The sequence below is a fragment of the Listeria farberi genome (assembly GCF_014229295.1).
Classification (GTDB): domain Bacteria; phylum Bacillota; class Bacilli; order Lactobacillales; family Listeriaceae; genus Listeria; species Listeria farberi.
This window is the reverse complement of the sequence record NZ_JAARZL010000006.1, coordinates 57,672-115,342: the sequence shown is the minus strand read 5'-3', so window position 1 is coordinate 115,342 and position 57,671 is coordinate 57,672. Positions and strand designations below refer to the sequence as shown.

The 57,671-nt window shown below is 39.1% G+C and carries 57 protein-coding genes and 1 riboswitch (2 of these 58 cut by a window edge); of the genes, 16 read left to right on the top strand and 41 right to left on the bottom strand.

Annotated features, from left to right (window positions below):
• The 4 genes from tuf to rpsL form a co-directional block, all read right to left on the bottom strand.
• Positions 1-201: the 5' end (the start) of an elongation factor Tu gene (tuf, locus tag HCB38_RS13655; protein WP_003739865.1), read on the bottom strand. Its footprint begins 987 nt before the window's first position; only the first 201 of its 1,188 coding nucleotides appear in the window; its start codon is at positions 199-201; the stop codon falls past the left edge of the window.
• Between the two features lie 108 nt (positions 202-309).
• Positions 310-2,397: an elongation factor G gene (fusA, locus tag HCB38_RS13650; RefSeq protein WP_003724965.1), complete on the bottom strand. Its 2,088-nt coding sequence runs from the start codon at positions 2,395-2,397 to the stop codon at positions 310-312.
• Between the two features lie 65 nt (positions 2,398-2,462).
• Positions 2,463-2,933 (bottom strand): 30S ribosomal protein S7, encoded by a 471-nt coding sequence (rpsG, locus tag HCB38_RS13645; protein WP_003722012.1) that lies wholly within the window; start codon positions 2,931-2,933, stop codon positions 2,463-2,465.
• A 30-nt stretch (positions 2,934-2,963) separates the two neighbouring features.
• The gene (rpsL, locus tag HCB38_RS13640; RefSeq protein ID WP_003720973.1) at positions 2,964-3,377 is read right to left on the bottom strand and encodes a 30S ribosomal protein S12; all 414 of its coding nucleotides are present in this window, start codon (positions 3,375-3,377) and stop codon (positions 2,964-2,966) included.
• Between the two features lie 256 nt (positions 3,378-3,633).
• Here rpsL and HCB38_RS13635 point away from each other — a divergent pair, with 256 nt between their 5' ends.
• The gene (locus HCB38_RS13635; RefSeq protein ID WP_185638793.1) at positions 3,634-5,025 is read left to right on the top strand and encodes a deoxyguanosinetriphosphate triphosphohydrolase; all 1,392 of its coding nucleotides are present in this window, start codon (positions 3,634-3,636) and stop codon (positions 5,023-5,025) included.
• Positions 5,026-5,062: 37 nt separating this feature from the next.
• Here HCB38_RS13635 and HCB38_RS13630 read toward each other — a convergent pair whose 3' ends face one another.
• From HCB38_RS13630 to HCB38_RS13555, 16 genes are all read right to left on the bottom strand, one after another.
• Positions 5,063-6,460, bottom strand: coding sequence for a deoxyguanosinetriphosphate triphosphohydrolase (locus tag HCB38_RS13630; RefSeq protein ID WP_185638792.1), 1,398 nt, complete (start codon positions 6,458-6,460; stop codon positions 5,063-5,065).
• A 15-nt stretch (positions 6,461-6,475) separates the two neighbouring features.
• Positions 6,476-6,955, bottom strand: a complete 480-nt coding sequence (locus tag HCB38_RS13625) for a GNAT family N-acetyltransferase (RefSeq protein ID WP_185319779.1) — start codon at positions 6,953-6,955, stop codon at positions 6,476-6,478.
• A gap of 132 nt (positions 6,956-7,087) precedes the next feature.
• Complete coding sequence (gene rpe, locus HCB38_RS13620) at positions 7,088-7,732, bottom strand: ribulose-phosphate 3-epimerase (protein ID WP_185619599.1); 645 nt, start codon at positions 7,730-7,732, stop codon at positions 7,088-7,090.
• Positions 7,729-9,744 (bottom strand): transketolase, encoded by a 2,016-nt coding sequence (gene tkt / locus HCB38_RS13615; protein ID WP_185638790.1) that lies wholly within the window; start codon positions 9,742-9,744, stop codon positions 7,729-7,731. The genes rpe and tkt overlap by 4 nt, the downstream gene beginning before the upstream one ends.
• Positions 9,745-9,777: 33 nt before the next feature.
• Positions 9,778-10,452, bottom strand: coding sequence for a ribulose-phosphate 3-epimerase (locus tag HCB38_RS13610; protein WP_185319776.1), 675 nt, complete (start codon positions 10,450-10,452; stop codon positions 9,778-9,780).
• A gap of 8 nt (positions 10,453-10,460) precedes the next feature.
• Complete coding sequence (gene rpiB, locus HCB38_RS13605) at positions 10,461-10,901, bottom strand: ribose 5-phosphate isomerase B (RefSeq protein WP_003764201.1); 441 nt, start codon at positions 10,899-10,901, stop codon at positions 10,461-10,463.
• Between the two features lie 194 nt (positions 10,902-11,095).
• A complete protein-coding gene (locus tag HCB38_RS13600; protein WP_185638788.1) occupies positions 11,096-12,127 on the bottom strand; it encodes a zinc-binding dehydrogenase in 1,032 nt (343 codons plus the stop codon).
• A 1-nt stretch (position 12,128) separates the two neighbouring features.
• Entirely contained in the window at positions 12,129-13,181 is a 1,053-nt protein-coding gene (locus HCB38_RS13595; protein WP_070211020.1) for a galactitol-1-phosphate 5-dehydrogenase, read from the bottom strand.
• 36 nt (positions 13,182-13,217) lie between these two features.
• The gene (locus HCB38_RS13590) at positions 13,218-14,489 is read right to left on the bottom strand and encodes a PTS galactitol transporter subunit IIC (protein WP_003722022.1); all 1,272 of its coding nucleotides are present in this window, start codon (positions 14,487-14,489) and stop codon (positions 13,218-13,220) included.
• A gap of 61 nt (positions 14,490-14,550) precedes the next feature.
• Positions 14,551-14,832, bottom strand: coding sequence for a PTS sugar transporter subunit IIB (locus tag HCB38_RS13585; protein WP_003722023.1), 282 nt, complete (start codon positions 14,830-14,832; stop codon positions 14,551-14,553).
• Positions 14,833-14,887: 55 nt separating this feature from the next.
• Entirely contained in the window at positions 14,888-15,352 is a 465-nt protein-coding gene (locus HCB38_RS13580) for a PTS sugar transporter subunit IIA (RefSeq protein WP_003724974.1), read from the bottom strand.
• 33 nt (positions 15,353-15,385) lie between these two features.
• Complete coding sequence (locus HCB38_RS13575) at positions 15,386-17,455, bottom strand: BglG family transcription antiterminator (RefSeq protein WP_185319773.1); 2,070 nt, start codon at positions 17,453-17,455, stop codon at positions 15,386-15,388.
• A 370-nt stretch (positions 17,456-17,825) separates the two neighbouring features.
• Positions 17,826-18,638 carry a putative ABC transporter permease gene (locus HCB38_RS13570; RefSeq protein ID WP_185619595.1) on the bottom strand — a complete coding sequence of 271 codons (813 nt, stop codon included), beginning with the start codon at positions 18,636-18,638 and terminating at the stop codon, positions 17,826-17,828.
• Positions 18,639-18,715: 77 nt separating this feature from the next.
• Complete coding sequence (locus HCB38_RS13565; protein ID WP_185638787.1) at positions 18,716-19,078, bottom strand: MmcQ/YjbR family DNA-binding protein; 363 nt, start codon at positions 19,076-19,078, stop codon at positions 18,716-18,718.
• A complete protein-coding gene (locus HCB38_RS13560) occupies positions 19,075-19,443 on the bottom strand; it encodes a VOC family protein (protein WP_185319770.1) in 369 nt (122 codons plus the stop codon). Before HCB38_RS13560 ends, HCB38_RS13565 begins: the two co-directional genes overlap by 4 nt.
• Positions 19,444-19,488: 45 nt before the next feature.
• Positions 19,489-20,295 carry a helix-turn-helix domain-containing protein gene (locus tag HCB38_RS13555; RefSeq protein WP_185319769.1) on the bottom strand — a complete coding sequence of 269 codons (807 nt, stop codon included), beginning with the start codon at positions 20,293-20,295 and terminating at the stop codon, positions 19,489-19,491.
• A gap of 115 nt (positions 20,296-20,410) precedes the next feature.
• On the opposite strand from HCB38_RS13555, the gene HCB38_RS13550 reads away from it, so the two are divergent.
• The 4 genes from HCB38_RS13550 (at position 20,411) to HCB38_RS13535 (ending at position 23,187) form a co-directional block, all read left to right on the top strand.
• Positions 20,411-20,881, top strand: coding sequence for a universal stress protein (locus tag HCB38_RS13550; RefSeq protein ID WP_185638786.1), 471 nt, complete (start codon positions 20,411-20,413; stop codon positions 20,879-20,881).
• Positions 20,882-20,926: 45 nt separating this feature from the next.
• Positions 20,927-21,382, top strand: a complete 456-nt coding sequence (gene rpiB, locus HCB38_RS13545) for a ribose 5-phosphate isomerase B (protein WP_185638785.1) — start codon at positions 20,927-20,929, stop codon at positions 21,380-21,382.
• 194 nt (positions 21,383-21,576) lie between these two features.
• Positions 21,577-21,918, top strand: a complete 342-nt coding sequence (locus HCB38_RS13540) for a hypothetical protein (protein ID WP_185319766.1) — start codon at positions 21,577-21,579, stop codon at positions 21,916-21,918.
• A 12-nt stretch (positions 21,919-21,930) separates the two neighbouring features.
• Positions 21,931-23,187: a Y-family DNA polymerase gene (locus HCB38_RS13535; RefSeq protein WP_185319765.1), complete on the top strand. Its 1,257-nt coding sequence runs from the start codon at positions 21,931-21,933 to the stop codon at positions 23,185-23,187.
• 1 nt (position 23,188) lies between these two features.
• Here HCB38_RS13535 and HCB38_RS13530 read toward each other — a convergent pair whose 3' ends face one another.
• The 7 genes from HCB38_RS13530 to HCB38_RS13500 are packed head-to-tail and all read right to left on the bottom strand — an operon-like array spanning position 23,189 to position 31,858.
• Entirely contained in the window at positions 23,189-24,001 is an 813-nt protein-coding gene (locus HCB38_RS13530) for an alpha/beta fold hydrolase (RefSeq protein WP_185319764.1), read from the bottom strand.
• A gap of 37 nt (positions 24,002-24,038) precedes the next feature.
• Positions 24,039-24,734: a response regulator gene (locus HCB38_RS13525; RefSeq protein ID WP_185319763.1), complete on the bottom strand. Its 696-nt coding sequence runs from the start codon at positions 24,732-24,734 to the stop codon at positions 24,039-24,041.
• The gene (locus tag HCB38_RS13520) at positions 24,731-27,424 is read right to left on the bottom strand and encodes an ATP-binding protein (protein WP_185319762.1); all 2,694 of its coding nucleotides are present in this window, start codon (positions 27,422-27,424) and stop codon (positions 24,731-24,733) included. The genes HCB38_RS13525 and HCB38_RS13520 overlap by 4 nt, the downstream gene beginning before the upstream one ends.
• A gap of 18 nt (positions 27,425-27,442) precedes the next feature.
• Positions 27,443-28,015, bottom strand: coding sequence for a K(+)-transporting ATPase subunit C (gene kdpC / locus HCB38_RS13515; protein WP_185638784.1), 573 nt, complete (start codon positions 28,013-28,015; stop codon positions 27,443-27,445).
• 14 nt (positions 28,016-28,029) lie between these two features.
• Complete coding sequence (kdpB, locus tag HCB38_RS13510; RefSeq protein ID WP_185638783.1) at positions 28,030-30,075, bottom strand: potassium-transporting ATPase subunit KdpB; 2,046 nt, start codon at positions 30,073-30,075, stop codon at positions 28,030-28,032.
• Positions 30,076-30,086: 11 nt separating this feature from the next.
• Positions 30,087-31,772: a potassium-transporting ATPase subunit KdpA gene (gene kdpA, locus HCB38_RS13505; RefSeq protein WP_185319759.1), complete on the bottom strand. Its 1,686-nt coding sequence runs from the start codon at positions 31,770-31,772 to the stop codon at positions 30,087-30,089.
• On the bottom strand, positions 31,769-31,858 hold the full coding sequence (locus HCB38_RS13500) for a potassium-transporting ATPase subunit F (protein WP_015085182.1): 90 nt from the start codon (positions 31,856-31,858) through the stop codon (positions 31,769-31,771). Before HCB38_RS13500 ends, kdpA begins: the two co-directional genes overlap by 4 nt.
• 253 nt (positions 31,859-32,111) lie before the next feature.
• On the opposite strand from HCB38_RS13500, the gene HCB38_RS13495 reads away from it, so the two are divergent.
• From HCB38_RS13495 to HCB38_RS13485, 3 genes are all read left to right on the top strand, one after another.
• Positions 32,112-32,417 carry a PTS sugar transporter subunit IIB gene (locus tag HCB38_RS13495; protein WP_003739890.1) on the top strand — a complete coding sequence of 102 codons (306 nt, stop codon included), beginning with the start codon at positions 32,112-32,114 and terminating at the stop codon, positions 32,415-32,417.
• Positions 32,418-32,552: 135 nt separating this feature from the next.
• Complete coding sequence (locus HCB38_RS13490; protein ID WP_185319758.1) at positions 32,553-33,860, top strand: PTS sugar transporter subunit IIC; 1,308 nt, start codon at positions 32,553-32,555, stop codon at positions 33,858-33,860.
• Positions 33,861-33,896: 36 nt separating this feature from the next.
• Entirely contained in the window at positions 33,897-34,199 is a 303-nt protein-coding gene (locus tag HCB38_RS13485; RefSeq protein WP_003722042.1) for a PTS sugar transporter subunit IIA, read from the top strand.
• Positions 34,200-34,220: 21 nt separating this feature from the next.
• Here the strand turns inward: HCB38_RS13485 and HCB38_RS13480 are convergent, their stop codons facing one another.
• The 4 genes from HCB38_RS13480 to HCB38_RS13460 all read right to left on the bottom strand — a co-directional run bounded on the left by HCB38_RS13480 (position 34,221) and on the right by HCB38_RS13460 (position 40,161).
• Positions 34,221-35,342: an FtsW/RodA/SpoVE family cell cycle protein gene (locus HCB38_RS13480; RefSeq protein WP_185638782.1), complete on the bottom strand. Its 1,122-nt coding sequence runs from the start codon at positions 35,340-35,342 to the stop codon at positions 34,221-34,223.
• Entirely contained in the window at positions 35,339-36,469 is a 1,131-nt protein-coding gene (locus HCB38_RS13475) for an FtsW/RodA/SpoVE family cell cycle protein (RefSeq protein WP_185638781.1), read from the bottom strand. The genes HCB38_RS13480 and HCB38_RS13475 overlap by 4 nt, the downstream gene beginning before the upstream one ends.
• Entirely contained in the window at positions 36,470-39,040 is a 2,571-nt protein-coding gene (gene mgtA, locus HCB38_RS13470; protein ID WP_185607919.1) for a magnesium-translocating P-type ATPase, read from the bottom strand.
• A gap of 284 nt (positions 39,041-39,324) precedes the next feature.
• Positions 39,325-39,492: riboswitch (M-box (ykoK) riboswitch) on the bottom strand.
• A gap of 102 nt (positions 39,493-39,594) precedes the next feature.
• Positions 39,595-40,161 (bottom strand): TetR/AcrR family transcriptional regulator, encoded by a 567-nt coding sequence (locus HCB38_RS13460; protein ID WP_185319754.1) that lies wholly within the window; start codon positions 40,159-40,161, stop codon positions 39,595-39,597.
• A 162-nt stretch (positions 40,162-40,323) separates the two neighbouring features.
• On the opposite strand from HCB38_RS13460, the gene HCB38_RS13455 reads away from it, so the two are divergent.
• A complete protein-coding gene (locus tag HCB38_RS13455; protein WP_185638780.1) occupies positions 40,324-42,069 on the top strand; it encodes a 1,4-beta-N-acetylmuramoylhydrolase in 1,746 nt (581 codons plus the stop codon).
• Between the two features lie 88 nt (positions 42,070-42,157).
• On the opposite strand, the gene HCB38_RS13450 is transcribed toward HCB38_RS13455, so the two are convergent.
• From HCB38_RS13450 to HCB38_RS13430, 5 genes are all read right to left on the bottom strand, one after another.
• Positions 42,158-42,853 carry a DUF421 domain-containing protein gene (locus HCB38_RS13450; RefSeq protein ID WP_343068649.1) on the bottom strand — a complete coding sequence of 232 codons (696 nt, stop codon included), beginning with the start codon at positions 42,851-42,853 and terminating at the stop codon, positions 42,158-42,160.
• Positions 42,854-42,927: 74 nt separating this feature from the next.
• Positions 42,928-44,577 (bottom strand): glycosyltransferase, encoded by a 1,650-nt coding sequence (locus HCB38_RS13445; protein WP_185619578.1) that lies wholly within the window; start codon positions 44,575-44,577, stop codon positions 42,928-42,930.
• A gap of 220 nt (positions 44,578-44,797) precedes the next feature.
• Positions 44,798-45,127 carry a cyclic di-AMP receptor DarA gene (gene darA, locus HCB38_RS13440; RefSeq protein WP_003739897.1) on the bottom strand — a complete coding sequence of 110 codons (330 nt, stop codon included), beginning with the start codon at positions 45,125-45,127 and terminating at the stop codon, positions 44,798-44,800.
• A gap of 107 nt (positions 45,128-45,234) precedes the next feature.
• On the bottom strand, positions 45,235-45,861 hold the full coding sequence (tmk, locus tag HCB38_RS13435; RefSeq protein ID WP_185319750.1) for a dTMP kinase: 627 nt from the start codon (positions 45,859-45,861) through the stop codon (positions 45,235-45,237).
• A 54-nt stretch (positions 45,862-45,915) separates the two neighbouring features.
• Entirely contained in the window at positions 45,916-47,295 is a 1,380-nt protein-coding gene (locus tag HCB38_RS13430) for an aminotransferase class I/II-fold pyridoxal phosphate-dependent enzyme (protein ID WP_185319749.1), read from the bottom strand.
• A gap of 183 nt (positions 47,296-47,478) precedes the next feature.
• Between HCB38_RS13430 and dhaK1 the strand changes: the two genes are divergently transcribed.
• The 6 genes from dhaK1 to HCB38_RS13400 all read left to right on the top strand — a co-directional run bounded on the left by dhaK1 (position 47,479) and on the right by HCB38_RS13400 (position 53,179).
• Complete coding sequence (dhaK1, locus tag HCB38_RS13425; protein WP_185638779.1) at positions 47,479-48,468, top strand: dihydroxyacetone kinase subunit DhaK1; 990 nt, start codon at positions 47,479-47,481, stop codon at positions 48,466-48,468.
• A 21-nt stretch (positions 48,469-48,489) separates the two neighbouring features.
• Entirely contained in the window at positions 48,490-49,086 is a 597-nt protein-coding gene (dhaL1, locus tag HCB38_RS13420; protein WP_185319747.1) for a dihydroxyacetone kinase ADP-binding subunit DhaL1, read from the top strand.
• 3 nt (positions 49,087-49,089) lie between these two features.
• Positions 49,090-49,464 (top strand): dihydroxyacetone kinase phosphoryl donor subunit DhaM1, encoded by a 375-nt coding sequence (gene dhaM1 / locus HCB38_RS13415; RefSeq protein WP_149118043.1) that lies wholly within the window; start codon positions 49,090-49,092, stop codon positions 49,462-49,464.
• Positions 49,465-49,601: 137 nt separating this feature from the next.
• Entirely contained in the window at positions 49,602-51,260 is a 1,659-nt protein-coding gene (locus HCB38_RS13410; protein WP_185638778.1) for a peptide ABC transporter substrate-binding protein, read from the top strand.
• Positions 51,261-51,369: 109 nt separating this feature from the next.
• Positions 51,370-52,221, top strand: coding sequence for a MurR/RpiR family transcriptional regulator (locus HCB38_RS13405; RefSeq protein ID WP_185638776.1), 852 nt, complete (start codon positions 51,370-51,372; stop codon positions 52,219-52,221).
• A gap of 118 nt (positions 52,222-52,339) precedes the next feature.
• Positions 52,340-53,179: a Cof-type HAD-IIB family hydrolase gene (locus tag HCB38_RS13400; RefSeq protein ID WP_185638773.1), complete on the top strand. Its 840-nt coding sequence runs from the start codon at positions 52,340-52,342 to the stop codon at positions 53,177-53,179.
• Between the two features lie 22 nt (positions 53,180-53,201).
• Here the strand turns inward: HCB38_RS13400 and HCB38_RS13395 are convergent, their stop codons facing one another.
• On the bottom strand, positions 53,202-53,648 hold the full coding sequence (locus tag HCB38_RS13395) for an NUDIX hydrolase (RefSeq protein WP_185607927.1): 447 nt from the start codon (positions 53,646-53,648) through the stop codon (positions 53,202-53,204).
• 118 nt (positions 53,649-53,766) lie between these two features.
• Between HCB38_RS13395 and HCB38_RS13390 the strand changes: the two genes are divergently transcribed.
• On the top strand, positions 53,767-54,609 hold the full coding sequence (locus tag HCB38_RS13390) for an aldo/keto reductase (RefSeq protein WP_185319742.1): 843 nt from the start codon (positions 53,767-53,769) through the stop codon (positions 54,607-54,609).
• 43 nt (positions 54,610-54,652) lie between these two features.
• Here the strand turns inward: HCB38_RS13390 and HCB38_RS13385 are convergent, their stop codons facing one another.
• The 4 genes from HCB38_RS13385 to dnaX form a co-directional block, all read right to left on the bottom strand.
• On the bottom strand, positions 54,653-54,895 hold the full coding sequence (locus HCB38_RS13385) for a YaaL family protein (RefSeq protein WP_185319741.1): 243 nt from the start codon (positions 54,893-54,895) through the stop codon (positions 54,653-54,655).
• A gap of 14 nt (positions 54,896-54,909) precedes the next feature.
• The gene (recR, locus tag HCB38_RS13380) at positions 54,910-55,506 is read right to left on the bottom strand and encodes a recombination mediator RecR (protein WP_003722062.1); all 597 of its coding nucleotides are present in this window, start codon (positions 55,504-55,506) and stop codon (positions 54,910-54,912) included.
• Between the two features lie 108 nt (positions 55,507-55,614).
• Positions 55,615-55,932, bottom strand: coding sequence for a YbaB/EbfC family nucleoid-associated protein (locus tag HCB38_RS13375; RefSeq protein WP_003722063.1), 318 nt, complete (start codon positions 55,930-55,932; stop codon positions 55,615-55,617).
• Positions 55,933-55,961: 29 nt separating this feature from the next.
• Positions 55,962-57,671, bottom strand: partial view of a DNA polymerase III subunit gamma/tau gene (gene dnaX, locus HCB38_RS13370; RefSeq protein ID WP_185319740.1) — the 3' portion only. It continues 30 nt past the right edge of the window; 1,710 of the gene's 1,740 nt are visible here — the last part of the coding sequence; its start codon lies beyond the right edge, outside the window; its stop codon occupies positions 55,962-55,964.

Here is a 57,671-nt window from a genome sequence, read left to right as displayed (position 1 = left end):
GTGAGCAGTAGAGATTGTGATTCCACGTTCTCTTTCTTCTGGAGCACCATCAATTTGGTCATAAGCTTGTGCATCAGCAAAGCCTTTTTTAGCAAGTACAGTTGTAATTGCAGCTGTTAAAGTAGTTTTACCATGGTCAACGTGTCCAATAGTACCAATGTTAACATGGGGTTTAGAGCGGTCAAATTTTTCTTTTGCCATTTTAAAATATCCTCCTCGATAATTCAATAATTATTTTTTACTTAGCTTAAATTTAAACTAAGTAATACTTCTAACTAAAGTTATACTTGATGTTGCGAAAAAAATCAATTAATCTTCTTTGTTGTTTCCACCATTAGCTTTAATGATTTCTTCAGCAATAGATTTAGGAACTTCTTCATAGTGGTCAAATTGCATAGTGTATACACCACGACCTTGCGTACCTGAACGAAGGTGAGTTGCATAACCAAACATGTTTGCAAGTGGCACGAATGCGCGAACAACTTGAGCGTTACCGCGAGCTTCCATACCATCTACACGACCACGACGGGAAGTAATGTTACCCATGATATCACCAAGGTATTCTTCTGGGATAACAACCTCTACAGCCATCATAGGCTCAAGGATTACAGGGTCACATTTCTTAGCAGCATTACGTAAGGCCATTGAAGCAGCCACTTTGAAGGCCATTTCATTGGAATCGACGTCATGGTAAGATCCGTCGTAAAGTTTTGCTTTGATGTCAATCAGTGGGTAGCCTGCAAGTACACCATTATCTAGTGCGCCTTCAAGACCTGCTTGTACAGCTGGGATGTATTCACGTGGAACAACCCCACCAACGATTGCATTTTCAAATTCAAATCCTTTACCTTCTTCGTTTGGTCCGAATTCAATCCAAACGTGACCATATTGTCCACGTCCACCAGATTGACGTACGAATTTACCTTCAACTTGAGCAGATTTACGGAATGTTTCACGATAAGAAACTTGTGGATCACCAACGTTAGCTTCAACGCGGAATTCACGTCTCATACGGTCAACAAGGATGTCAAGGTGAAGTTCACCCATACCGGAGATAAGAGTTTGGCCAGTTTCTTGGTCAGTTTCAGCACGGAAAGTTGGATCTTCTTCCGCTAGTTTCGCAAGAGCTTGCCCCATTTTATCTTGGTCAGCTTTCGATTTAGGTTCGATAGCGACTTGGATAACTGGTTCTGGGAATTCCATGGATTCTAAGATAATTTGTTCTTTTTCATCACATAAAGTGTCCCCAGTAGTTGTATCTTTAAGTCCTACGGCAGCAGCGATGTCACCAGCGTATACGATTGAAATCTCTTCACGGTGATTAGCGTGCATTTGAAGGATACGTCCAACACGTTCACGTTTACCTTTAGTCGAGTTTTGTACATATGAACCGGAATTCAAAGTACCGGAATAAACACGGAAGAAAGTTAAGCGTCCAACATAAGGGTCAGTCATAACTTTGAATGCTAGGGAAGAGAATGGTTCTGAATCATCAGCGTGACGAGCAGCTTCTTCTCCATCAGGCAATACGCCGTTAATAGCTGGAACATCTGTTGGTGCTGGAAGGTAATCAAGTACTGCATCTAACATTGGTTGAACACCTTTGTTTTTGAATGCTGTACCACAAACTACAGGATAGAACTCAACGTTAAGTGTTCCTTTACGGATACCAGCTTTAAGTTCTTCTTTTGTAATTTCTTCGCCTTCTAGGTATTTCATCATTAGCTCTTCGTCAAGTTCAGCAACTGCTTCCACTAATTTACCGCGGTATTCATCTGCTAAGTCTTTCAGGTCAGCTGGAATTTCTTTAATATGAGGGTCATTTCCTAAATCATCTTCATAATACAATGCGTTCATTTCGATTAAGTCAATGATACCTTCAAATGTATCTTCGGCCCCGATTGGGAGTTGAATTGGGTGCGCGTTGGCAGCCAAACGTTCATGCAAAGTACCTACAGAATATAGGAAGTCTGCGCCGATTTTGTCCATTTTGTTGACGAATACTACACGAGGAACCCCGTAAGTAGTAGCTTGACGCCAAACTGTTTCTGTTTGTGGTTCTACACCAGATTGTGCATCTAGAACCGCAACAGCACCATCAAGTACACGAAGCGAACGTTCAACTTCAACTGTGAAGTCTACGTGTCCTGGTGTATCGATAATGTTTACTCGGTAGCCTTTCCATTGAGCTGTTGTCGCAGCAGAAGTGATAGTAATACCACGTTCTTGCTCTTGCTCCATCCAGTCCATTTGAGAAGCACCTTCATGGGTTTCACCAATTTTGTGAATACGCCCTGTATAGAAAAGGATACGTTCAGTAGTGGTAGTTTTACCCGCATCAATGTGGGCCATGATACCAATATTACGAGTCTTTTCTAAGGAGAACTCTCTAGCCATGTTGTATTTCTCCTTCCATAAAACAATTTTTCAGGCAATACGCCTGGAATTTGTTAGTGATTTTTTTACCAACGATAGTGAGCGAACGCTCTGTTAGCATCAGCCATTTTATGTGTATCTTCGCGTTTCTTAACAGAAGCACCAGTGTTATTGGCAGCATCCATGATTTCGCGAGCAACACGTACTTCCATTGTTTTCTCTCCACGAAGGCGAGCATAATTTACTAACCAACGAAGACCAAGAGTAGAACGACGGTCAGCACGTACTTCGATAGGTACTTGATAGTTAGCACCACCTACACGGCGAGCTTTAACTTCAAGAAGAGGCATAATGTTCTTCATAGCTTGTTCAAATACTTCCATCGGATCTTTACCAGTTTCTTGTGCAATGATATCGAATGCGGAATATAGGATAGCTTGAGACTTTCCACGTTTTCCGTCAACCATCATTTTATTAATTAAACGAGTTACTAGTTTCGAATTATAAATCGGATCTGGTAACACGTCACGTTTAGCAACAGGACCTTTACGAGGCATCGGATATCCTCCTTTCATATTTTATAAGTATTATTTTTTAGGTTTTTTCGTACCGTATTTAGAACGGCTTTGTCCTCTATTTTCAACACCAGCTGTATCAAGCGCTCCACGAACGATATGATAACGTACCCCTGGTAAATCTTTTACACGTCCACCACGAATAAGAACAACACTATGTTCTTGTAAGTTGTGACCAATACCAGGAATATAAGCTGTTACTTCAATACCATTACTCAAACGTACACGGGCATATTTACGAAGCGCCGAGTTAGGTTTTTTAGGAGTCATGGTACCAACACGAGTACATACGCCACGTTTTTGCGGAGAGTTAACGTCTGTTAGTTCTCTTTTAAAACTGTTTAGGCCCTTGTTCAAAGCAGGTGATGTAGATTTTTTAATTTTAGATTGACGAGGTTTGCGTACTAATTGGTTAATTGTAGGCATGGGATAAATTCCTCCTTCCTTGTTTAGTAGTTCCACACATCCAGGTGGTTCATTTTTTCGGTAAAATAAAATGGCTGTAAGTTTGACCTACAACGCTGTTTTATTTTCAGACCTCTGTTTATAGTAGAGGCACCTTGAATATAGTAACACCTTGACGCTCGGATGTCAAGGTGATTTTCTATATAATCTATCGCAGATATTGTTTGATTATTCACAATGATTGTATTAATATAAAATTAAAAAAGGATGATTAGAGATGGAATGGACAACTTTGTTAAACGGAAGAACACCAGATCGTGAAAGAACGACCAACACTTATGATTTAAGAAACGTTTTTGAAAATGATTATCAAAGAATTATTCTAAGTGCTTCATTCCGAAGACTTCAAGACAAAACCCAAGTATTTCCTTTAGAAAAAAATGATTTCATTCGAACTAGATTGACACATTCCTTAGAAGTGTCAACTATAGCCAAGTCCATGGGAACAATGGTGGGAACAAAAATTGTGAGAGACAAAATTGACCCACTATTTACAGTAGAAAATATTCGAGAGCTATCTGACCTTTTAGCTTCGGCTGGATTACTCCATGACATAGGTAACCCACCCTTTGGTCATTTTGGTGAAACAGCTATAAGACAATGGTTCGCTAAAGAACTCCCTTTACTTAAATTAGGCAAAATTTCAATAAATACTATTTTAGAAGAACAAATGTGTGGAGATTTTTTAAATTTCGAAGGAAATGCACAGGTTTTACGTGTAGTAACGAAGCTTCATCAGCTTTTTGAAAACAGTTATGGCATGAATTTAACCTCAGCTACTCTAAATTCATTTATTAAATATCCTGTTAATTCTTTACAAATAGATAAATCACATATTAAAAGTAAAAAAATGGGTTACTTTTACGCTGAAAAAGACATTTTTAAAAAAATCACTGAACAAACTGGTACTTTTGATAACAGACATCCTGTCACCTTCTTGTTAGAAGCCGCCGATGATATTAGTTATTTAATAGCTGACTTAGAAGATGCAGTAAAAAAAGGAATTGTGTCCATAGATACTGTTATAGAAATATTAAATTCAGAGCTAACTCCATCAGATTATATCCTTAAAGACTGTTTCGATGAATTGGTACAAATCAAAGAAAAATGTACAAAAGATATTTCTATATTCCAAGCGTGGTCTGCAACAAAAGTCAGAGGAATATTAATAAAGTCTGTTGTGAAGAATTTTTTCGATAACTACTCTACAATAATGGCTGGTACTTTTGACAAAGCCCTATTAGAAACAAGTAAAGCTAAAGGCTTAGCTAAAGGTTTAGAAAAGGCTTGCTTCACTCAAATTTTTACAGATAAAAAAATTATTGCCTCAGAACTTGCAGGTAAAAAAATAATTTATGGACTACTAGATCTTTTTGTTCCTGCAGCAATCTATTATGATTCCGACATTGAAGACCCTAATAAAGATGAATCTAAACGATTAATAAAATTGATATCTGATAACCACCTTTCTTCTTATCATAAAAATGCAAAAGATAAAAATCAGATAGAAAAGCTTTATTTACGTTTATTATTAGTTACTGATTTCATATGTGGAATGACTGATACTTATGCAAAAGATTTGTATCAGGAACTTAATGGTATCTATTAAAAAAGTGTCCACAGAATAATTCTGTGGACACTTTTTATTAGCTTAGTCCATTCAACCGTTGATATAAATCTTTCGCGTAGCTGTCGGTCATACCGCAAATGAAGTCGGTTACGAGGAGTAATCGCAAGTAAAGTTTCATTGTTTCGCTTTCGCCTTCTGCGTTTTTGCGGTAACAGCCTAGGTAGTTGTCGGAAATCAAGGTTAGTAGGCGTTTATCTTTGGCTGTTTGGCGTTCTGGTGTTTCGCTATCATAGTAGATAACGGCTGGAATGAACGTTTCGAGTAATTTGGAAATGATTTCGTTGCCGGCGATTTCCGATTCAACAATGCCTTTATCTTGGTAAATATACGTGAATGATAGACTTTGTAAAATTTGTACGAGTTGTTCGGCGCTTGAAGCATCGATGAGCGAGTCGTTGAATGTGCCTGCCATAATGGCATCGTAGTTTGCGTAAAACACTTCAAGTGAGCGATTGATTAGTTGACCGCGGACGTTCGATGCTAGCCATTGTTGTACGATGAAACTTTCTTCTTGTCCTTCGTAGCGCTCGCTTTTTTTCTTAAGTTCGTTGTAGCACGCGGCAGTGACTTTATTGTGCTCTTCCACTTCTTCAAAACCTTTTAAGATTTGCGTGATGTTGACAATGCCTTTTTTCACGCCGTCTTCTAGGTCGGCATTTAGGTACGCGATGTCGTCTGCTACTTCTAGTAAATAAGTAAGCGGATGGCGATTGTCAAGCGCTTCTGTTGCAGTTGTTATTTCATTAAAAAGAGATTCATCGGCGTAAAAATAGCCTAGTTTTTTGCTTTTGATTTGCTTTTTATTTACTTTTAAAGAAGAAACTGGATATTTGATGACTGCGTTTAAAGTGGCGAATGTTAGGTTTAAGCCGTATTGGTCGAAAAGATAATGCAGTTTGGAAACTACACGGAGCACTTGCGCATTACCTTCAAAGTAGTAAAAGTCTTCTTTCATTTGCGGTGTTAGGATTTCTGCTAGACTTTTATTTTTGTAAGTGATGGTTGCTAGATTGTCGCGGAACCACTCACGGATACTTTCTTCACCAAAGTGACCGAACGGCGGATTCCCCATATCGTGTAAAAGTCCTGCACAAGCAAGGATTTCCGGGATTTTGTCCGCATGATTTTTTGTAAAATTTTGGTCTAATTTTTCTTCTTGAATCGTGTGTGTAACCATGTTCCCCATTGATTTTGCGATGGTGCTTACTTCCATTGAATGGGTTAGTCGTGTACGAACAAAATCGCTTTTTTCTAGTGGGAATACTTGGGTTTTATCTTGTAAACGGCGAAACGATGCACTCATGACGATACGTTGAAAGTCATTTTCAAAAGCGCTACGTACGTCGGTGTTTTTCGAACGAGTGACACCGGATTCGCGGCGGCGTTTGTCATTTAATAGTTTGTCCCAATTCATTTGAATTCCATCCTTTCATAGATTGCTTAGTTTTTCCATTTCGGCTTTAGAGAGCCTATGTACGGTCCATTCTGACATTTTTTCTGCACCAATTTTTTCGTAAAAATCCATACCTGATTTGTTTTCATTTAAGCACCACCATTCAAATCTGCCGCAGTCTCGTGCTAAAGCAAGTTTGGATAAATAGCTGAAAAATTTTGTTCCAAAGCCCTTTCCGCGCATTTCTGGAATGATGTAAAGGTCTTCTAAGTATAAGCCTTTTTTGCCAAGTAAAGTAGAAAAATTATGGAAAAAGAGTGCGAAACCAACTGGCTCCCCTTCGTATTCAGCGATAATTACTTCGGCAGATTTTTCTTGAAAAAGGGCTTTGTGTAGGCCAGATTCGGTTGCTACTACGTCTTTTTCAATGCCTTCATGAATTGCAAGTTCGGTAATAAAACGAAGAATTAACTTCGTGTCTTGTTCTGTTCCGTTTCGAAATGTTAGTCGTGTCATCTATCTCTTCCTTTTTGTTGTCGTATTAATTTAAGTATAAGCTAGAGCGCAGGATGTATCAATTAAAAAAATATCTACTATATAATATAAAAAAACTAGGCGCTTTTTGGGCAACCTAGTTTTTTTCGTATTTTATTTTTTTAAGTCTTGAATACAGGTTGCTTTATCTGTTGCCCCGAAGAAGTATGATCCAGCAACGAGGATATCTACACCCGCTTGTTTACATTTTTCTGCAGTTTCGGCATTTACACCACCATCGACTTCGATAACATAGCTGCCGTTATTTTCTCGGCGCCAATTATCAAGATATCGCATGTTTTCAATCGTTGAATTAATGAATGATTGTCCACCAAAACCTGGATTTACAGTCATTTGTAAAACTAAATCTACGTCGCCCAAAATAGCATCCAGCACACTCGCCGGAGTTCCCGGATTAAGCACGACTCCCGCTTTACAGCCCGCTGCTTTAATTTGTTGAATGACGCGGTGGATGTGCGGTGCTGCTTCGATGTGTACGGAAATAATGTGTGCTCCAGCTGCTGCAAATTTTTCAATATAGTTTTCTGGGTTTGAGAGCATTAAGTGGACATCCAGTGGAATAGTCGCCGTTTTATTAATTTGCTCGACCATATCAATTCCAAACGTTAGATTCGGCACAAAATGTCCATCCATGACATCGATATGAAGGTAGTCAGCGCCAGCCTGTTCTGCTTCTTTAATAGAATTTGCCATATTCATATAATCAGCTGCAAGTAAAGACGGGGCTACGAATGTCATACGCGCACACCGGCTTTCGCAATCATAGCTTCGACACGATTCGCCACATTTTCTGGCGTAAATCCATAAGCGTTAAACAAATCTTTCGCAGGGGCAGATGCGCCGAAGTGATCGATTCCTAACATATCGCCTTCTGATCCAATAAATTCTTTCCAACCAAATGTTGCCCCAGCTTCAATCGCAAATCTCGCTGTGACTTCTTTTGGTAAAATGCTTTCTTTATAAGCATCGGTTGTTTTTTCAAAGCGTTCCCAGCTCGATAAACTAACAACTGACACGTCGATATCTTTTTTCGCAAGTTCATTTTTTGCTTTGATGGCAAGGGACACTTCGGATCCTGTTGCGATAATGATAGCGTCTGGTTTGGAACTATTTGCTGGTGCTACGATATATGCACCTTTTTCGACGCCTGCATCTACTTCTTCTTGGTCATTTTCAAGTACTGGTAAGTCTTGGCGTGATAATACAAGTGCGATTGGACCGTGCGTGTTGGTCGCAGCAATTTCCCAAGCCGCGCGAGTTTCTTTGGCATCGGCTGGACGGATAACTGTTAGGCCTGGCATGGCACGGAGCGAGGCTAGTTGTTCGATTGGTTCATGTGTCGGGCCGTCTTCACCTACAGCGATACTGTCATGCGTGAATACATATGTTACTGGAAGTTGCATTAAAGCAGCCATCCGCATTGCTGGACGGACATAGTCTGAGAAGACGAAGAAAGTGGAGCCAAATACTCGCAAACCGCTATGAAGTGCCATTCCGTTCAACATTGCTCCCATCGCAAATTCGCGCACACCGAACCAGATATTTTTACCAGCTGGGTCTTGAATGCTGTATGCTGGGCTCGCATCAATAAATGTTTTATTCGAGCACCCTAAGTCAGCGGATCCCCCGAACAGTTCTGGTAATTCGGCTGCAATTGCGTTAATCATTTTTCCAGAAGCAGAGCGCGTTGCGACATTTGTACCTGCTTCGAAAGTTGGCAAATTGGCGTTCCAATCAGCTGCTACTTTTCCCGCTAACACGCGGTCTAATTGGCTTGCAAGTTCTGGGAATTCTTTTTTGTAATTAGCGAGCATTGTATTCCAAGCGCCCTCTAGTTTTTCTCCGCGCGCTTTGTAATTTCTTAAGTAATCACGGACTTCAGCTGGTACTGTGAAAGGCTCTTCTGCCCATTCGTAATGCTCTTTTGCACCATTTGCTTCTTTTTCACCAAGCGGAGCACCGTGACTTGCGGAGCTGCCTGCTTTTGTTGGTGCGCCATAACCGATGACTGTTTTCACTTCGATTAGTGTTGGCTTCGATGTTTCTAATTTAGCTTGAACAATTTTTTCTTGAATAGCAGCTAAATTGTTTCCGTCTTCTACGCGTAAAACTTGCCAGCCGTATGCACGGAAACGGTCTGCTGCATTTTCACTGAACGTTGCACTTAAATCGCCATCTAAACAAATATCATTGGAATCGTATAATACGATTAATTTTCCAAGCCCTAAATGTCCTGCAAGTGAGGCTGTTTCTGATGCTACACCTTCCATCAAATCTCCGTCACCGCAAATCGCATATGTGTAATGGTCAACAATTGGATAATTAGGTTGGTTATACTCAGCCGCTAAATGAGATTCCGCAAGCGCCATACCAGCAGCCATACCAATCCCTTGTCCAAGCGGGCCACTCGTTGCATCAACTCCCGCAGTCCATCCAAATTCAGGGTGTCCTGGTGTCAAACTATCTAATTGACGGAACTGTTTTAAGTCCTCCATTTTCACATCATAACCAAATAAATGAAGCATGCTATAAAGTAGTGCGGACCCGTGTCCTGCTGATAAAACAAATCGGTCGCGGTTAAACCATTCTGGGTTGGCTGGGTTAAATACTAAATGTTTCGCAAATAGCATATACGCCATTGGAGCTGCTCCCATCGGCATTCCTGGGTGTCCTGAGTTTGCTTTCTCAATCATATCAATGGATAACGAACGAATCGTGTCTACTGCTTGTCTATCTAGTGTTTTTTTCAAAACTGTCATCTCCCTCAAATTGTTTGTGCTTTATTACACATGTTTTTCTACGTCTGACCAAATGCGTACTAGTCTTTCTGCATAACTCGTTTTATCTCGGTCATGAAATAACGCGGATGTGCCTAGTACATAAATGTCTGGTAGACAATCTCGCATCAAGCCTACTGTTTCTTTATTAATATTGCCATCTACTTCGATAAGCGGCGCATGCACTTTCCCTTCTAGTTTTGCTTTTAAATCATGCAATTTTTGTAATACATTTGTTTGAAATTTTTGCCCTGCAAACCCAGGATTTACCGTCATCATTAACACCATTTCGACATCATCTAAATACGGGTAAATGGCTTCAATCGGGGTTTCCGGATTTATCGCAATCGATGGTTTAATATTGTAAGAACGAATTTTTCGGATTACTTCTGACACATCTTCTGCTACTTCCACATGAAACGAAATATATTCAGGTTTCGCAGTGGCATACATGTCAATATATTTAAGTGGGGTAATCGTAGCCAAATGTATGTCTAAGGGGATTTCTGTGTTATTTCGCACTATTTCCAAATATTCTGGACCTAGTGCTAGATTATTCACATATATACCGTCCATCACATCGCAGTGTAGTAGTTCCACGCCAGCAGATTCGAGGCGCTGGAGCTCATCACCTAAATGTAGTTGGTCTGCACACATAATTGAAGCGGCTATTTTTCTCATTTCCATCCTCACTTTCTTTCAAGTTCAGTAATTTTATCCAAGCGACGTTTATGACGATCTCCTGCAAATGATGCCTCAAGCCAAGTATCAACAAGTAAAAGAGCCAATCCTTCGCCGATAACGCGTTCGCCCAGGCAGAGAACATTGCTATTATTATGTTCACGAGTAGCACGCGCTGAAAAAGTATCAGAAACAACTGCTGCACGGATTCCGTCTACTTTGTTAGCAGCGATACTCATGCCTATTCCAGTCCCACAGCACAAAATCCCAAGATCAGCTTGTCCGCTTACTACTTGATTCGCAACTTCTTCCGCATAAGACGGAAAATCGACACTTTCGTCTGTATATGTTCCAATATCAACAACTTCAATATCTTTTTCACGTAAATGTTTCACAATGGCATCTTTTAGTCTACGTCCGCCGTGGTCGCAACCAATTGTTAATTTCATTTAATTTCACCTTCATTAATAGATTTTTTTCTTTTAACGTCTTATAATGAAATGGAACCGAGAACATACGCGAATATGTTCTCGGCTCATTTCTAAGGATGACTACTGTAAAACATCTGAGCCCGAGAAGCTTTGGATTCGTTTGCACGGTTATCCTTTTTTTGATGTTTTTTCATACAGCCCATCCTCCATTATTAAGATTTCACTAATACTTTAATTTCATTTCCTGCCATAACTGCCTCGAAAGCCTCGCGCCAGTCGTCTAAACCATATACTTTAGTAATCATTTTATCCGTATTGATTTTGCCATTAGCAAGTAAATCGAGCGCCAAAATCCAAGAAGATGGTTTTTGCGAACGGCTGCCGATATAAGCAATTTCACGTTGGATAATAGATTCTTCGTCAATTGCATTTTTCTTTTCGGCAAAAAGTCCTACTTGAATAAAATCGCCTTTTTTCTTCGTTAGAGGTAATCCTTGGTTTACAGCTGGTACTGCACCTGAACAATCAAATACGCGTTCAGCTCCGTAACCATCCGTCATGCCGAGCACAACTTCAGCTAAGTCTTCTTTTAAGGTATCAACAATCCGGTCCATTCCAAGTTCTTTTGCTAGACGTAAGCGGTCGCTATCCTTGGTAATTCCTGCCATGATTACCGTTGCCCCTTGCGCTTTTACAACTTGAGCGAGTAATAAACCAATTGGACCAGGTCCGAAAACAAGTACTGTGTCATCTGGACGAATCGTTGTTTTTTCAAGCGCTGAATGCACGCAACATGCAAGCGGTTCTGTTAGTGCTGCTGCTTCTAGCGAAATACGTTCATCAAGCACGTGACAACTTTCCTCGCAAGACAAAACAAATTCTGCAAAACTACCATTTGCTTGCGTACCAATGCCGCGACGATTGCTACATAAATTGTAATCATGTTCTTTACAATAAATACATTCTCCACAAGTTTCAAAAGTTGTTTCACTTGTGACGCGGTCTCCCACTTTGATACTTGTCACATCTGGACCAACTTCCACAACGACACCAGAAAATTCATGTCCCAGTGTGACAGGGGTTGTTGGATTTTTGTATTCACCTTTAAACGTATGGATATCTGATCCGCAAATACCTGTAAATGCTACTTTTATCTTTACTTTGTCGCCATAAACTTGTGGTTCTTCCACGTCTCTTAGCTCCATTTGATCATATCCGGGATTTGTTTTTACTACTGCTTTCAAATTAATCGTCACCTTTCTGCGGCAATATCATCACTTTGTTATAATCATGCTCTCTGGAAAGAATCATATCAAACGCTTCTTTCGTTTCCTCTAGCTTATAACGATGCGAAATTAGTGGTTTCAGCTTAATTCGACCTTGTTTCACAAATTCAATCGATGTACGCCACTCCTCACCTGGGAATGGTGCCGAGTAAGAATTCCAAAAACCTTTAAGCGTAAGTTCACGTCTAAATATATTTTCAAAAGCTTCTTCGTGTAAAAGTACATCTGCGTAAGCTATTCCTAGAAATCCAACTTTACCTTTTTTCTTCGTTACAAGAAGGCATTGTTCTTGGGTGATTTTCGAGCCAGCACATTCTAGCGCAATGTCAGCACCTAGACCATTCGTATAAGCGAAAACTCGTTCTTTCAGGTCTTCATTTTTAGGATTAATGGTATATTTACAACCAAATTCCCGCGCATCCGCTAACTTTTTATCACTGATATCGACAGCGATAATATCTTTCACACCCGCAAGAAGTAAGCATTGTACAACCAAAATCCCGATTGTTCCAATCCCAAATACGATAACTGTATCACCAAGTCTTGGTTCAATCCCAAGTACCCCGTGCATCGATACAGCAAGCGGTTCAATCATCGCACCTTCTTCAAAATCAAGGTCGCCGATAGAAATGACATTGTCTGCTTTCATTACGACATTCTCAGCAAATCCGCCGTGGAAATGTGATCCCACCATCCGGTAGTTATCGCATAGTGCGAAGTCGCCCGCTTTACAATAATTGCATTCCATACAAGGCTCGAGCGGAATCCCCGCAACCCGGTCGCCGATAGCTACGTTTGTTACTTCGCTACCAATTTCTGTAACTACACCTGCGAATTCATGTCCCATTACAGCAGGCAGTGGGTATTTCCAGCGTGTTTGCATTTTATGAATATCCGATCCACATATTCCAACTGCTTTTACTTCGACACGAACTTGATCTTTTCCACAAGTCGCTTCATCAATTTGTTCTGCTTTTATTACATTATTCTCGTATAACACAGCTGCTCTCATGTTACTATCACCTCTTCTATATCATTAAAACAAAACTTAGAAAATAGCTGCCCAAGCTTGAGAGAATTTAAGAATAACCCAGTTAAAGAAGTTACCACCCATATCAAGTGTACTAACTTGTGTTGCTCCTTTAGGGAATTCGTAAACACCTTTCATCATTTCTGTATGCACAAGACCGAAGTCAGTTGCCATAAGAAGCGCTAGTGCAATAACTACAGTTCCAGCTAAAACAGAGTGAAGAATGTTACCTTTACGAGATGCTACTACGAAAGATACGTAGAATGGAATAGTTGCCAAGTCACCAAAAGGAAGTACTTTGTTACCAGGAATGATAACCGCTAAGAAAAGAGTGATTGGAACAAGGATTAAACCAGTAGAAATATTCGCTGGGTGACCAATTGAAAGTGCTGCATCAAGTCCGATATAAAGCTCGCGGCCTTTGAAACGAGATTTCATGAATTCACGAGCGGATTCTGAAATTGGAATTAAACCTTCCATTAAAATTTTAACCATACGAGGCATTAAGAACATTACCGCACCCATGGACATACCAAGTTGTGCCACTGCCCCAACGTCATAGCCTGCAAGAATACCGATTGCAATACCTAGAATAAGACCCATCATCATTGGTTCCCCGAAAATACCAAAACGTTTTTGAATAGTTTCTGGGTCAACATGGATGTTTTTAATACCAGGGATTTTAGCGATTAGCCAACCAACCGGAATACCGATGAAACCGAATGCTGCTGTAGAACCTGTTGGTAAGGAGATCCCTTTTAAGCCATAAAATTCTTCTACCATAGGTTGTGTTCTGTCTGCCATCCAAAGAACAGCAACTTCATAGATAATCGCACAAAGAATCGCGAACCACCAGTTACCACCAGTTACGATATAACCAGTCGCGCCTGCTGCGATAAAGTGCCAGTAGTTCCAAATATCAATATCAAGTGTTTTCGTAACTTTGAAGAAAATAAGTGCTAAGTTAACTACCAAACAGATTGGAATTAGAATTGCTGCAACTGGAGAAGCCCATGAAGCCGCGGCTGCTGCTGGCCAACCTGCATCAATAATTGTTAAATTCAGTCCAAAACGCTCAACCATTTGTTGTGCTGCCGGACCTAAGTTACTAGATAGTAAACTAATAACAAGGTTAATACCTACAAACCCGATACCAATCGTAATCGCTGAACGAAGCGCTTTCTTTGCTGGTACTCGGAAAATTAATGCAATAAAGAAAATCATAATAGGCAAAATAACTGTAGGCCCCAAGTTTAAAACATACTGTACTCCTGACAGAAGTGTATCCATTTAATATTTCCTCCTTTTTTTCTCTGTTTAATGATGATTTCTAAACTCCCTTGCGCAGCCTTTATTTAAGGTGCGCAAGTATTTCTTCGTCAAGCTCTTCCATACCCATACCAGTGATATAAGAAGTTGCAATAATAGCTGGGATTTTGTAAGTTGTTGGTAAAATAGTTGTTGATACGATTAAATCTGCTCCATCTTGCATGGATGCTGCTTCTGAGATTTTAATTTGTTTTACTTCTGCATCCACATTGTTTTCTTTTACCAAACGTTCTACTCTGTCTGTTACTACTGTTGATGTTGCAATTCCTGCTCCACAAGCTACCAAAATTTTAAATTGTCCCATGATAAATTCCTCCTAATTAATTGCTGCGATTTCCCGCGGCTAATTTTCCTGTTTTTTAAACGGTAATAGTTTCTAAAATTTGTTTTACTTCGTCTTCATCTTTCGCTCTGAGTAATGCGGCTACATTGTCTTTATCTTGAATCGTCCCCATCAATTGCTGAAGTACCGCGAGCTGGCTGTGAGGTTCATTTAGTCCGAGTACGAAAATCAAATTCGCTTCAACCGTTTGACCAGCATCTTCCATTAATTTAAATGGAATGCCATCTTTCACAGTGATTACGGCGATAAATTGTTCCGTAACGCATTCTGGATCCGTGTGCGGTAATGCCACGCCGTATCCATCTAATTTTAGCCCCGTTGGAAAGGTTTGTTCACGGTCTGTTAGTCTTGTTAAAAAGTCATCCGTTACATATCCTTCAGACTTTCCACTTTCTGCGACCATTTGGAATAGGTCCTCTTGTTTCTCGATATCCGATTGAACCCAAACCATTCCTTTTTTCAAAAATTGTACTAAATCCATTACGAAATCCTCCTGTAATTCTTTCTGACTTCTCTACATTGTCTTTTTTGTTTCCAAGTCCGTGAAGTTTTTAATTATTTGGTGCATTTCTTCTGTATTTCTGGCATCCGCAAGTTTTTTCAGTTCTTTTTTGTTCTCCGATAATTCCATCAATTGTAGTAAAGCTGTGAAGTGAGCATTTTTATCTATGGCTGCAATGACGACGATAAAATGTAGCTCTTTACCACCTTCTAGCGGCAAGCCTTCCTCTACATATAGCAAGCTCATTCCGAGGCTATTTACTCCTTTTTCCGTTTCAGCATGAGGGATAGCTATCGTATTACGGAGAATGATGTTCATAATCGGTGCCGGATATTGCCGTTTCATTTCTTCCACATAGGCTGGCTCCACCACTCCCGCTGAAAGTAACGGTAAAGCTGCATCATAAATTGCTTCATGCCAGTCTTTCACAGATTTCTTACGTGTGATTCGTGTTACTTCAAGCAAATCTGCGAGTGTGCTTTTGCCTGTGTGTTTGGATATGTTTTCTTCTGGTACTGGCATTAAATAGTCTGCTAGCACTTTTTCAAGACGGGCAGCATCCTTAATATCAGCAAATTTGGAAATAGTTTTCATTAATTGGTCGACGCTGATATTCACCTCATCCACTAAGTAAACAGACCGCATCACCCGGCGTCTAAGCTCGAGGCGCTCTTTTCCATCCATCAATTGATTAATTAGGAAAAATTTCTTATCGGTCGAAAGTGGCACTGCGGAAAATACAATGTCATAGCCTAACTTTGTTTGTTCAAATTCTCGAATCGACATCGCTTGATAGAAAAATATTTCTGGGAAAAGGCTTCGTAATGTTTTTTCCATCAATCTCGAAATCGACAATCCATTCGGACAAACCACGACTGCTTTTAGCCTTGTTTGCAATTTTTCCGTGGATTCGATTAAATGCCCTCCAATAAAAAGGGTAATAAATATGCTTTCATTTTCAGGAACTTTGCTACCAATAAAACGTTCTAATGGCCTGAGCGACTCTTTCACGATGTAATGCACGGCTTGGAATTCTTGATCAATCTTGTCTAAAATGCTGTAATCTGTTGTAAGATGATACTTAATCCGATAATACGCAGGTTTAATATGTGCAAATAATTTTTCAAGTAACGATTCTTTGTCTACTAGTTGAATACAAGCCTTTTTCTCAAATTCGCTTAGAACTTGTTCCAGCGCCAGTCTTAACTTATGTGTTTCCTCCGATTTCAAATATTGTTTCGGAAGTACATTGGAAGTTAAAAGCTGTAATGTGATGTACATACGCTCTGCTTCTGGCATATTTGGCTCTTCTTCAATAAAAATCTCTGCTGCTCCGTATTCCCGAGTATCTGACAATTCATTGTAGTCAATCAGGAAAGATGTCGTAATTGTTTGCCCCTTCTTCATCCGCCGAAAAACAGCTTCTAAAATGTAAGGCAGTATTTGCATTTTATTGTCAATAAAATGCAAATTTAAGTGATGCTCCACTTGTTCCAATTTTTCCCGAAGCTCTTTAATTCTTGCTTCGTCCACTTGCATGAAATCCTGTAAATACTCTTCGCCACCAAAACTTTCTATAATGTGTTCTGCCGCATAAATGAGTGCTGTCCGCTGATTCCACTCATCTCCCTCAATTAAATAGCCACGCATCCGCGAATATTTTACTTCAAGATTGAATTTATCGAGTGTTTTCTGTACCAGCTTCAAATCTCGTAATACGGTGTTCTTACTCACCTCCAGCTCGCTTATAAAGTGATTAAGGGATAACTCTTCACTTCCTGTTGTTAACATGAGGATGATTAAACTGGCACGTTCCTTTTCTGACGGAATATACCAATCTGTTTTTTCGCCATCTTCCTCACCAATGATTTGAAACAGGTCAGGTTCTACGATAAATCGACCATTTGCAGCACGATGAATCTTCGGATAAGTCTGTTCTTCTAGCCAGTTGTTAATTTTTTGGAAACTATAGTCGACTTGTCTTCGAGTTAAACCGAATTTGGCTTGTAAGTTCGTACTCGATGTGTCAGGATGTCGTAAGAGTTCTTTTAAAAGTGAATTACTTCTCTCATCCAAATACATGTTAGTTCCCTCCTGTTCGTTTTAATTATAAATCTAAATCTAATAAAAATGTACACGCTTTCATCCCAATAACTTGCGGAAAGAATGTACATCATTGGGCTTTACTTGTGACTTTTTTAACAAACCTGTTATTTGTAAATATGCAAAAGTTGCTTGTAAAGCTTGCTATATAGCGTGATTATGAAACTTCTGGAAGAGAGGTAAAATTTGCTTTGAAACAAAAATGAGAATGAAGTAATGGAGTTTTGCGGGGCGTTGTTTCTTCTTAATCATACAAAAGATAAACGGTTCTTTCTATACGTTTTGTAAAAAATCACGCAAAAAAAGGCACAAATGATAAAAAATACCATTCGTGCCATAGTCAGTGTACCTATTTTCTTTTTTGCTTATCCACTCTAAGCAAACTTTTGTTGAAGTTCTTAAAAGGTGCTGCGCGTTTCACTTTCATTTTCGGGAATGATTTTAACATTCGTCGTTCATTAAATTTAAGTTTGCGCATGCTGGCAGCAAGTTCTTTGTCTTGTTTACGTTTTGCTTCGATTTCAGCAATTTTCATATCGACATTTTCTTGTTTTTTCAAAAGTCCTTCTTCAAATTCTTTCGCTCGTTCTTTTACACTTGCTTTTAGCTCGTTCGCTTGTGTGTTTAGTTTTTCATTAAATTCAGCAAGTGCTTTTTGGAATGATAGCATACTTGTGACAGATTTAATGGTGTCGATAAGCATCAGAACCACGATAAGCGAAGGAATAATCCAGCCACCCCAGCTTAAAATCCAATCCGCAAATTCAGTGACAAGTGGATGCAAGAAACGTACAACGATAATACAAGCAAATCCCCAAAAAATCGAAATCGGCAAGCAAATTCGTCCTTTTACATTTAGCGGCCAGTTGTGATAATCCCACCATGTTGTATGGAATAATGCTTCCAAAACCGTTGCAGTAATATATTCAATTACCGTACATATAATCATCGAAAAAATAAATAAGGCCCATAAGTTATTTTGAAATGGTAAAATCATCATTAAAACTGCCGTTACCCCAAACCCGTAAATGGGGCAATATGGTCCATAAAGAAAACCACGATACACTAACTTCTTCTCTGAAATCGAGCAAAAAACTTCTTCCCAAGCCCATCCGAGAACAGAATAAATGAAGAAGTATAGGATAAACATATTAATATCCATCTTTTCATCCCCTTTTTGTTTTCTTTTTCACAATCATCTTTATTATAACAGAACTAGGAACTTTTCAACTAAATTAGTCAAAAAGTTCCTAGTTCCGCTTGTTTATATTTGGGTAATTTATTCTTTGCTTCTAAGTAAGCATGGTGAATTAATGCTCGAATCAAGTCTTTATTTTGCTCGTCTTCTAGTAAGACTGAAATCCAAACCCGCTTATTCATATAATAACCTGGCACAACAGTAAGGTTTTCCGCGCGAAGTTGCTCACTTTTTTCAGCATTACACTTCAATGTTAAAATAGGTTTTCCTTCTTTATTCGTCCCTCGCATCGCCATTAATTGGTCAATCACATGGTAACGTTCTGCTTCCCATTCTTCTTTAAAGGAATAGGTTACGCCTGGAAGATTGCTGATTTCATCTCGTATCCAATCAAATTCACTCATTCGCCAGGCTCCAAAATCATGATTTTATTACCATCTGGGTCAAACAAATTAAGTTCGCGCCCACCCCATTCAGCCACACGTGGTTCCGGAGTCACAACACCTAAATCGCGAAGTTCCTGATACATGTCATCCAAATTAGTATCACAAGAGAATACAAATTCCACCTTAGATTCACTTGTTTTGCCCCATTTACCACTATTCCAGACAATAATCCCAGGAGCATTTTCGGAAAAGCCTAGTTTTGCGCCATCGTAATTATCGTACCCTTCAAAGATAAGAGGGATTCCCAGTTTTTCGTGATAAAAGGAGACTAGCTCTGCCGGATTTTGCGTGGAAATATTCGTACAAACAAATTCATTAATCATTTAAAGCACCTCCATATCGATAGTTTAACAAATCAATTTTCTTTTTCATTGTATATTTGCGACATTTTGCAGAAGAATTTGTTTTATTTCGTCTGGCGTGTGATTGCTATATCGCTTAAATTGTTTAATCATATGCGCTTGATCTGAAAAACCATGCAGATAAGCCAGTTCCGCACCTAACACGCTTGGATTTTTATATAAAGACTGCAACACATTTTGAAAACGAATCAATTTTCCAGTTTGTTTTGGTGCGAGTCCCATATGTTTTTGAAAAAGCCGTTCTAACTGTCGCTCAGAGATTACGCCTAGCTTCTGCTGATTTGGATTTCGCAGCAACCCATCTAATTCATTTAAAAAATCGGCATGAACGGGTTTACCAAGCGTCAATAATTTTCGTAATAAAAATTCTTCTAATAAGGTGATTCTTTCGCTATTCGTCGTTGTTTCTGAAAATTCTTCCTGAAAAAATCGGGTGATTCCGCGAAACATATCTTCCGGCTCATTTACTCGGTTCATACTCCCCGCCAAATCCTGTTCGACAAATAAAAACAACGACCACGCATAGAAACGTACTGCAAATAACTCACTACTATTTTCATTATCAGATTCAAACGGCGCATTACTAACTCCAACAAATACAGCATCAGTCACTAACCCTGTTTTCCTATCTATCGTAAAAATAATATCCGCGCATAAATCAGGTACTACTAGATTATTTCCCGGGAAATTCTTATCATCGGCCTCCCAAAAACAACGAATATACCCCGTAAGCCTCGCACTTGGTAGATATTCTTTATAGCCTATACGTTTTGGTGTAGCTACAATTGGATAAAAATTTGTAAGCTTTGCCATAAAGAAACCTCCTTTTCCTCATAGTACCACAAAATTTTCTCTTTAATCATGCTTCTTTCTTTTATTTATGGGTATTAAGTAAATAAGGGGAAAACTTTTGAGAGGGTGATACAAAATGTCTGCTTACAAACGAATTCTTGTTGGTGTTGATGGATCAAACGAAGCGGAAGCCGCACTAAGACGAGCTGTTCAATTTGCCAAAATGGATGGTGCCACGCTTGGTATTGGTTTTGTTGCTGATGTACGCCGAATTGCACCACTAATTGATTATGAGCAAACCTATGCAAAAAAAGCCAAAGCCTACGGAGAAGAATTAGTTGAAATGTACAAAAAAGAGGCCGAAAAAGCTGGTGTCATGCATGTAGAAACTTTTGTTCACTTTGGTACACCAAAAACTACCTTTAATAAAAAAATAACTCGAAATTTTGAACCCGATTTGATTTTAGTAGGCGCAACTGGACTTTCGGTAACGGAGCAATTTATTCTTGGTAGTGTGTCTGAATATACGGCCGCTCATGCACCTTGCGACGTTATTATTGTCCATGCAAAACCTTGGCGCAACAGAAAGACTGTTGAAAAACTCTAATTCATGTATAATGAAGGTATTGATTATACGGCAGGAGGAGAAAAAATGACAGTTAGTAAAGTTGCCATTGCTTCAGACCATGGCGGAATTGAATTACGTAAAAGTATTATTTCTTATCTTGAAAGCGTTGGAATTAGTTATGAAGAATTTGGACCCGAAACACCAGAATCAGTGGATTACCCTGGACTCGCGATTACGGTTAGTGAAAAAGTCGGGAATAATGAAGTTGATCGCGGGATTTTAGTTTGTGGTACAGGTATTGGTATGAGTATTGCGGCTAATAAAGTAAAAGGAATTCGTTGCGCGCTTGTTGGTGATACATTTAGCGCTCATGCAACTCGCGAACATAATGATACAAATGTCCTTGCACTTGGAGCGAGAGTCATAGGTCCAGGACTAGCAGAAGATATTGTCAAAATTTGGTTAGAAACCGAGTATGAAGGTGGCCGGCACGCAAATCGTGTAGGACAAATCACTGCTTATGAAGATAGCCACGCTTAAAAAATTATAACGACCAAGTCTACTTATAGGCTTGGTCTTTTTTTATATTCATTTTATTAATCTTTCACAAATAGTAATTTATTCCCGTTTCTATATCACAAATGAGAACATTTACGCATTGCTAACAAGAACGTTTGTTCGTATAATATATATAAGTAATAGCTAATTATTTGAAATATTGGGGGTGTCATCATATGAGCTACCAAGATCGCGGCATGAAGAAATGGGGCGGTTTTTTATTAAGTGAACATACAGAAGAGATGCAAAATGCTGAGCCAACTTTAGTATGGAAAGAAGCTATGACTACAGAATTTATCGAAAGCGTACTAGCTAGCGCGATGACACATCAGTCTACGCTTGTTATCCAGAAAAAACCATTAAATCCAGAAGCCGCTCCTGAAAATGATATTATTGGTCGTATTTCAGGAGTGGAAAATAACACCATTTATATTAAAAACTCTGAAGGTACTGTCCCGCTTTCCTTCTCTGCCATTCGAAACATAGAAGAAAGGAGTGTCGACAAATGGTACAAGTAGAAGATTACAGCCGTGCACCACGCCGTGATATTTTGTGCATCGATATTAAATCGTTTTTTCGCCTCGGTTGAGTGTGTCAAACGTCGGCTGAATCCACTGGAAGCTTATTTAGTAGTAATGAGTAACGGCGACCGGGCTGGTGGACTTGTTTTAGCTGCAACACCAAAAATGAAAGAAATTCACCGCATTAAAACAGGGTCAAGAATGTATGAACTCCCTACTTGGGATGAGCGCATTATTATTGCACCACCGCGTATGAAACTATATTTAAAAGTAAACGCGATGATTCAAGCTATTTTTAGACGATACGTTCCTGCAGAATTCATTCATGTTTACAGTATTGATGAATGCTTTTTAGACATCACTGGATCACATCTGTTATTTGGTAGTACAAAAGAAATTGTCCATAAAATTCAGCGTGATATTTTAGAGGAATTACGGCTGTATGTCACTGTTGGCATTGGTGACAATCCACTTCTTGCCAAGCTCGCTCTTGATAATGTGGCTAAAAACCGTGATGATGGAATCGCTGAATGGCGCTATGAAGATGTCCCAGAAACAATTTGGAAGATTAAGCATTTAGATGATGTATGCGGAATCGGTCACAGGACTGCTACTCGACTACAAAAAATGGGGATTTTCACTATGTATCAACTTAGCCAAACCCCGCCCCAAGTATTAAAAAACGCAATGGGAGTTATTGGCGAACAGCTTTACTATCACGCACACGGAATTGATTACAGTCTTTTAAACGAAAAATATGTCCCTGTTAGTAAAAGTTATGGAAAAAGCCAAATTCTGGAAAAAGACTATCATATTCCGGCTGAAGTGGAGATAGTTATTCGTGAAATGGTTGAGGAAGTAGCAATGCGTTTGCGCCAAAACCATGTGGATACGGAGGTTATTCATTTAAGTATCGGCTACAGCAAATACAGCATAAAAAAAGGATTCAGCCATCAAGCTAAAATCCCTTCTACTAGTAGTAGTCATGCGCTTATCCCTTATTTCTTGCAACTATTCAGACGTTACGATGAACGCGAACCCGTGCGCTCCATTGCGATTTCGTGTGGTAAACTCACTTTAAAAACCGGACTGCAACTCAATCTATTTGAGGACGCCACTCGCACATTAAATCACGAGCAATTAGAAGTAACTGTCGATAAAATTCGCACTCGTTATGGTTTTAAATCACTTATGCATGCGAGCAGTTTACTAAATGGAGCGACTGGATTAAAACGTTCTGAAATGGTTGGTGGTCACAAAGGTTAACTTATTCTGGTTTTACGCGGAACAAGAAATCCTCTACCATTGTTGTAAATATTTTTGGTTGTTCAATTTGTAAATTATGCCCTGCAAAATCAAGAATAGCAAAAGAAGCATGTGGATATTTTTCGAGCAATGTAAGCCCGTCTGCGTATCCCACATGATCATCTTGACGACCAAATAAGAATAATGCCGGTATATCGAACAAAGCTTTTTCATCTGGGTCAAAGCTCAGCGCATAGTTTGCTGATAATCGGTCCAAAAATTCCGAGTCCGCATTAATTATTCCAGCCATTACTTCTGCTAAGAAACGATTCCAGTTTCTCGCTGTTAAAATGACGCCACTTTTTGAAAAATAAGTTCTGTCTTCCACAGATAACAATTCCAAAAAAGCTTCATCTTCATACATGACTTTTTGTTCTGGTAATGTTCTTCTTTCCTTTTCTGGGTAGATTACTGGACAGATAAGCAAGAGACCAAGCACTCTACCTGGCATTTTTGCTGCTATTCCACGAGCTAAATAACCACCATAAGATTCCCCGGCGAGTATAAACTGCTGGCCAGGGATTACTGCTTCAATAAATTCTAACAACAAAGTGAGTACATGGTCGGCATTTTGAATAGAATCATAGTTCTCGGTTTTTCCCATTCCTGGTAAATCTAAATAAATGCGTGAAAACGGGCTTTCTTTGTCAAAAACTGGTTCCATACAACCAATCATCAGCTGCGAATCAGGCGCAAAGCCATGAATCATTATTATTGGTATTCCTTCACCATATTTTTCATAATAAACGTCTACGCTACGGATTGTTTTATGCATACTAATTCCTCCTGGCGTTTATTTTTATCATAACATATTATTCTTCTGCCATCCGGTACCCAACACCTATTTCCGTCAAAATATAGGCTGGCTCAGCAGGATTTTTTTCGATTTTCCGCCTAATATTACTCATGTTTACCCGCAGTGCTTGGTTTTCACTTGGATAAGGTCCCCAAATTTCCCGAATAATAAAATCATGTGTAAGGACTTTTCCAGCATGGCGAGCTAATAGGAGCAAAATTTTATATTCAATCGGCGTAAAGTGAATTTCTGTATCGCCCATTTTGACAAGTCGGCGATCGTCATCGATATAAAGGTCTTGAATGTGGATAATATGGTCATTTGGCGCTTCTTTGCTGCTTGGTTGAATGTGTCGTAGCGCTGTTCGAATACGCGCAAGTAGTTCTGATGTGCCGAATGGTTTCGTAATATAATCATCTGCGCCAAGGTCAAGTGCAGTTACTTTCTCCCGTTCATGATCACGCGCAGATACAACAATAATCGGCACTTTTGACCAAACACGAATATCCCGGAGCACATCTAGTCCTTCCACATCTGGCAAACCAAGGTCAAGCAACACTACATCCGGTGAATGGCTAGCTGTCTGTTCTAGCGCTTCTTTACCGTTCACTGCTTTAATCACCGCATAATCGCTAGCCGTCAAAACAGCTGAAATAAAATTACTAATGCCTTCTTCATCTTCCACAATTAGCACAAGTCGTTTGCTGTTCATTTTCCATCTCCTCCGTCTAGTGGCAAAGTGAACCAGAATGTCGCCCCGCCATGTTCGTTGTTTTTCGCTTCTAAAGTCCCGTCATGCGCTCGAATAATCGACATACAAATCGATAAACCAAGTCCTAGTCCGCGCGACATATCCGAACGTTCTCTCGCTTCCACAGCAAAAGTATCAAATAAATCTGGCAAGCGATTTTCCGGAATGCCTTTTCCGTTATCACGAACACTAAAAATCGCACTTTCCTTCGTTTTCGTCACGTTCACCCAAACTTCCGCACCAGGCCCACCATGTCGTAGCGCATTTTCCATTAAATTAATAAGGACTTGCTCAATTAGCGTACCGTCCATTGGAACCATAAGAAGGTCACGTGGTACTTTGACATGGATAGTTCGATCTGTGAAACGTTTTTTTATTCGACCAACAGCCTCACCAACAATTTCTTCCACAGCTTCTGGGGCTCGTTCCAAGCTCACTAAGCCTTCACTAATTCGTGTAACAGATAATAAGTTCTCAACCATCCGAATGAGCCAACCAGAATCATCTTTAATACCTTTAATCAAATTGTGTTCTGTTTCTTTATCTAATTCCGTTTCTTTTTCAAGTAAGGCTGAACTTGCTCCAACAATACCTGTTAGCGGTGTTCTTAAATCATGTGAAATTGCCCGAAGTAAATTACTTCTCATTTTTTCTTTGGCTGATTCGATAATGATTTGGCGTTGTTCTTCTGATAAATATTGCCGTTCTAGAGCTAGCGCCACTTGGGAACTAATCATTCGTAAAAATATCCGATTATCTTGTGTAAGCGGACCATCTTCCGAGGAGCAAGAAACGCCAATAACCCCAAGCACTTTCCCTTGCGACATGACTGGCATATAATAACCAAATGCTCCCATCAATGTATCAGTTCCGGCACCAGCCCGCTTTTTATTTTTAAAAACCCAGTGCGCGACAGCTTCTTCATCCGCACTAAGAAGCGCACTCGCATCTTCTTTTCCTTCCGCTTGTACGAAAATCCCTTTATTACTTTTAGCAGGGTCCGCAGAATAAAAAATGACAGAACGACTAAATAGATGCAAAATATATTCATTAGTTAAATCAATAATTCCTTTTAAATTGCGGGTGACTAATAGCCTTTTGTTGATTTCATAAAGCACTTCGGTTCGACGTTCGCGCTCGACAGCTAGGCTAGCTTGCGTTTTAATTCGCACAGTTAGCGCACTTGTAATAAGAGCGACTAAAAGCATAATTCCGAACGTCACCGGATAGCCCGCTTGAATTGTATTAAACGTATAAAGTGGTGTCGTGAAAAAGAAATTAAATAACATCACACCAATGATAGAACCCATAACACCATAAACATAGCCGCTTGTTACGCGAGAAATAATTAACACGGATAAAATATACACCATAATAACATTTTGATCGCCGATGCCAAATTCACTTAAAGCGACACATATCGCTGTTGCCAAAGTTAGCAGTAAAATCATTTTTGCCATATCATGCCAAGTCAAGAAGTTTTTAAAACGCATTTTCATTCGGCGTTTTTTAGTTTTTGGTTGGCTTGATGGGATAATATGCATATCAACATTATCCAGATGCGTAATAAGGCGATCCTCAAAATCTTCTTCAAATAAAGACCTTAATCCCATACGGCGACGTGATTTTCCAACGACGATATTTGTAACTCCTGTCAACCGGGCGTATTCGGCTACTGTCTCTGCAATGTCATGTCCAGCCAGTGTGACAATTTCAGCACCAAGTCGTTCAGCGAGTTCCATTGTTTCCCGAAGACATTTTTTCTCTGCCTTAGTCATGTAATCATTTTCTTCATTTTCAATATAAAGAGCGGTCCATGGTGCGCGGAAAGCCTCGGCGGTGCGCGCTGTCCAACGAATAAGTTTTGCAGACGAAGGCGAAGTGCTAATACAAACTAGCCATTTACTACTCGCTCGCTTTTCTGGATAAACACCTGTTTGATCATATTCGTGGCTAATTCGGTCGGCTGCTTTTCGCATCGCAATTTCACGCAATAGTTTTAAGTTTTCTCTAGTGAAGAAGTTCTGCATGGCTGTTTTTGCGCGCGCTGGCTGGTAAATTTTGCCCTGTTCTAACCGTTTTAGAAGTTCATCGGGTTCAATATCAATTAACTTTACTCGGTCCGCCTCATCAAAAACATAGTCAGGAATCGTTTCGCGAACAGCTACTTTAGTGATACCTTCTACAATATCATTTAAGCTTTCAATATGTTGCACATTGACAGTCGTATATACATCGATTCCCGCTTGGAGCAATTCTTCCACATCTTGAAAGCGTTTCTTATTGCGTACGCCTGATGCATTCGTATGTGCGAGTTCATCTACCAAAATAAGTTCCGGTTTTCGTTTCAAAGCTTCGTCCAAATCAAATTCTTTAAGCGCGATATTTTTATGATTGATTGCTTTAGGAGGGATAATCGGAATTCCTTCTAACATTCTAAGTGTTTCTTCTCTAGCATGAGGTTCAATATAACCCGCTACTACATCTACACCCGCTGCTAGTTGATCCTTGGCATCACTTAACATGGCGTAAGTCTTCCCAACACCTGCTGCAAATCCAAAATATATTTTTAACTTACCTACTGAAGAATCTGTTGTTTCTTCTTGCAAATTCACCAGTAGTGCATCCGGACTTGGACGATTCGTCTCCATATACTCGCCTCCAACTACTTACATTTTCAAACTATCTAATGCTAAATTCACTTGTAACACATTCACAGTTGGCTCACCCCAAAAACCTAACAATCGCTTACTTGTATATTCAGCAATAATTTCTTTAACCACTTTGGTAGAAATTCCGCGTTCCTTAGAAATCCGGTCCACTTGATAAGCAGCTGCTGCCTCTGAAATGTCAGGATCTACTCCACTTGCTGAAGCTGTCACCAAATCCATTGGAATAACGCGGTTGTTGGCTGGATCTAGTTTGTGCCACCAAGCAATTCGTTTTTCAACTAATTGTTTTTGTTCTTCGCTAGTTGGGTTTAAATTAGTCGCCGCCCCGTCACTCGCAGCTCGCCCGATTAAGTATTCAGGCTGAGTAAATGTTTGGCCAATTTCGGTAGAACCATATTTTCCTGATTCCCCGTCTGCTAACTTCCCTTCTATTATACTGCCATTTGCTTTGTCCTGGAAAGCCGCACCTGCAATAATTGTGACAACCCCCGGATAAATTACGCCACATACCAATGTTAAAAGTAGAAATCCCACTACTGCCGGCTTCCAAATTTGCATAAATCTTTTCATGTTCTCTCCCCCTCTTAAACGATTCCTAAAACAGTTAACAGCATATCAATTAATTTAATAGCAATAAACGGCGCAATTAAACCACCGAGACCATAAATCAACATATTGCGACTTAATAACTTTCCAGCTGGCATTTCACGGTATTTTACGCCCTTTAAAGACAAAGGAATTAAAATTATAATAATCACCGCGTTATAAATAATTGCAGATAAAATCGCACTCGTCGGACTTGTTAAATTCATTAAGTTAAGTGCTTCAAGTTGTGGGAAAATCCCGTAAAAAAGTACAGGGATAATCGCAAAGTATTTCGCCAAATCATTGGCAACACTAAATGTAGTCAAAGCTCCGCGAGTCATTAAAAGTTGTTTTCCAATCCGAACAATATCAATTAATTTAGTCGGGCTAGAATCAAGGTCAACCATATTTCCAGCTTCTTTGGCAGCTTGAGTCCCTGTATTCATCGCAACAGCTACATCGGCTTGTGCAAGAGCTGGTGCGTCATTCGTCCCGTCTCCTGTCATTGCAACCAAATGTCCTTCTCGTTGATATTCGCGAATTAATTCCAATTTTGCTTCTGGAGTTGCTTCAGCTAGAAAATCATCCACACCAGCCTCTGCCGCGATTGCTGCTGCGGTCATTGGGTTATCACCGGTAATCATAATGGTTTTAATACCCATTTTCCGCAAATCAAGGAAACGTTCTTTCACTCCATTTTTCACGATATCTTTTAAATAAATAACGCCCAGCACTTTATTATTTCGAACTACTACAAGCGGTGTTCCGCCAGCACCTGCCACTTTGCTTACAATCGTATCGCATTCGTCTGGGTACGCGCCGCCATTTGCAGTTACATACGCTCGAACTGCATCAGCAGCGCCTTTTCGAATTGTATTTTCTTGATAATCAATCCCACTCATTCGTGTTGTTGCAGTAAAAGGTATAAACTCTGCGTGCATTTCAGCAAAATCTCGGCCGCGAATATCAAAACGTTCTTTTGCTAATACAACAATGCTTCGACCTTCTGCAGTTTCATCTGCAATCGAGGACAGTTGAGCCGCATCCGCTAACTCTTGTTCTGTCACCCCATCCACTGGTAAAAATTCGCTTGCTTTCCGATTTCCTAGTGTAATCGTACCAGTTTTATCAAGTAAAAGTACATCCACATCTCCAGCCGCCTCAATCGCCCGGCCACTCATTGCTAAAACATTCGCTTGATTTAAACGGCTCATTCCAGCAATTCCAATGGATGAAAGCAATGCGCCGATAGTAGTTGGCGCCAAACAAACGAGCAAAGCAATCACATTCGTAATCGAAATCGCCGAACCAGCACCTGCCTGTTTACTCGCAAAATCAGTAAATGGTAAAAGCGTTGCTGAAACAGCCAGAAAAATAATTGAAAGCGTCACAAGTAAAATTTGCAAAGCTATCTCATTTGGCGTCTTTTTCCGTGAAGCGCCTTCCACCATCGCAATCATTTTATCTAAGAAACTTTCTCCAGACACCGCCGTTACACGAACAACTAACCAGTCAGAAACAAGTGTAGTTCCGCCCGTCACAGCGCTCCTATCCCCACCAGACTCACGGATTACCGGCGCGGATTCTCCTGTTATCGCACTTTCATCAACCGAGGCCGCACCTTCAATAACTTCACCGTCCATCGGGATTTGTTCATTCGCAAGAACATACACAATATCGCCTTTTTTCAAATCATTCGAAGCTACTTCAATCACATCAGTTTTATCATCAACATTCTTTAATTTTCGAGCTAAAACGTCTTTTCGAGCCATTTTTAAACTATCAGCCTGTGCTCGACCTCGACCTTCCGCAATCGCCTCTGCAAAATTTGCAAATAACACTGTAAACCATAAAATTAGCGCAATCGCTAGCGTATAACCGGACTTCTCATCCGAAATACCGAAAAAGCCAAGAAAATAAAGGCTCGTTGCCAAAATCGCACCTACATAAACAAGCAACATTACCGGATTTTTCACTTGCAGTTTTGGAGACAATTTTTTCATCGACTGAATTAGCGCATCTTTCCAAATACCATTTTCCATCATTTCCATTCACCTCATTTGAAAGTTGTAAAGAAGTCCGCAATCGGTCCAAGTGCAAGCGCCGGCAAGAAACTAAGGGCGCCAACAAGTACCACAACACCAATTAAAAGACCAATAAACATGCCATTTTTCGTCGATAATGTTCCACTACTAGCTGCAACCGAACTCTTTCCAGCCATATTTTGAGCCAAGTAAAGCGCCGCAACAAGTGGGATAAAACGAGCAAGTAACATCATTACTGCGCCGACCATATTTGTAAATGTCGTATCCGCTGCAAACCCAGCAAAAGCACTACCATTATTATTTCCCATTGAAGTAAATGCATAAAGTACCTCAGAAAAACCGTGCGCCCCACTCGCCGAAACAGAAGCTTGCACACTCGGCATCATTACCGCAACCGCCGTACCAAACAAAGTCAACAGCGGAGGAACTAAAATAAGCAAACAAACCATTTTCATATCATAAGGTTCAATTTTCTTCCCTAAATATTCTGGCGTCCGCCCAACCAATAGTCCCGCAATAAACACCGTCAAAATAATAAAGCCAATCATTCCATAAAGTCCACTACCAACGCCGCCAAAAATAACTTCACCAAGCTGCATAAAGAACATCGGAACTAGCCCACCGAGCGGAGTCAAGCTATCGTGCATCGCATTCACAGCCCCGTTTGAAGCAGCCGTAGTAGAAGCCGCAAAAAGCGACGATCCACCAACACCAAAACGCACCTCTTTACCTTCCAAACTTCCAGAAGCCGCAACCCCTTGGTAACTTGGACCTGCAAATTGTTCTGAGATAGTGATGGCAACAACACCAACGACGAAAACAATCATCATCGCCGTCATAATTGCGCGCCCTTGCTTACTGTCCTTCACCGCGCGCCCAAACATTACAACAAGCGCAACTGGAATAAGCAAAATTGCAAGCATCTCTATTAAATTAGTAAAACTAGATGGATTTTCAAAAGGAAACGCAGAATTCGCTCCAAAAAAACCGCCGCCATTTGTTCCAAGCTGCTTAATTGCAATTTGACTTGCAGCCGGACCTAGTGGAATCAATTGTTTCGCTCCATTTTCAAGCGTCTCAACAACTGAATAATCAGCAAATGATTGCACCACACCTTGTGAAACTAGAAGAAGCGCCAAAATAAGCGAAAGTGGCAACAGAATATACAATGTCACCCGAAATAAATCTTGCCAAAAATTTCCTACTGTTTTCTGTTTCTTCCATATAAAACCACGTATTACCGCAAATAAAACTGCAATCCCTGTCGCTGCTGAAACAAAATTTTGTACTGTTAACCCAATCGACTGGGAAAAATAAGATAAAGTTGCCTCACCTGAATAAGCTTGCCAGTTCGTATTCGACACAAAACTCGCTGCTGTATTAAATGCAAGACTAAAGCTAAGACCTTTCATACCTTCCGGGTTAAGTGGTAAAAAGCCTTGCATCATTAACACTGCCATTACAAATACAAAACCAACCGCGCTAAAAGCAAGTACCGACACAGCATAACGTTTCGCTGACATTCCAACCTCACTCACACCCATCAGCCGATAACCAAACCGTTCAACCGGCTCAAGCACTCGGGACAAAAACACTTTTTCCCCAATCATTACTTTATACATATAAATTCCAAGTGGTACGGCTAAAACTAACAACAATACAACAAAAAACACATCTTGCAGCACGATATACTTCATAAATCCTCACCTCTAAATAACACATAAAATAAATACACCAACAAGCCTAAACCGATTATTCCAGCAATCACTAGAACAACACCCATTTTCCGTTCACCCCTTCATCGTACTCTTTCCACCACTAATCCTATCAACAAACGTATAAAGACAGTGTTAAGATTAGAGAAGCTTACATAAAGATTCCGTTAAAATCCTAATGTGTGTAATTTTTACACACAAAAAAAGCCAATGTGTAAGCAAAAAACAAAATGAAAACCCTTTTATAGCCACATTTAAAGTTGGCACGGTACTTGCATATATAATAAGTGTTAAGAGAATTATCTAGAGGAGGAAATAATCATGAAAACAATTATGTTAGTATGTTCAGCAGGTATGTCTACCAGCTTACTAGTTACAAAAATGGAAAAAGCCGCTGCAGAAAAAGGCCTTGAAGCGAAAATTTTTGCCGTTGCAGAAGCAGAAGCAGCTAACCATTTAGACGAAATCGACGTATTATTACTTGGACCACAAGTACGTTTCTTAGAAGGCAACATGAAGAAAAAATTGGAGCCAAAAGGTATTCCATTAGCTGTTATTAACAGTGTTGATTATGGAATGATGAAAGGCGACAAAGTTTTAGAACAAGCATTAGATTTAATGAAGTAAAAAGAGGGTAATTACAGCTAGCTAGCTGAAAATTATAAAAAATTGAAGAGGTATAGTAATAACAGTATGTTTTAGAAATTATGTATTCGTCTTAATCCGTGCTATTACTTTATCCTCAAAAAAGGAGAATAAAAAATGAATGGTTTTATCGCATTTATGGAGAAATATTTCATTCCCTATGCTGCCAAAATTGGTGGACAACGTCATTTAGTAGCAATCCGTGATGGTTTCATTACAACTATGCCACTTATGATTCTAGGGTCTTTCGCCGTTTTAATTAACAACTTCCCAATTCCAGCTTACCAAAAATTCATGAATAATTTATTTGGTGAAGGAACTTGGCAAGCATTTGGCGGAAACGTTTGGAACGGTACTTTTGCTATCTTAGCATTACTTATCGCTTTCACTGTAGCTTATAACTTAGCTAAATCTTATGATAAAGATCCACTTTCTTCCGCAGTAGTTTCTGTAGCAACTTTCTTCACTATTGGTGCAATCGCTCCAGGTGCAGATGGTGTCCCAAATACTGGTGGTCTTGGATCAACTGGTCTTTTCTTAGCTTTAATTATTGCAATTCTTTCCACTGAAATCTTCACACGTTTAAGTGGTAGCCCGAAACTAATTATCAACATGCCTGATGGTGTTCCACCGGCAGTTTCACGTTCATTCGCAGCTTTATTCCCTGCAATGATCACTGTTTCTATCTTTGGTCTAATCACTGCATTCTTCCAAGCAGCAGGCGTAAGTAACTTAGTAATTTCTTTCTATGAATTAGTTCAAGAACCGTTCATGGGTCTTGCAAACTCCTTGCCAGCAGCATTATTACTCGCATTCGTTTCTGCTTTCCTTTGGTTCTTTGGTTTACACGGTGCGAACATTATCGACCCGTTCATGCAAACAATCAATATTCCAGCAATCGAAGCTAACGTAAAAGCATTAGAAGCTGGTAAAGAACTTCCTTACATTGTTAACAAACCTTTCTTTGACTCTTTCGTTAACTTAGGCGGAACTGGGGCAACTATCGGTTTAATCATTGCTATCTTTATCGTAGCTCGTAAACACAAAGCGTACATGACAGTTTCTAAATTGTCTGCAGCGCCAGGTCTTTTCAATATTAACGAACCAATGATGTTTGGTCTTCCAATCGTCTTGAATCCAATTATGTTCATTCCGTACATCTTGGCACCACTTGTACTTGTAACTGTCGCTTACTTTGCAACAGCTATTGGTTGGGTACCAGCTTGTACTATCGTAACTCCTTGGACTACACCACCAATTATCGGTGGAGCACTTGCAACACAAAGTATCGCTGGTGGCGTACTTGCAGCTGTAAACTTAGGATTATCTATTCTAATCTTCCTTCCATTCGCGAAAATCGCTCAAATTCAAGAGCTACGTCGTGAAAGAGAAGCACTTGCTGCTGAAGGCGTTACTGCTGAATAATTTTTAAAAACCAAAACTTTAAGGACGTGTTTACAGATGGATTTAGAACAAACAATTATGAGCTTGATCGTGTTCGGTGGTAATGCTAAAAGTGACGCTATGTTAGCCATTGATTCCGCTAAAAAAGGGGATTTCGCTCAAGCAGACGAACAAATCGCCCAAGCAGAACAAGCACTACTTGAAGCGCATCATTCTCAAACAAAACTTATACAAGGTGAAGCACGTGGCGAAAAAACAGAAGTTTCCCTTCTACTCGTTCACGCACAAGACCACTTAATGAACGCAATCACTTTCAAAGATTTAGCGAAAGAAATTGTAGACCTTTATAAGAATAAATAAAACTTAAAAAACCAGTTGGCGTTATGCCAGCTGGTTTTTTTCTTCTACTAAATCGGTATCTGATCGAATAATTGCTAATACTACACCCACTGCAATAAAATTACCTAGCACAGCACTCCCACCATAACTAATGAAAGGAAGCGGAATCCCCGTGAGTGGCATAAGTCCAACAGTCATACCAATATTCTCAAAAATATTAAATGCAAAACTCACTGCAAAGCCCGCTAAAACAAGCGATGAAAAAGTATTCTTCATCAATAGTGCAGCCATAATTAATTGATGAATAAGAAGCATAAATAAAATTAACAACAAACTGACACCAACAAACCCAAACTGATGCCCAATCGTACTAAAAATCATATCTGTATGACTTTCAGGAATATACGCATTTGTTCCTGAACTACCAGTCATCATCCCCGAACCAACAGCTTTCATTGACAAATTGAGCTGGTACACTGCGTCAGGATCTGTCGTTGGATCAAGCCACGTCTGAATTCGCGAAAACTGGTACGCGTGAAACCCAATTTTCTCTAATAAGCTAATGTGATACACGACAACATACATCCCAATTGTTGCAGCTGTTAAGATTAACGTAATAATTCCGACCATCAGCTTCGTCGATTTAATTGCCAGTAAAATAATCGCTAGCGCCGTAACCCCGTAAACAATCGTCGTACCAAGGTCTGGTTGTTTCATAATTAATAGTAATACTATCCCAGTAAGCACCGTCAGAATCCCTAATTGTTTCCATTTTTGCGCTTGATATTTCACTGCAAAATGCGCCAATACAAAGATAAATATGGATTTTACTACTTCAGAAGGTTGAAAAGATAGCCCAGCGAAGCGATACCAACGCGTCGCCCCATTTATATTTTGAACTAACGGATTAGGAATGAGTATACCTAGTAGTGTAATGACCATAATCACATACAGCCAAATCGCATGATGGCGTAAAAATTCTATCGGGAGCCTAGAAACTCCAAAACAAGTAAGCGTCCCAATTGCCAAAAATACCAATTGCATTCCTAAAAAATTCGTATTGTACTGGTTTGTCTGTTGAGCAAAATATATCGCCACACAACTAACTAAAGACAATAAGAATACCGATAGAATAATTCGGTTATAAAGTACATCTCGTTTCATAAATACACGACCTCTCTCGTTTTAGCTAGTGCATTCCGTCTCGCTGCTGCTAGTACAAACCCAACTGCGCACGAAAGCATGACAACCGAACTACCCCCGTAACTAATAAACGACAACGGAACTCCAGTAAGCGGAATAATCCCACTCACTCCTCCAAGATTCAAAAACATCTGCACCGAAATCCAAGCGGCAACTCCTATACAAACCATCGAATCGAAAATAAACTGACTACAAACAGCAATATAAAGTGCGGTAAAACTGAGCAACATCAGCAAAAACATCGTCCAAATAACACCAAAAACACCAAGTTCCTCCGCAATCACCGTCATAATAAAATCCGTATGCGGCTCCGGCAAATACCCTAATTTCTGGATGCTACCTCCTAAACCAGTTCCAAATACCCCACCACTTCCAATCGCATAGTAGCCATTTCTAAGTTGATAAGAAGCATCTAAGTTTTCAAGGTTAAAAGGATCCAAAAAAGCAAATCTGCCCAATTTTGCCGAACTAAAAAAGTCTGGGTGAAAGAAGTAAATCAGCATTGCTACAAGTAATAAGAGACCGAAAGTCCAAATTGCAATTCGCACAAGGCGCGAGAGGCCCACTCCGCTTGTTAAAAGCAAAGCGACCCCAATAACACCTAAAATTAAAGCCGTGCCGAGATCCGGCTGTAAGAAGACTAATGCTATAGTAAGAAACAAGAAGCCTAGCACCCAATGTTGTACTCGCACCCCGCAACCTTTCCTTAAGAAAACAGTCGCAATCACAAGTATTAATAGCAATTTGACAGTTTCAGTAGGCTGGAATGTCACTCCGAAAATAGATAACCATCTTTGGGCATTATTAGCCGCATTACCAGTTACAAGCACTAAAACTAATAGACCTAGAAGCCCCAAAGAAAGAATACGTAACGTCACCCGATGATAAAATAATTTCACATTTATACGCGAGCAAATAAGCAAGCCCAAAAGACCAAGACCATAAAAGAGGAGCTGTCTATTAAAGAAATAACTAGGTTCTACTTTGTAACGCATGATTGCAACCCCATAACTCGTGCTATAAACAAGTAGCAAACTCCATACTGCCAGAAGCAAATACGTTACAAAGAGCAATCGGCCCGCACGCATTTAAATCCACTCCCGGAATTTCCGAATATAAATAGTTTTTACTAGTTGCATCGTAGCCATGTATCCAACAAGAATGAGGATTAACCATGGGAAGTAACTACCTGGCAAGCTCACAAAACCTATACTGTGACCAAATCCGGTAAACGGAATCACAATACCTAATGCCATCACGACTAGTGTTGCAATCATTACCGGAGCAGCTGCCCGACTTTGAATGAAAGGTATTTTCTCTGTCCGAATCATATGAACAACTAAAGTTTGAGTGAGTAAGCCGACAACAAACCAACCACTGTGGAATAAAGCTTGCTCTGCTACCGTGTTTGCACTAAATACAAACCACATAATTAGAAACGTCGCAATATCAAAAATCGAACTTACTGGCCCAATACATAGAATAAAGCGCAACATTCCTTTTTGTTCCCATTGATGCGGCTTCTTCAAAAATGAGCGATCCATTTTGTCCCAAGGAAGTGTTAATTGAGAGAAATCATAAAGCAGATTTTGTAGCAAAAGATGTAAAGATAGCATTGGTAAAAAGGGAATAAATGCACTTGCCACCAAAACACTAAACACATTACCGAAGTTAGAGCTGGCCGTCATTTTAAGGTATTTTAGAATATTACCGAATACATTCCGACCTTCCATCACCGCATCATTTAAAACCGTTAAGCTTTTCTCCAGTAAAATTACTGAGCTTGCGTCTTTGGTAATGTCTGCCGCTGTATCAACAGAAATACCAACATCCGCTTTCCTAAGAGCCGGAGCATCATTAATTCCGTCACCAAGAAATCCAACCGTATGCCCCGCTTTTTTAAGCAAACCAATAATTCGCGATTTTTGCATTGGGGTTAATTTAGCAAAAATGTGATATTTTCGCAGTTCGCGCGTAAGTTCTTCATCGGAAAGCTCTTCTATATCCGCACCTAGTAAAAATCCGTTCGCTGGAATGCCGACTTCCTGACAAATTCGTTTCGTAACAATTTCATTATCACCCGTCAACACTTTTACGTTAATTTGATTTTTGAAAAGATGAGCGATTGCTTCTTTCGTCGATGCTTTTACTGGATCGCGGAAACCGAGGAATCCCGCAATAATCATTTGTTCTTCGTCGGTCTTAGTAAATGCTTCTCCGACTTTTCCAGTTTTATAAGCCACTGCAATCACGCGAATTCCTGAGCGATTCATTTCGGCACACATGTCTTGAAGTCCGCTCTTTTCTGATTCAGTTAGTGTCGAAACAGCGCCGCCAAATTCCTTATGAGTGCATACAGTGAACATTTCTTCCACCGCGCCTTTTGTAATCATCCTTGTTTCTGCCCTATTTTCGACCACCACACTCAAACGACGTCGATCAAAATTAAATGGAATCTCGCCAACTTTTTTCCAATCTGATGCAGTACTCTCATCCAATTTAGCAATAACTGCATGATCTAAAACATTTTTCCAACCAGTTTGGAAGTAACTGTTTAAATAAGCCATTTTTAAGACGCGTTCTGAGGTTTCGCCAGCACTATCAATGTATTTTACAAGTTCTAGTTTATCTTCCGTCAGCGTGCCTGTTTTGTCCGTACACAAAATGTCCATCGCACCGATATTTTGAATGGCGCTCAGTTCTTTCATGATTACTTTTTTCTTCGACATATTGATGGCACCTTTTGCCAAGTTCGTGCTGACAATCATAGGTAGCATCTCAGGTGTAAGGCCAACAGCAATTGCTACTGCATATAGAAATGCTTCTAACCAATTGCCTTTCATAAGCCCGTTAATCATAAATACAATCGGTACCATCACCATCATAAAATAAAATAGTAATTTCGAAATTGATTTAACACCTTTATCAAAACTAGTATCGCCGCGGCGTTCAGTAGCTGCGATGGACAACGAACCAAAGAACGTCGAGCTTCCAGTCCGCAAAACAACTGCCCGGCCATGCCCACTTAACACATCTGTCCCCATAAATAATAGGTTTTCCCGTTCAAAAATTTCTGGATTGGCACTTTTGTCTTCCACAAATTTTTCAGCAGGAATCGATTCTCCAGTGAGCGCCGATTGATTAATTAATAAATCCGTAGCCGAAATAACTCGCGCATCTGCTGGGATAATATCTCCCGCCGAAATTTCAATTAAATCTCCAGGTACGATTGCGTCTTGCATTACCAGATCCATGGAGCCATTTCGAATAACATTGACTCTATTTTTCACCATATTTTTTAGCGCATAGCTAGCCCGCTCTGCTCTACTCGTTTGAACAAATCCAAGAATTCCGCTTGCTAAGATCATTAATGCCATAATTATTGTCGCTTCCATGTCGTCCGTCAAATACGAAACAACCATTAACATCGCTAAAATATAGATAAACGGATCATTAAACGCCCGAATAAAGAGCCGCAAATTTGATACTTTCTTTTCTTCCACAGTTTGATTGGGACCAAATTCCGCTAATCTTTCTGTAACTTCTACGTTTGTGAGCCCTGTTTCCATAACACCTAACTTTTCCAAAACTTTTTCTTTGCCCATTTGTGATTCTTTGAGCAAATTGTTACCTTGCATTTTTGCGTGTGTTTTTTTCATTTTCCTTGCCTCCAATTCTTTCTAGGCAAGCTGAGAATAACGTTTATGTGCGCCAGAGATGAAGGTTAGTCACTCTTGCAGCTTGATTACTATAATACGAGTCCGGTTCTTCTACTTCCTCTCCCTGATGGTGGTCCATTGCCTTCATCTCCTTTCGAATTTTATCTAAGCTTAATTATCTGAAAAAAGGATTTTAATTCCCAGATAATTATTTTCATAATAAACATGAAAAAAGTCCTTACCAAAACCTTGGCAAGGACTTCTGAATTCATACGCATACTAAAACAGACTCCCCTCGCTAAAGTTTTGGCACTATACAACGTAAAGAATTACTCTTAGCCACATTATGGAAAGCCTTAATCCGACAATCCCTGTTCTACCCATTGGCGTCTTTGGACATTTTTGGGCAGTGGCCTGTGTTTGCATAGGAGCCTCACCTAACAGGCAAAACTACATATTTATTATCGCTCTAATCGTCTACGAGTTTAACATAGAAAATCTAAGCCCGCAAGACAAAATGCAAAATACTTAACTTTTATTTAACTTTTCGTTATTTATTTCAACAATTTTAACAAAACATCTGCTAAGGCATCTGCAGTTGTCGTAATCGTTGGCGGGCGTTTATAAATATCATCTCTCACTTTTTCCACCATGATTAGCAAAATAACACTATTTAAAATTAAAGAGATGGCATCTGCTTCTTGTGTCGAGTTCTTACTTGGAACCATTTCTTTTACTTTTTGATTAACCCGCTCGTATAGATATTCGACAATTGAGGGATCAATAAACTCCATATCTTTACTGCCCATTTCGCGAACAGAAATCACCATAAAATCTCGATATTTTTCATAAATATCTGAAATAAACTGGCTCGCTTGACGTAAAAAAACCTTGGCACTTTCAAAATCTTTATCAAAAAATTGATTGATTTCTGCTTTCATACTTTCAAATTGCACTTCTAACGTCATATGAATTAAATTATCTTTATTCTTAAATTTTTTAAATATCGTAGCTTCATTTATTCCAGCAGCTTCTGCTAATTGTCTTGTGGTAGAGCCTTTTATGCCATTTTTTGCCATCATACATAGCGTTGCATCCATGATGGATTCATTTGTAATCATTATTATACCCCCGTTCAACTAAGTAAGCACTTGCTTATATTCAGTATAACAAAGACCGACCTTTTTGACAATTTAATTACAATTTGTCGATAACAGGTATAAGATATGTGAAATGTGTAATAATGGAGGTAGAATATTTAAAAGAATTGGAAGTGACTTACCATGCAAAAAACGAGAAAAGAACGTATTTTAGAAGCTTTGAAAGAAGACAAGAAAAATAAAAAAAGTAAAAAATTCAAAACTAGTGCAACAATTGCTGGAGTTACAGCCATCGCGACCTCTATTACCGTTCCAGGAATTGAAGTAATTGTTAGTGCTGATGAAACAGCACCAGCAGACGAAGCTTCTAAAAGCGCAGAAGCTAACACAACTACAGAAAAACAAGCGAATTCAACTCCTGCAAACGCGACAGAACAAACAGTTGAACCGAAGCAAACTGAGGCCAAAGAACCAACTAAAACACCAGAAGAAAATCAACCCACAGCAAATAATGCAGAAAAAGCTCCAGCTGAACCCAAAACAATTAGCAACCCAGATAATACAACAAGCTCTTCTACACCAGCTACTTACAACCTACTACAAAAATCAGCACTCCGTTCGGGAGCAACTGTTCAAAGCTTTATCCAAACTATCCAAGCCTCTTCTTCCCAAATCGCAGCAGCAAATGACCTATACGCATCTGTCATGATTGCCCAAGCCATTTTAGAAAGTGCTTATGGAACAAGCGAATTAGGCTCAGCTCCAAACTATAACCTTTTTGGAATCAAAGGAGCTTATAACGGCCAATCTTATACAAAACAAACACTAGAAGATGATGGTAAAGGAAACTACTACACAATCACAGCTAAATTTAGAAAATATCCGTCTTATCATCAATCTCTAGAAGATTACGCCAAAGTTATTCGTAACGGCCCAAGCTGGAACCCAAATTACTACTCCAAAGTTTGGAAAAGCAACACTACTTCTTATAAAGACGCAACCAAGGCTTTAACAGGAACTTATGCAACGGATACAGCTTATGCAACTAAATTAAATGATTTAATAAGCCGATACAACTTAACACAATACGATAGCGGCAAAACAACTGGTGGAAATTCCGGGAGCACTAGTAACACTGGGAACACAAACACTTCCAACGCAAAAATCTACACAGTTGTAAAAGGAGATTCACTTTGGAAAATCGCGAGCAAACACAAAGTAACTATCGCTAACTTAAAATCTTGGAACAACCTGAAATCCGATTTCATTTACCCTGGTCAAAAACTTAAAGTAAGTGCTGGTACGACGACAAGTAACACGAATACATCGAAACCAAGCACGGGAACAAGCACATCCAAACCAAGTACTAGCACAAGCGCTAAAGTATACACAGTTGCTAAAGGTGACTCGCTTTGGAGAATCGCGACTAATCATAAAGTAACGATTGCTAACTTAAAATCTTGGAACAACCTAAAATCCGATTTCATTTACCCTGGTCAAAAGCTTAAAGTAAGCACTGGGACGACGACAAGCAACACGAATATATCCAAACCGACTACGAGCACTAACACATCCAAACCAAGCACGAGCAACAATGCCAAAGTTTACACAGTTGCAAAAGGTGACTCGCTTTGGAAAATCGCGAGCAAACACAAAGTAACGATTGCTAACCTTAAATCTTGGAACAACTTGAAATCTGATTTTATTTATCCTGGACAGAAGCTTAAAGTTAGCGCTGGGACGACGACAAGCAACACGAACACATCCAAACCAAGTAATTCCGCTGTAAAAACATATACTGTCAAAAAAGGCGACTCCCTTTGGACCATTTCTAGACAATATAAAACAACTGTAGAAAATATTAAAGCTTGGAATAAGTTAACAAGCAATATGATTCATGTGGGACAGAAATTAGCGATTAAGGGCTAAATATAGTAAAAAGCACCTTCTTTAAATTCAATTAAAGAAGGTGCTTTTTATTTACCTATACCATTAACATATTTAAACTAAACAAGCTTTAATGTTCCATTCCTTTGTACCTTTTTATCCAAAATCCTTTTTCTTCATCCCATTCACCATAGATAATAGAAGCAATTTCATTTGCAGAATAGCCGATTTTTCCTAGCTGCTCATATAGCCAGCTTTCTTCTTTTCCCAATCTTTTTAACTCATTTTTATTTACTTTTCCTTCATTAATTAATAAATAATTGAGTTTTTCTTCTTGTACTTCAATCCCTAATTCTCTTTTTTCTGGAGGTTCGTATTGCTCGTATTTTTTAATACTAATTTGCCCACCAGGCTCTACAATCAGATACTTTACTTGTTCTATATTATAAATGTTTTCTTGGCGTAGCATCGTCCTGATTTGTTCCATCTCCATCTTGTTTTTCTTTAATTCTTTTTCGTCAAATTCTCCGTTGTTAATAAGTACACTTAATTCTCCTTTCATTAATCTTCTTGGAAAAGCAAATTTTCTCGTTGCAAGTTCTATTAAATAAATGCAGGCTCCCCATATTAAAACGCCAAATAACATATGCCAAACTTGTATATTATTATCATATAAACTCTCTTCCAAAATACCTCCAAACACAACTACATAGACTATATCAAAAGGAGTTAACTCAGAAAGCGCTTTTTTCCCTAGCAGTCGCATTGTTATTAATAAACCAAAAAAGCCTAAAATCATTTTAGAAGCTATAAGCAAGTAAATCATAAAGTTCCCTCCTCCCTTATATATATTCTAGAAGAAAAATAACAATAGCAGATTCGCTTACAACTAAATCAACTTCATTCTTTTTCTAGCTTAGATTCTAACATTTGGCCAGCTTCTTTATTGTATGCTTTATAATCAAACTTTTTAAAGTCATCGTATCCAAGCATAACTTTTTCCATCCCTTCCATTAATCCTTCTGTTGAATTATCTACCAGTAAACCATACCCATCTTTTAAAAGGCTGTAGCATCCTGGAATATTAGTAGAAACAACCTTTTTTTGTAAAACTAAGCATTCTAGTAATACCATTGGCTGTCCTTCATGAATAGAAGATAATACAAAAGCGTCGCATGCATTTATAATTGGAAACGGATTTTCTAATTGACCTAAAATATGCACTTTGTCCTCTAAGCCAATATCAAAAACATATTTTTTTAATTCTTCTTCTAGTTCTCCAAGCCCAATGATGAAAAGCTGTGTATCAGGTTGTTTTTTTTGTAGTTGATAAAATGCTTTAATTAATCCTATATGGTTTTTTTCTGGTGACAATCTTCCCATTGTTACAAAGTTAAATGTATCTGGTGACACTGTAATGTCGCTTTCCTCTTTAGCAGCACGGAGGATATATTCATAATCAATTAAATTGTGAACATAAGTCATTTTACTAGTGTCTTGGATAATATGTTTTAAATGTTGTTTATTTACTTCCCCGGTTTGTTTAGAGACGGAAACGATTATATCAAAATAATTATATAGTGGGAAAATAATATTTAAATCAGCTCGATGTTTGTACTCCTTGCCCAGTTTTTTACTATATTCTTGTATCATTTCATTATGTTGATAAATTATTTTTCGTGGGCTATCGGAAGAAGCAAGTAGTAATGTCCAATATTTAAAATAGCCATCAAAATCAATAGCGATGTCTATAGGGGTATCGCCCAACACACGATAAAGTTCTCGTTTGTAAATCGCTTTAATTTCTTCTGGTAAAAATTGGGTAGGACCATTTTTCATTAAATGCTCAAGTGGGTGAGCGTGGAAATCTACAAACGCGTCTTCTTCATTAGGTGCAATGTTAATGTCTCCGGGAATTTGGACTTTTATGACGTGATTTGGTATTTTATTAAAATTCAGCATTTCATAATAATCAAGATTTTCTTTTTCGATCACTACAATTTGATACTTCTCTTTGTCTAAGTTACGCATCAAGTTAAGCGCTGAAGAAGTAATGCCATTATTTTTAAATCCTCCGCAGTACATGACGACTACCTTTTTCGCTTTTTTTACGGCTGTTTTTTCCTTCTCTTCAAAAAAACGACAATTTTCGAATAGCAACACTTGTCCTTGTATAATTGTTGTAAAGTTTTCAGAAATATTTTCAAGAGCACCCTTTTTAACAATATAATCTGCATGAAGTAATAGTCGTTTAAAGTTGGGATTCCAATCAGGTTTGTTGATAATTTGAATGTAAGTTTGTCCCTTTTTTTTGATGAAGAATGTAGGCAATTCTATAGAAGAAATAATATATTCCGCTTTTCCTAGCCAGGCAATATTTTCTTCCGAATCAAGTGTATCAATAAAATGTTGCTTTTTTTCTTTTAAGAAAGGATTGCTATTCAAGATTTTTTCAAAACACTTAGAATCCTTTTCTGTTATAAATACTACATTATCCTTTATGATTCCCTCTTCAAACCAACTTTTTAAATACAATTTTTTCAAATTCATCCCTATTCCGCCCCCTTAACCTCAAATTATTAATTTCACATTTTATATGAAAAAAGCCTGCTATTTTTCATATGTTTCTTTTACCTTTTCGAAAATGAAATAAACAATAATAACTACTTTGTAAAATTTTTTTAATACAAAAAAATGAGGTGACTTATTTCTGCTAAAATTCTAGAAATAAGCAACCTCATTCAATTCATGTTATTTGTATTAAAGAAATTTAAAAATGATGAAAACTCTCAACTGGCATTACAAATACTGTCGCGCCGCCAACTTGAACTTCAATAGGGTAAGGCACATACGTATCTACAGTTACTCCAAGGGATGCGGATGGCGTCATCATTTGTTCGCGTGCTTTACAGTTTTCCTTGATTATCGCTAGTGCATCATCTACACGTTCATCTTCTGTTCCGATAATAAATGTGGTGTTTCCTGCTTTTAAAAATCCACCCGTAGTAGCTAACTTTGTCGCACCGAAATTGCCTTTTGTTAGTGCGTCAGACAAACGGTTGCTATCTTGATCTTGGACTATCGCAAATATGAGTTTCAAAGAAATCAACCCTTCCTAAAAATCTATCTTTTTTCTATTATAGCAAATAAACCGCATTTTAAAGAGTGATATGCACTTTTGGCTTGGTACTTAAGTCACTCGAAATGTTACGTTAGTTGTTTTAAAATATCTGCTAAAATGACTTCCGTGATTTCTTCCGGTGTCATAGTTGCGTCCACTCGCATAAAGCGATCTGGGAACATCTTGATAATTTTTTCATAACCGGCTTGGACTTTCTCATGGTAAGAAATATCTTCTTTATCTAAACGATTGACTTCACGGCCTTTATTAGCAGCGATTCTAGCTAACCCAACTTCGGCTGGCACATCGAGATAATAGGTCCGATCTGGAATTGTATCTTCAATCGCATACAAATTCACTTGTAAAACTTGTTCCATATTCATGTCACGTCCGGCGCCTTGATAAGCAAGTGAACTATCCATGAAACGGTCACAAAGAACGGTTTTCCCTGCCGCTAAAGCTGGCCGAATCGTTTCAACCACATGCTGACGGCGAGCTCCAGCAATAAGTAATACTTCTGTTTTCGAATCCATTTCTTCATTGCCAATTCCGAGCACGATGTTTCTTACTTTTTCTGAAATCGGGCTACCACCTGGTTCGCGAGTTTTAATGAAATCTATTCCCGCTTCTTTCATTTTTTGGTTTAACAGAGTTCCAACAGTAGTTTTACCAGAGCCATCTGGTCCTTCAAGTGTAATAAAAATTGCTTTCATCTAATATAAATTCCTTTCCCTTTCGCGTCACTTTCTGTTTGATTATAGCATAAATTAGCAGAATACACGGATGTAATTCTCGGCTAGTTTTTCGCCGCCTTGATAGTGCCGCGTGCGAATGTTTTTTAGTTCGCGAATATGTTTTTCTGTGATACTTTCTCCGCGGATAATAGCTGGAATCCCCGGCGGATAGAGCGAGATTATTTCAGCAGATACACGGTCAGTCGCTTCATCTACCAGAACAAATTCGGTCGCGCGTGCGTGCATTTCTTCATAAGTTAAAGCAAGACCTGACGCGCAAGGTGTCGACATTTCGTACGGCTCTTTCGCGATTTCTTTTTTCACTGGTGAATGAATCCGGCTGATTGGCGTGAAATCAATTCCTTTTTTGATTAATGGTAAAATCAGTAACACTTGCGACTCGTCGGCAAGCTCTGGGAAATAAGAACTTTCTTCAAAAATGGCTTGTAGTTCATAACCTGTATAACCTATTTTGCGTACGATAATTTTAAGTGGATCATCTGGCAAAATCACTTCAAATTTATTTTTCGTTAACCATTTAATCCACCTAGCGCGCATCTTCCAAAAAGCTTCAACGTCTGCTGCTGAGTAAGTTGCCGCATATTTTCGTGCCGCATCTAGTGACGCCATGATTAAATAAGACGGGCTACTCGTTTGGAAAACTTGCAAGTAATAAGTTAATTTTTCAAAAATCGGCAAGTCATTCACCACATGTAAATAGGACCCCATCGTTAGCGCCGGCAACGTCTTATGCGCTGACTGAACAACCACGTCTGCGTCAAGTTCCACCGCACTTTTCGGAAATTCAGAACTTGTTAAAAAGTGCGCCCCATGCGCTTCATCGACAAACACAACCGCGCCAAAGTCATGCGCAATTCGAATACATTTTTGTAAATTAAAAGTCGTTCCATAATAGCTCGGATAAGTGAAAATACATAGTTTTACATCTGGATGATTATGTAAAGTTTCTTCAAGAAGTTCTGTTGATACACCATTCGCGACGCCAACTTCTTTATTTGTCACCGGTGTTAAGAAAATTGGTTCTCCACCTGCTAGTTCGATTCCATGCAAAATTGATTTATGCGCATCTCTTGGCACTAACACTTTTTCTCCACGTTTTAAAGTTGCCATAATAACCGCCAAGCTTCCCCCGCTTGTTCCGTTGACTAGAAAATAGCTTTTTTTACTTCCATAACATTCTGCAAGTAACTCCTCCGCTTCGAAAATTACATCTTCCGGATGATGCAAGTCGTCCATTCCAGTTATTTCTGTTACGTCCCATTTTACTAATTTTTGCCATGCATCTGGATAAATTGCTCCACTTTTGTGACCTGGAACATGAAGTGATATTGGGCAAGATTTAGCATGAGCATCTAACCGTTCTACTAAAGGCATTTTAGATTGATCTCGCATAACAATTCCCCTTTTCAAATTCTCTCTTTCATTGTACCATTTTGCTGAATTTATGACACATCCTTGTAGTTTTAAAGCGTTTTCATTTTAGAAGTTGTATAATAAAGACAGCAACCACGTTTTGACTTTCTAGTAAAGGGAAATTGAGTTAAGAGGACAATTTTAAAGGAGGTTTTTTGTCAGATGAAGAAGATTCTTAACGGTACTGATCAAGTAGTAGAACAGATGGTGGAAGGTTTAGTTAAATCGCACGCAGATGTTGTTCACCGTGTTGAAGGAACTCGCGTCATTGCAAGAAATGATAAACGTCCAGGAAAAGTCGGGCTAGTAAGTGGCGGAGGTTCTGGTCACGAGCCGGCTCATGCTGGTTATGTGGGTCGCGGAATGCTCTCTGCTGCTGTATGTGGCGATGTTTTCACTTCCCCAACCCCAGACCAAATTTATGAAGGTATTAAAGCCGCAGATCAAGGCGCTGGTGTGCTTTTGATCGTGAAAAACTATACCGGTGATGTAATGAATTTTGAAATGGCGGCAGATTTAGCCAATGCCGATGATATTAAAGTAGAACAAATCATAGTGGATGATGATATTGCTGTTGAAGACAGTACTTTCACCACAGGACGCCGCGGTGTAGCCGGAACTGTTCTCGTGCATAAAATTATCGGGGCAGCCGCAGAAGCAGGCGCATCGCTTGAAGAACTAAAAGCACTCGGTGAAAAAGTAATTGCTTCTGTTAAAACGCTTGGTGTCGCACTTTCTCCGTGTACCGTTCCTGAAGTTGGCCATCCCGGCTTTGAGCTTGGCGATGACGAAATTGAACTTGGCATTGGTATCCACGGCGAACCCGGCTTTACGCGCGAAAAAATTATGCCATCCGCTAGCCTTGCTAAACAACTTTATGAACGCATTAGTAGTGAAAGCAAACTCCTATCGGGTGATAAAGTGGTTGTCCTTGTAAACGGCATGGGCGCAACTCCACTTATGGAACAATACGTTTTTGCAAATGATGTTCATGAACTTCTAAAAAATGCTGGTGTTCAAGTTGAAAAAACACTCGTTGGCGATTATATGACTTCTCTAGAAATGGCTGGGTTATCGTTAACCATTTTGAAATTAGAAGATGAAAAATGGGTTGATATGTTGAAACTCCCAGCAGACACAATTGCTTGGTAATAAAATTTGGAGGAATGAATCATGACTTATGATAAAGATTGGGCGTTACGCTGGTTAAATGATTTCGGCGAACGTGTACAAGAAAACAAACAATTATTAAGTGATCTCGACCAAGCGATTGGTGATGGAGACCACGGTATTAATATGGCTCGCGGACTCAGTGAACTCAAAAAAGCTTTTGCAGAAAAAGAACCAGCTGATTTAAAAGATGTTTTCAAAACGACTGGGATGACAATGGTCAGCAAAGTCGGTGGTGCATCTGGTCCACTTTACGGAACAGCATTTTTGAATATGAGTAAAGCAGTTGAATCGGAAACCATTGATGCGGTTGGCCTTACAAAAGTTATCGAAGCTGGTCTAGAAGGCATCGAAAAACGTGGTAAATCACATGCTGGAGAAAAAACAATGATTGATGTTTGGGAGCCAGTTGTTCACGCGTTGCATCAAGAAGATTTAACTGATGATGTGGTCGATGCGGCCTTACAAAAAACAAAAGATTTAAAAGCCACTAAAGGTCGAGCAAGTTATCTTGGCGAACGTTCGATTGGTCATCTTGATCCAGGCGCATACTCATCCGCCTTACTATTCCACGCAATGCTTCAAACGGAGGTGAGCTAACTTATGACTAAACCTTATGGTGTTGTTATTATTTCTCATTCCAAAGACGTGGCAAAAGGTGTTCATGATATTATTAAAGAAATCGCACCAGATGTTTCTATCACGCATGCAGGCGGAACAGAAGATGGTCGCATTGGCACAAGTTTTGATGCAGTGAATGAGGCAATTGAAAATAACGAAGCCGATAAAGTCTACACCTTTTATGACCTCGGAAGCGCTAAAATGAATATTGAAACAGTGGAAGAAATCAGCGAAAAAGAAATTATTCTTTTTAATGCTCCAATTTTAGAAGGAGCATATGCTACAGCTGCTCAAGTTCAAATGGATGAAAAACCAGAAGTTATCGCAGCAAACCTTAAAACCATCGAAATTAAATAAAACTAAAACCCCTTGAATTATCCTGTTTGAGGGGTTTTATAATTATTTAAATTGAAAGAATTGACTAAAAACTCTTTATTTTTCTTAAAATTTAGTATAAACTAAATAATGCACAATAAAACAGGGGGTATAATATTATGTTGAAGAAAAATTTTATTATGGCTTTTTTCATTTTGACATTAGGGCTTGTTCTTGCAGCATGCAGCAGCAGTGACAGTTCTAAAGATAAAGTAACAACTTCTACAGGGGATAAAAAAGTTGTTAATTTGATGGAATCAGCTGAAATTCCATCCATGGATTCAGTAACAGGGACCGATGGCGTTAGCTTTACAGCACAAAATCAAGTTTTTGAAGGTCTTTACTACTTAGATAAAGATGACCAAACACAACCAGGGGTCGCAGCAAGCGCTCCAGAAATCTCGAAAGATCAAAAAGTCTACACGATTAAACTCCGAGATGACGCAAAATGGTCTAATGGCACAAAAGTAACTGCCCATGATTTCGTTTATGCATGGCAAAAAATTGCTAATCCCGCAACCGCAGCAGAATATGCAGTCCTTTTTGATGGTCTGATTGCGAATGCAACAGATATTATTAATGGGAAAAAGAAACCCGAAGAACTTGGTGTCAAAGCACTTGATGATACTACACTCGAAATCACACTCGAAAATCCAACACCTTACTTCCATTCCCTTTTGACCTTTCCAACATTCTATCCACAAAATGAAAAATACGTTGAATCTCAAGGCGAGAACTATGCCAAAGATAGTGATCACATGATTTACAATGGTCCTTTTGTGATGAAAGATTGGACAAACACAAGCAAAGAATGGAAATACGAGAAAAACAAAAATTACTGGGATAAAGATACAGTAAAAGTCGATACTATTAATATGCAAGTAGTAAAAGAACCAGGAGCTGCGGTTAATCTATACTCCACAGGTAAGCTAGACCGCGCGACGCTCACAGGCGACTATGCCAAGCAAAAACAAAATGATGATGACTACACTACAGAAAAAGAAGCTTTTATATATTATCTGAAATTCAACCAAAAACAAGCTGGAAAATCTACCCTTTTTGCAAATGAGAATGCACGTAAAGCATTTGCTCTTTCTGTCGATAAAGAATCACTAGTAAAAACCGTCATGGGTAACGGCTCTACCGCAATCAATGGTTTTGTTCCAGCTGAATTCACTTTCAATCCAGAAACAAAAGAAGATTTCCGGAAAGAAAATGGCGACCTATTAACAACTGACAAAGCAGCAGCAAAAGAATACTGGAACAAAGCGAAAAAAGAATTAGGTATTGATACACTTACGGTAGAACTACTTGGGGACGACCAAGATTTCAATAAAAAATCTAGCGAGTTCTTACAAAGTGCACTTGAATCTAATTTAGATGGATTAACAATCAAAATCAAAACTGTGCCTTATAAAGCACGTCTAAAATTAGATGAAACAGAAGATTATACTTTACAATTAACTCGTTGGGGTCCAGACTACCAAGATCCTATCACATTCCTATCAACAACAATGACCGGAAACAACTACAATCGCTCTAACTACTCGAATAAAGAATATGACAAACTACTGACTGATGCATCTACCACTTATGCAACTCAGCCAGAAAAACGCTGGCAAGCAATGCTAGATGCAGAGAAAATACTCATGGATGACGTTGGTATTGCGCCACTTTATCAAGCAGGTACAGCAGCACTTCAAAGCCCTGATATAAGCGGCGTCGCGCATCACTTATTTGGTGCCCCATTCAGTTATCATTGGATAGAAAAAAAATAAAAACTTAAAAGACGAGGATTCAAGCATCCTCGTCTTTTTTCATGCAAATTTTCCGTGTTATAATTACTTATGACCAATTTCCCATTCTAAAAAGTTAGGATTTGACACGATGAATATTTTAATCAAAATACGCGAACTAACCAATTTAACTAATAATGAAAAGGAACTTGCCAACTACATAGTGGCAAATCCGAAAAAAACATTACAATTTAAGCCTAAAGAGCTGGCTACCGCTGCTTTCGTTTCTGCTGCAACCATTTACCGTCTAATTAACAAACTAGGGTTAAATGGCGTCGGTGAACTAAAAATCGAAATCGCTTCGAGCCTTCGAGAAACAACTGCAGAAAAAGATATAAATTATGATTATCCTATTTTGGAATCCGATACGCCTTACCAAATCATGACCAACCTCAATCAAATTTATAAGGGAACTATCGACGAAACGTTAAACAACGCCGATCCAGAAGAACTTGTAAAGATTGGCGAAAAATTGGTTAATGCAAAAATTATTGATGTTTACGCGGCTTCTGCCAATTTATTTTTCGCTCAAAACTTCAAATTTCAAATGCAGGAAATCGGCGTTTTGGTCAATGTTCCTGAGGAAGATTATATTCAAAGTTTATCCGCTGCAAACAGTGACAAAGATCATGTTGCTATCGTTGTTTCCTATGGGGGACGAAGCAGAACCCTTCAAAGAGTTGTCAAAATCTTGTCCGAAAGTACTGTCGATATTATTTTAATTACCTCTATGCAAGACAATCCTTTAGTGGAATTCGCCACACACAAAATCTACATGGCATCCGCTGAGAATCATTACAATAAGGTCTCATCATTCTCAACACGACAATCATTACTAAGCATTTTTGACACCCTTTATTCCGTTTATTTTAACCATAATTACGATAAAAACATCCAATACAAAACAACGAATTATCAAAAAATGAACACCGAATTGGAATGATTTTTCAAAAAAGGAGCCGTTTTCCTTTTGAATTGAAAAAAAGCTCTCAATATGGGCCACATCTGACTTTTTCTTAATTTCTAGTGATACAATAAAGAAAAAAAGGAGCTAAACTCACATGACAACTCAAGCAATTATTTTAGACATTGATGGCACTTTATTAAACGACGACAAAAAAATCTCTCCAGAAACAAAGAAAGCACTCATCACCGCGCAACAAAATGGCGTGAAACTAATCCTCGCATCCGGCAGACCAACAACCGGAATGCACGTATACGCCGAACAATTAGAAATGGAAAAACACCACGGTTTGCTTGTTTCATACAACGGAGCTAAAGTAGTTGATTGTGCGACAAATGAAGAATTATTCAACCAAGCGCTTACGGTTGCAGAAGGAAAAGCCGTTTTAGAACACATGAAACAATTTGAAGTCAAAGTAATGATTGATAAAGAGGATTATATGTATACGAATAATGTATACGACTGCTATATACCTTACCGCGGCGAAGAAATAAATATTATTCAATACGAGTCTCGCGGAGGAAATTTTAAACTCTGTGAAAAAGATGATTTAGCCGTATTTTTAGATTATCGTCTAAGTAAAATCCTCACTGCTGGTGACCCGGCCTATATGCAAGAAAATTACCAAGCAATGATGGCGCCTTTCAAAGATACACTTAATTGTGTCTTCACAGCTGATTTTTACTTTGAGTTCACAGCTCAAGGCATTGATAAAGCCAAAGCACTTGATACCGTTTTAACACCAATGGGCATTCAATCTGAAAATATTATCGCATTCGGAGACGGCCATAATGACATCACTATGGTCGAATACGCAGGTACAGGAATCGCTATGCAAAATGCGGTCCCGGAATTAAAAGCCGCCGCTAGCTCCGTTACGTTGTCTAATAATGAAGATGGCATTGCGCACGTACTAAACAGTTTAATTACAAATTAAAAAGGCTGATTTTTAGCCTTTTTTATATTGGCTGCATATCATCATTTTTCAAACGTTCATTCAGCTCATAAAGCGCCGTCTTATTACTATCCCACTCCAACAGCTGAATCACCGACTCATAAGAAAGCCATTTTAACTCACGATGCTCTATGGATAATTCGATATAACCTGAAAAACTCGTTAAATCAATGGCAAAACAATATTCTGGAACTACATAAGGCTTACTAAATGAAAAATGAAAACTAGGGATAGTAGAATATGAATCCAATTTATACATTTCAAACTCCCCCTTCAAGTTTAGCTCTTCTTTACTTTCACGCTTGGCAGTCTCTAGGATTGACTCTCCGTCTTCCCCTCCGCCAGTAACAAACTGCCAAACAGCTACATCGGTTCTCAACAAAGCACAAAACTGATAATTGGTTTCATTTTTAATAAATGGTATAACTAAAATTTGAAAAGGTTGTCTCATTATCCCACTTCCTTTTTTCTAAATTATAAAAAATCCCCCAAATCAATCCCTTCACTCTACAGAAATTCTCCATTTTCTGGTATGCTAAAGTTAATCAACTAAATTAGGAGGTAAAAAAATGACACTTTCTTTCTCAGATACATACAGATTAAACAATGGAATTGAAATGCCTAGACATGGTTTTGGGGTCTACAAGTTAACGGATGAAGCGCGTATGCGTACTGCGCTGGAAACTGCGGTAGATGTTGGATATCGTTTGTTTGATACGGCTTCATTTTACCATAATGAAAAAGAGCTTGGAGACTTTTTTGCGTCAAGCGGCTTGAAAAGAGATGAATTTTTCGTCACAACAAAAATGTGGAATACAGAACAAGGTTACGATGAAACGCTCCGTGCTTTTGAAAAATCGCAGAAAAAATTACAACTAGATCAAATTGATTTATATTTAGTTCATTGGCCAAAACAAGATACATTTTTCGACACTTGGCGCGCTGTAGAAAAATTATATGACGAAGGGCTTGTTCGTGCGATTGGCGTGAGTAATTTTGAAGCGCACCATTTAGACCGGCTTCGTACAAGTGCCAACGTTCTTCCAGTAGTTGACCAACTAGAAACACATCCACACTTTCCAAATCAGCTGTTACATCGTTATTTAGAGGAATTGCATATCGTTCATCAAGCTTGGAGCCCGCTTGGTCGAGGTGGCGTTTTACAAGAGCAAATTCTGATTGATTTAGCAAAAAAATATGGTAAATCTCCTGCCCAAATTGTTCTTCGTTGGCATTTGCAAAATAATATTTCTATCATTCCAAAATCAGAAACGCCTTCAAGAATAAGAGAAAACGCAGCTATTTACGATTTTGAATTGTCGGAAGCAGATATGCGCCAAGTCGAGCGCCTGAATACTGGTGAACGTGTGAGTCATGCACCAGATGTAATGTATGTCCGTTCTGAAATTTAATAAAAAAATCTACTATTCCAATATGGTCTAGTAGATTTTTTCTTTATTTCTTTAATTGACGTGCGCGAGCTTCTTTAAAAAGGTAAAAATAGCGTGCTTCCGCCTTTTTTTCCTCGTATTCTAAATTAGGATCGTACTCAAAACTTTTTCGCAACAAAACTTTCTGCTTATGCCAATTTTCTTGTGTGACTTCAATCAATTCCATCAAATAAGCATCATAGGATTTGTGTAATTTGCCAATCTTCTTGTTTTTCTTCCGGCCAAACTTATTACTTCTGGACTCCATTTTATCACCTCAGTTTAGACTTCTCTTCGTCCTTCCATGGCTTTAGAAAGTGTGACTTCATCAGCATATTCTAAGTCTCCACCCACTGGAAGGCCATGCGCTATTCTAGTTACTTTTATGCCTGAAGGTTTTAGTAAACGCGAAATATACATCGCAGTAGCTTCTCCTTCAACATTAGGATTTGTTGCTAAAATAACTTCTTCAATAGTGTCATCTTGTAAACGTTTCAGCAAATCAGGAATATTAATATCTTCCGGGCCAATTCCGTCCATCGGAGAGATTGTCCCATGGAGCACGTGGTATAAGCCATGAAAATCACGCATTTTTTCCATTGCAATAACATCTTTGGATTCTTGTACCACACAAATAACACTTCGATCGCGTGACGTATCAGCACAAATATAACATGGATCCTTATCTGTAATATGACCACAAACGGAACAAAAGCTTAGGTTTCTCTTCGCATCAACAAGCGCTTTTGCAAAGTCTAATACATCGTCTTCTTTCATGTCTAGCACATAAAAAGCTAGTCTTGCTGCCGATTTGGGTCCGATTCCCGGTAATTTCATAAAACTATCTATTAATTTCGTTATCGGCTCAGGATAATGCATAATTCGTCTTCCTCTCACCTTCAAAATACAAATGTTTCACGTGGAACATTCTATTGAAAAATAGTTGAGACTCTTGAATACAAGCCAAGAGTCTCAAACCAAGCAATATTACATTCCAGGGATATTTAACCCTTGTGTGAATTTACCCATTGTTTGTGAAGTTGTATCTTCAATTTGTTTTAATACATCATTTGTTGCTGCAAGTACTAAATCTTGTAGCATTTCGATGTCTTCTGGATCAACTACTTCTTCGTTTATAACAACATCTGTAATGACACGTTTACCAGTAGCTTTTACTGTAACCATTCCGCCACCAGCTGTTCCAGTGAACTCTTGAGCTTCTAAATCAGCTTGAGCTTTCGCCATTTCCTTTTGCATTTTTTGCATTTGTTTCATCATACCTTGCATATTTCCCATTCCACGCATGAATAATCTCCTCTTTCTTCTATTGTTTTTTAATCTTTAATTTCAAGCAAATCTTCACCAACGAGCTTTGCGGCTTCTGCAACAAAAGGATCTTCCGCCGGTTTTCTAGCTTCTGGATTTGTACCTTCCTCCGCATCACCGTCGCTACCATGACTATGAAGGAAATTCTCTCTTACGTCAGCCCATTGATCTTCTGGGATTCCAATAAAAGTATAATTCACTTGTGTCAGTCGTGCAATACTTGATGTGATCGTTTCGACAAAGTTCGGATTATCCATCGCCATTTGACAGTGAATCTCATGCTTAAATTTTAACACAAAAGTATCCTGAGATGCAGCTACAGGTTCTGCGTCATTTAAAAGTGCTGCCTGGGACGCCATCAGCATGGATAAAAGTTCGCCCCAACATCCACGGATTAACTGTAAATTCTCTTTTTTAGCCTCACCTAGTACATGGTTGATTTTACCAATAGGTGCTTTAAATTGTTTGCCGTTGTTTATTGCTTTTTTAGAGCTACCACGATTTTGGGTTGGTTTTTCAGCTTGGGTGGCAACTGCTCCACTAGCAATTTGTTTTTTAAGTGTTTGAAGTTCTTGCTGCATTTGCTCCATTTGCCGTTTTAAGTCTGCGAAGTCACTTCCAGAAGCTGCGTCCGCTGATACATTTCCGCCACTTACCGCTGATTGCCCGGCTTGCGTTAACTGAACAAGCGCCACTTCTACATAAATACCTGGATGATTCGAAAAACGCATTTGTTGCTGCGCAGTGTTTAAAATCTTCACGAATTCATACACTTTAAGTGAATCTGCTCGTTTTGCCAAAGCGACAAAGTCATCATCAATTAAAGCCCGTTCCAGCGTTTCTTCCAGATTCGGCGCTTTTTGATACAGTAGCACATCTCGGAAAAATACAAGTAAATCTTCCACCAAACGGACTGGGTCTTTTCCTTCTGCAAGTAAAGCTGTAAGCGTTGAGATAGCTTCTGCTGCATCGCCGTCAAACGCTGCACTTACTAGTTTTGTAAGCAGATTTTGAGCAACCGACCCCGTTATTTCTAGCGCATCTTCTACTGTAACTTCTTCCGACCCGTAAGAAATAACTTGATCGAGCAAACTAAGCGCATCTCGCATCCCACCTTCAGCCGCACGCGCAACAATCATCAATGCTTTTTCGTCATAAGGAATTTTTTCTTCTTCTAAAATAAATTTCAAACGACCAATAATATCTTGCGTCGTAATTCGTTTAAAATCAAAACGCTGGACCCGCGAAATAATCGTTAGCGGTAACTTGTGTGGTTCTGTTGTCGCCAAAATAAAAATGACATGTTTCGGCGGCTCTTCTAGCGTTTTTAGTAGCGCATTAAACGCTCCCGTCGACAACATATGCACTTCATCAATAATATATACTTTATATTTCGCCACAGTTGGCGCATATTTTACTTTTTCCCGGATATCCCGAATTTCTTCAACCCCGTTATTACTGGCAGCATCGATTTCAAGAACATCTGGTATAGAGCCATCCGTCGTACCTTTGCAAATCTCACATTCATTGCAAGGCTCCCCGTCATGACCGTGTTCACAGTTAATCGCCTTCGCAAAAATTTTCGCCGCACTAGTCTTCCCAGTCCCCCGAGGTCCAGAAAATAAATAAGCGTGCGAAGTTTTATTTTGCACAATGGCATTTTTAAGCGTTTTCGTCACATGTTCCTGTCCAACAATATCCTGAAACGACTGCGGCCG

Excerpts from the sequence above, each read along its gene's own strand:
- HCB38_RS13590 (WP_003722022.1), bottom strand. The coding sequence starts at position 14,489 with ATGGATACACTTCTGTCAGGAGTACAGTATGTTTTAAACTTGGGGCCT.
- recR (WP_003722062.1), bottom strand. The coding sequence starts at position 55,506 with ATGCATTATCCTGAGCCGATAACGAAATTAATAGATAGTTTTATGAAA.
- HCB38_RS13485 (WP_003722042.1), top strand. The coding sequence starts at position 33,897 with ATGGATTTAGAACAAACAATTATGAGCTTGATCGTGTTCGGTGGTAAT.
- HCB38_RS13585 (WP_003722023.1), bottom strand. The coding sequence starts at position 14,832 with ATGGGACAATTTAAAATTTTGGTAGCTTGTGGAGCAGGAATTGCAACA.
- HCB38_RS13610 (WP_185319776.1), bottom strand. The coding sequence starts at position 10,452 with ATGAGAAAAATAGCCGCTTCAATTATGTGTGCAGACCAACTACATTTA.
- fusA (WP_003724965.1), bottom strand. The coding sequence starts at position 2,397 with ATGGCTAGAGAGTTCTCCTTAGAAAAGACTCGTAATATTGGTATCATG.
- HCB38_RS13525 (WP_185319763.1), bottom strand. The coding sequence starts at position 24,734 with ATGAACAGCAAACGACTTGTGCTAATTGTGGAAGATGAAGAAGGCATT.
- rpiB (WP_003764201.1), bottom strand. The coding sequence starts at position 10,901 with ATGAAATTAACAATTGGTTGCGACCACGGCGGACGTAGACTAAAAGAT.
- HCB38_RS13390 (WP_185319742.1), top strand. The coding sequence starts at position 53,767 with ATGACACTTTCTTTCTCAGATACATACAGATTAAACAATGGAATTGAA.
- rpiB (WP_185638785.1), top strand. The coding sequence starts at position 20,927 with ATGACAGTTAGTAAAGTTGCCATTGCTTCAGACCATGGCGGAATTGAA.
- HCB38_RS13550 (WP_185638786.1), top strand. The coding sequence starts at position 20,411 with ATGTCTGCTTACAAACGAATTCTTGTTGGTGTTGATGGATCAAACGAA.
- HCB38_RS13445 (WP_185619578.1), bottom strand. The coding sequence starts at position 44,577 with ATGAATTTGAAAAAATTGTATTTAAAAAGTTGGTTTGAAGAGGGAATC.
- rpe (WP_185619599.1), bottom strand. The coding sequence starts at position 7,732 with ATGACATTCGTAGCCCCGTCTTTACTTGCAGCTGATTATATGAATATG.
- rpsG (WP_003722012.1), bottom strand. The coding sequence starts at position 2,933 with ATGCCTCGTAAAGGTCCTGTTGCTAAACGTGACGTGTTACCAGATCCG.
- HCB38_RS13520 (WP_185319762.1), bottom strand. The coding sequence starts at position 27,424 with ATGGAGACGAATCGTCCAAGTCCGGATGCACTACTGGTGAATTTGCAA.
- HCB38_RS13410 (WP_185638778.1), top strand. The coding sequence starts at position 49,602 with ATGTTGAAGAAAAATTTTATTATGGCTTTTTTCATTTTGACATTAGGG.
- HCB38_RS13560 (WP_185319770.1), bottom strand. The coding sequence starts at position 19,443 with ATGATTAATGAATTTGTTTGTACGAATATTTCCACGCAAAATCCGGCA.
- HCB38_RS13500 (WP_015085182.1), bottom strand. The coding sequence starts at position 31,858 with ATGGGTGTTGTTCTAGTGATTGCTGGAATAATCGGTTTAGGCTTGTTG.
- kdpB (WP_185638783.1), bottom strand. The coding sequence starts at position 30,075 with ATGATGGAAAATGGTATTTGGAAAGATGCGCTAATTCAGTCGATGAAA.
- HCB38_RS13455 (WP_185638780.1), top strand. The coding sequence starts at position 40,324 with ATGCAAAAAACGAGAAAAGAACGTATTTTAGAAGCTTTGAAAGAAGAC.
- HCB38_RS13575 (WP_185319773.1), bottom strand. The coding sequence starts at position 17,455 with ATGTATTTGGATGAGAGAAGTAATTCACTTTTAAAAGAACTCTTACGA.
- HCB38_RS13385 (WP_185319741.1), bottom strand. The coding sequence starts at position 54,895 with ATGGAGTCCAGAAGTAATAAGTTTGGCCGGAAGAAAAACAAGAAGATT.
- HCB38_RS13540 (WP_185319766.1), top strand. The coding sequence starts at position 21,577 with ATGAGCTACCAAGATCGCGGCATGAAGAAATGGGGCGGTTTTTTATTA.
- HCB38_RS13400 (WP_185638773.1), top strand. The coding sequence starts at position 52,340 with ATGACAACTCAAGCAATTATTTTAGACATTGATGGCACTTTATTAAAC.
- HCB38_RS13570 (WP_185619595.1), bottom strand. The coding sequence starts at position 18,638 with ATGGATATTAATATGTTTATCCTATACTTCTTCATTTATTCTGTTCTC.
- HCB38_RS13480 (WP_185638782.1), bottom strand. The coding sequence starts at position 35,342 with ATGAAACGAGATGTACTTTATAACCGAATTATTCTATCGGTATTCTTA.
- HCB38_RS13450 (WP_343068649.1), bottom strand. The coding sequence starts at position 42,853 with ATGATTTACTTGCTTATAGCTTCTAAAATGATTTTAGGCTTTTTTGGT.
- HCB38_RS13460 (WP_185319754.1), bottom strand. The coding sequence starts at position 40,161 with ATGATTACAAATGAATCCATCATGGATGCAACGCTATGTATGATGGCA.
- HCB38_RS13495 (WP_003739890.1), top strand. The coding sequence starts at position 32,112 with ATGAAAACAATTATGTTAGTATGTTCAGCAGGTATGTCTACCAGCTTA.
- HCB38_RS13530 (WP_185319764.1), bottom strand. The coding sequence starts at position 24,001 with ATGCATAAAACAATCCGTAGCGTAGACGTTTATTATGAAAAATATGGT.
- HCB38_RS13580 (WP_003724974.1), bottom strand. The coding sequence starts at position 15,352 with ATGGATTTAGTACAATTTTTGAAAAAAGGAATGGTTTGGGTTCAATCG.
- HCB38_RS13625 (WP_185319779.1), bottom strand. The coding sequence starts at position 6,955 with ATGACACGACTAACATTTCGAAACGGAACAGAACAAGACACGAAGTTA.
- HCB38_RS13405 (WP_185638776.1), top strand. The coding sequence starts at position 51,370 with ATGAATATTTTAATCAAAATACGCGAACTAACCAATTTAACTAATAAT.
- kdpA (WP_185319759.1), bottom strand. The coding sequence starts at position 31,772 with ATGAAGTATATCGTGCTGCAAGATGTGTTTTTTGTTGTATTGTTGTTA.
- tmk (WP_185319750.1), bottom strand. The coding sequence starts at position 45,861 with ATGAAAGCAATTTTTATTACACTTGAAGGACCAGATGGCTCTGGTAAA.
- HCB38_RS13635 (WP_185638793.1), top strand. The coding sequence starts at position 3,634 with ATGGAATGGACAACTTTGTTAAACGGAAGAACACCAGATCGTGAAAGA.
- mgtA (WP_185607919.1), bottom strand. The coding sequence starts at position 39,040 with ATGAAAAAAACACACGCAAAAATGCAAGGTAACAATTTGCTCAAAGAA.
- HCB38_RS13595 (WP_070211020.1), bottom strand. The coding sequence starts at position 13,181 with ATGAGAGCAGCTGTGTTATACGAGAATAATGTAATAAAAGCAGAACAA.
- HCB38_RS13630 (WP_185638792.1), bottom strand. The coding sequence starts at position 6,460 with ATGAATTGGGACAAACTATTAAATGACAAACGCCGCCGCGAATCCGGT.
- HCB38_RS13555 (WP_185319769.1), bottom strand. The coding sequence starts at position 20,295 with ATGGCAAAGCTTACAAATTTTTATCCAATTGTAGCTACACCAAAACGT.
- dhaM1 (WP_149118043.1), top strand. The coding sequence starts at position 49,090 with ATGACTAAACCTTATGGTGTTGTTATTATTTCTCATTCCAAAGACGTG.
- dhaK1 (WP_185638779.1), top strand. The coding sequence starts at position 47,479 with ATGAAGAAGATTCTTAACGGTACTGATCAAGTAGTAGAACAGATGGTG.
- HCB38_RS13475 (WP_185638781.1), bottom strand. The coding sequence starts at position 36,469 with ATGCGTGCGGGCCGATTGCTCTTTGTAACGTATTTGCTTCTGGCAGTA.
- HCB38_RS13375 (WP_003722063.1), bottom strand. The coding sequence starts at position 55,932 with ATGCGTGGAATGGGAAATATGCAAGGTATGATGAAACAAATGCAAAAA.
- HCB38_RS13395 (WP_185607927.1), bottom strand. The coding sequence starts at position 53,648 with ATGAGACAACCTTTTCAAATTTTAGTTATACCATTTATTAAAAATGAA.
- HCB38_RS13490 (WP_185319758.1), top strand. The coding sequence starts at position 32,553 with ATGAATGGTTTTATCGCATTTATGGAGAAATATTTCATTCCCTATGCT.
- rpsL (WP_003720973.1), bottom strand. The coding sequence starts at position 3,377 with ATGCCTACAATTAACCAATTAGTACGCAAACCTCGTCAATCTAAAATT.
- kdpC (WP_185638784.1), bottom strand. The coding sequence starts at position 28,015 with ATGAAAAGATTTATGCAAATTTGGAAGCCGGCAGTAGTGGGATTTCTA.
- HCB38_RS13565 (WP_185638787.1), bottom strand. The coding sequence starts at position 19,078 with ATGAGTGAATTTGATTGGATACGAGATGAAATCAGCAATCTTCCAGGC.
- HCB38_RS13430 (WP_185319749.1), bottom strand. The coding sequence starts at position 47,295 with ATGCGAGATCAATCTAAAATGCCTTTAGTAGAACGGTTAGATGCTCAT.
- dhaL1 (WP_185319747.1), top strand. The coding sequence starts at position 48,490 with ATGACTTATGATAAAGATTGGGCGTTACGCTGGTTAAATGATTTCGGC.